The sequence below is a fragment of the Bradyrhizobium sp. 613_E4_N2_2 genome (assembly GCF_052075995.1).
Classification (GTDB): domain Bacteria; phylum Pseudomonadota; class Alphaproteobacteria; order Rhizobiales; family Xanthobacteraceae; genus Bradyrhizobium; species Bradyrhizobium barranii.
The window spans coordinates 8,040,746-8,097,779 of record NZ_CP197234.1 but is presented as its reverse complement, the minus strand read 5'-3'; the positions used below and the strand labels follow the sequence as shown (position 1 = coordinate 8,097,779).

General features: G+C 65.0%; 49 protein-coding genes (1 of these 49 only partly in view). 29 read left to right on the top strand and 20 right to left on the bottom strand.

The genetic code is table 11. The annotated features are described in order from the left end of the window. Both AB7290_RS38355 and AB7290_RS38350 read right to left on the bottom strand, forming a co-directional pair. Nucleotides 1-105: the 5' end (the start) of an MATE family efflux transporter gene (locus tag AB7290_RS38355; protein ID WP_085398982.1), read on the bottom strand. 1,281 nt of this gene lie to the left of the window's left edge; only the first 105 of its 1,386 coding nucleotides appear in the window; its start codon is at nt 103-105; the stop codon falls past the left edge of the window. Between the two features lie 82 nt (nt 106-187). Then, complete coding sequence (locus tag AB7290_RS38350) at nt 188-715, bottom strand: GNAT family N-acetyltransferase (RefSeq protein WP_063985731.1); 528 nt, start codon at nt 713-715, stop codon at nt 188-190. A 232-nt stretch (nt 716-947) separates the two neighbouring features. On the opposite strand from AB7290_RS38350, the gene AB7290_RS38345 reads away from it, so the two are divergent. The 14 genes from AB7290_RS38345 to AB7290_RS38280 all read left to right on the top strand — a co-directional run bounded on the left by AB7290_RS38345 (nt 948) and on the right by AB7290_RS38280 (nt 17,082). After that, nucleotides 948-1,544: a superoxide dismutase gene (locus AB7290_RS38345; protein WP_063985730.1), complete on the top strand. Its 597-nt coding sequence runs from the start codon at nt 948-950 to the stop codon at nt 1,542-1,544. A 215-nt stretch (nt 1,545-1,759) separates the two neighbouring features. After that, nucleotides 1,760-2,371: a permease gene (locus AB7290_RS38340; protein WP_085398983.1), complete on the top strand. Its 612-nt coding sequence runs from the start codon at nt 1,760-1,762 to the stop codon at nt 2,369-2,371. Beyond that, nucleotides 2,368-2,868 carry a hypothetical protein gene (locus AB7290_RS38335; RefSeq protein WP_008138982.1) on the top strand — a complete coding sequence of 167 codons (501 nt, stop codon included), beginning with the start codon at nt 2,368-2,370 and terminating at the stop codon, nt 2,866-2,868. The genes AB7290_RS38340 and AB7290_RS38335 overlap by 4 nt, the downstream gene beginning before the upstream one ends. Nucleotides 2,869-2,912: 44 nt before the next feature. Continuing rightward, nucleotides 2,913-3,149, top strand: a complete 237-nt coding sequence (locus AB7290_RS38330) for a hypothetical protein (RefSeq protein WP_085398984.1) — start codon at nt 2,913-2,915, stop codon at nt 3,147-3,149. A 2-nt stretch (nt 3,150-3,151) separates the two neighbouring features. Beyond that, on the top strand, nt 3,152-3,904 hold the full coding sequence (locus tag AB7290_RS38325) for a metal ABC transporter ATP-binding protein (RefSeq protein WP_071909401.1): 753 nt from the start codon (nt 3,152-3,154) through the stop codon (nt 3,902-3,904). Between the two features lie 6 nt (nt 3,905-3,910). Beyond that, nucleotides 3,911-4,780, top strand: a complete 870-nt coding sequence (locus AB7290_RS38320; protein WP_085398985.1) for a metal ABC transporter permease — start codon at nt 3,911-3,913, stop codon at nt 4,778-4,780. A gap of 2 nt (nt 4,781-4,782) precedes the next feature. After that, nucleotides 4,783-5,646, top strand: coding sequence for a metal ABC transporter solute-binding protein, Zn/Mn family (locus AB7290_RS38315; RefSeq protein WP_085398986.1), 864 nt, complete (start codon nt 4,783-4,785; stop codon nt 5,644-5,646). A gap of 54 nt (nt 5,647-5,700) precedes the next feature. Beyond that, complete coding sequence (locus AB7290_RS38310; protein WP_014491771.1) at nt 5,701-6,744, top strand: CobW family GTP-binding protein; 1,044 nt, start codon at nt 5,701-5,703, stop codon at nt 6,742-6,744. Then, entirely contained in the window at nt 6,744-7,763 is a 1,020-nt protein-coding gene (locus AB7290_RS38305) for a WD40 repeat domain-containing protein (protein ID WP_085398987.1), read from the top strand. The genes AB7290_RS38310 and AB7290_RS38305 overlap by 1 nt, the downstream gene beginning before the upstream one ends. A gap of 211 nt (nt 7,764-7,974) precedes the next feature. Next, nucleotides 7,975-11,517, top strand: a complete 3,543-nt coding sequence (locus AB7290_RS38300) for an FG-GAP-like repeat-containing protein (protein ID WP_135214790.1) — start codon at nt 7,975-7,977, stop codon at nt 11,515-11,517. Nucleotides 11,518-11,838: 321 nt separating this feature from the next. Then, nucleotides 11,839-14,988, top strand: coding sequence for an FG-GAP-like repeat-containing protein (locus tag AB7290_RS38295; protein WP_085398475.1), 3,150 nt, complete (start codon nt 11,839-11,841; stop codon nt 14,986-14,988). A 108-nt stretch (nt 14,989-15,096) separates the two neighbouring features. Then, complete coding sequence (locus AB7290_RS38290; RefSeq protein ID WP_085398474.1) at nt 15,097-15,813, top strand: MgtC/SapB family protein; 717 nt, start codon at nt 15,097-15,099, stop codon at nt 15,811-15,813. Nucleotides 15,814-15,914: 101 nt separating this feature from the next. Continuing rightward, nucleotides 15,915-16,247 (top strand): hypothetical protein, encoded by a 333-nt coding sequence (locus AB7290_RS38285; protein WP_085398476.1) that lies wholly within the window; start codon nt 15,915-15,917, stop codon nt 16,245-16,247. A gap of 94 nt (nt 16,248-16,341) precedes the next feature. Then, entirely contained in the window at nt 16,342-17,082 is a 741-nt protein-coding gene (locus AB7290_RS38280) for an acetoacetate decarboxylase (protein ID WP_071909407.1), read from the top strand. A 63-nt stretch (nt 17,083-17,145) separates the two neighbouring features. Here the strand turns inward: AB7290_RS38280 and AB7290_RS38275 are convergent, their stop codons facing one another. The 5 genes from AB7290_RS38275 to AB7290_RS38255 form a co-directional block, all read right to left on the bottom strand. Beyond that, nucleotides 17,146-18,588 carry a homospermidine synthase gene (locus AB7290_RS38275; protein WP_041954184.1) on the bottom strand — a complete coding sequence of 481 codons (1,443 nt, stop codon included), beginning with the start codon at nt 18,586-18,588 and terminating at the stop codon, nt 17,146-17,148. A gap of 48 nt (nt 18,589-18,636) precedes the next feature. Next, nucleotides 18,637-19,026 (bottom strand): RidA family protein, encoded by a 390-nt coding sequence (locus tag AB7290_RS38270; RefSeq protein WP_085398473.1) that lies wholly within the window; start codon nt 19,024-19,026, stop codon nt 18,637-18,639. Between the two features lie 135 nt (nt 19,027-19,161). Next, a complete protein-coding gene (locus AB7290_RS38265; RefSeq protein ID WP_085398472.1) occupies nt 19,162-19,749 on the bottom strand; it encodes a GNAT family N-acetyltransferase in 588 nt (195 codons plus the stop codon). Nucleotides 19,750-19,894: 145 nt separating this feature from the next. Beyond that, on the bottom strand, nt 19,895-21,037 hold the full coding sequence (locus AB7290_RS38260) for a type III PLP-dependent enzyme (RefSeq protein WP_085398471.1): 1,143 nt from the start codon (nt 21,035-21,037) through the stop codon (nt 19,895-19,897). A gap of 675 nt (nt 21,038-21,712) precedes the next feature. Next, on the bottom strand, nt 21,713-21,967 hold the full coding sequence (locus tag AB7290_RS38255; RefSeq protein WP_041954176.1) for a hypothetical protein: 255 nt from the start codon (nt 21,965-21,967) through the stop codon (nt 21,713-21,715). A gap of 137 nt (nt 21,968-22,104) precedes the next feature. Between AB7290_RS38255 and AB7290_RS38250 the strand changes: the two genes are divergently transcribed. From AB7290_RS38250 to AB7290_RS38240, 3 genes are read left to right on the top strand one after another with little or no spacing between them, the layout of a single operon-like run. Beyond that, the gene (locus tag AB7290_RS38250; protein WP_135214791.1) at nt 22,105-24,186 is read left to right on the top strand and encodes a M3 family metallopeptidase; all 2,082 of its coding nucleotides are present in this window, start codon (nt 22,105-22,107) and stop codon (nt 24,184-24,186) included. Beyond that, nucleotides 24,186-24,824, top strand: a complete 639-nt coding sequence (locus AB7290_RS38245) for a DUF1007 family protein (protein ID WP_085398469.1) — start codon at nt 24,186-24,188, stop codon at nt 24,822-24,824. The genes AB7290_RS38250 and AB7290_RS38245 overlap by 1 nt, the downstream gene beginning before the upstream one ends. Continuing rightward, nucleotides 24,815-25,954, top strand: a complete 1,140-nt coding sequence (locus AB7290_RS38240; protein ID WP_085398468.1) for a nickel/cobalt transporter — start codon at nt 24,815-24,817, stop codon at nt 25,952-25,954. Before AB7290_RS38245 ends, AB7290_RS38240 begins: the two co-directional genes overlap by 10 nt. A gap of 258 nt (nt 25,955-26,212) precedes the next feature. Here the strand turns inward: AB7290_RS38240 and AB7290_RS38235 are convergent, their stop codons facing one another. Together AB7290_RS38235 and AB7290_RS38230 are read right to left on the bottom strand one after the other, a co-directional pair. After that, nucleotides 26,213-27,172: an IS5 family transposase gene (locus tag AB7290_RS38235; RefSeq protein WP_085398127.1), complete on the bottom strand. Its 960-nt coding sequence runs from the start codon at nt 27,170-27,172 to the stop codon at nt 26,213-26,215. Between the two features lie 81 nt (nt 27,173-27,253). Beyond that, a complete protein-coding gene (locus AB7290_RS38230) occupies nt 27,254-27,652 on the bottom strand; it encodes an MAPEG family protein (protein WP_085398393.1) in 399 nt (132 codons plus the stop codon). Nucleotides 27,653-27,734: 82 nt separating this feature from the next. Here AB7290_RS38230 and hemH point away from each other — a divergent pair, with 82 nt between their 5' ends. The 5 genes from hemH to AB7290_RS38205 all read left to right on the top strand — a co-directional run bounded on the left by hemH (nt 27,735) and on the right by AB7290_RS38205 (nt 32,151). Beyond that, the gene (gene hemH, locus AB7290_RS38225; protein WP_085398394.1) at nt 27,735-28,772 is read left to right on the top strand and encodes a ferrochelatase; all 1,038 of its coding nucleotides are present in this window, start codon (nt 27,735-27,737) and stop codon (nt 28,770-28,772) included. 11 nt (nt 28,773-28,783) lie between these two features. Then, on the top strand, nt 28,784-29,761 hold the full coding sequence (locus tag AB7290_RS38220; protein ID WP_085398395.1) for an ABC transporter substrate-binding protein: 978 nt from the start codon (nt 28,784-28,786) through the stop codon (nt 29,759-29,761). A gap of 76 nt (nt 29,762-29,837) precedes the next feature. Next, complete coding sequence (locus AB7290_RS38215) at nt 29,838-30,395, top strand: hypothetical protein (protein WP_245343907.1); 558 nt, start codon at nt 29,838-29,840, stop codon at nt 30,393-30,395. Nucleotides 30,396-30,590: 195 nt separating this feature from the next. Further along, on the top strand, nt 30,591-31,595 hold the full coding sequence (locus tag AB7290_RS38210) for an SPFH domain-containing protein (protein ID WP_071909416.1): 1,005 nt from the start codon (nt 30,591-30,593) through the stop codon (nt 31,593-31,595). A gap of 112 nt (nt 31,596-31,707) precedes the next feature. Beyond that, a complete protein-coding gene (locus AB7290_RS38205; protein WP_028148102.1) occupies nt 31,708-32,151 on the top strand; it encodes an NfeD family protein in 444 nt (147 codons plus the stop codon). Nucleotides 32,152-32,277: 126 nt separating this feature from the next. Here the strand turns inward: AB7290_RS38205 and AB7290_RS38200 are convergent, their stop codons facing one another. Next, on the bottom strand, nt 32,278-32,604 hold the full coding sequence (locus tag AB7290_RS38200) for a winged helix-turn-helix transcriptional regulator (RefSeq protein WP_085398396.1): 327 nt from the start codon (nt 32,602-32,604) through the stop codon (nt 32,278-32,280). A 72-nt stretch (nt 32,605-32,676) separates the two neighbouring features. On the opposite strand from AB7290_RS38200, the gene AB7290_RS38195 reads away from it, so the two are divergent. Then, entirely contained in the window at nt 32,677-33,234 is a 558-nt protein-coding gene (locus AB7290_RS38195) for a carboxymuconolactone decarboxylase family protein (RefSeq protein WP_085398397.1), read from the top strand. A 109-nt stretch (nt 33,235-33,343) separates the two neighbouring features. On the opposite strand, the gene AB7290_RS38190 is transcribed toward AB7290_RS38195, so the two are convergent. Then, nucleotides 33,344-34,351, bottom strand: a complete 1,008-nt coding sequence (locus AB7290_RS38190; RefSeq protein WP_085398398.1) for a KpsF/GutQ family sugar-phosphate isomerase — start codon at nt 34,349-34,351, stop codon at nt 33,344-33,346. A 191-nt stretch (nt 34,352-34,542) separates the two neighbouring features. Here AB7290_RS38190 and AB7290_RS38185 point away from each other — a divergent pair, with 191 nt between their 5' ends. Then, a complete protein-coding gene (locus AB7290_RS38185) occupies nt 34,543-36,285 on the top strand; it encodes an outer membrane beta-barrel protein (protein ID WP_135214792.1) in 1,743 nt (580 codons plus the stop codon). A 180-nt stretch (nt 36,286-36,465) separates the two neighbouring features. On the opposite strand, the gene AB7290_RS38180 is transcribed toward AB7290_RS38185, so the two are convergent. Both AB7290_RS38180 and gltB read right to left on the bottom strand, forming a co-directional pair. Beyond that, a complete protein-coding gene (locus tag AB7290_RS38180) occupies nt 36,466-37,917 on the bottom strand; it encodes a glutamate synthase subunit beta (RefSeq protein ID WP_085398400.1) in 1,452 nt (483 codons plus the stop codon). 163 nt (nt 37,918-38,080) lie between these two features. Continuing rightward, on the bottom strand, nt 38,081-42,814 hold the full coding sequence (gltB, locus tag AB7290_RS38175; protein WP_441254280.1) for a glutamate synthase large subunit: 4,734 nt from the start codon (nt 42,812-42,814) through the stop codon (nt 38,081-38,083). 491 nt (nt 42,815-43,305) lie between these two features. On the opposite strand from gltB, the gene AB7290_RS38170 reads away from it, so the two are divergent. Beyond that, on the top strand, nt 43,306-44,076 hold the full coding sequence (locus AB7290_RS38170; protein WP_085398756.1) for a hypothetical protein: 771 nt from the start codon (nt 43,306-43,308) through the stop codon (nt 44,074-44,076). 105 nt (nt 44,077-44,181) lie between these two features. On the opposite strand, the gene AB7290_RS38165 is transcribed toward AB7290_RS38170, so the two are convergent. Both AB7290_RS38165 and AB7290_RS38160 read right to left on the bottom strand, forming a co-directional pair. Then, nucleotides 44,182-44,952, bottom strand: a complete 771-nt coding sequence (locus AB7290_RS38165) for an alpha/beta fold hydrolase (RefSeq protein ID WP_085398757.1) — start codon at nt 44,950-44,952, stop codon at nt 44,182-44,184. Nucleotides 44,953-45,106: 154 nt separating this feature from the next. Continuing rightward, a complete protein-coding gene (locus AB7290_RS38160; protein ID WP_063985698.1) occupies nt 45,107-45,568 on the bottom strand; it encodes an Hsp20 family protein in 462 nt (153 codons plus the stop codon). 207 nt (nt 45,569-45,775) lie between these two features. Between AB7290_RS38160 and AB7290_RS38155 the strand changes: the two genes are divergently transcribed. Further along, nucleotides 45,776-46,723, top strand: a complete 948-nt coding sequence (locus AB7290_RS38155) for an alpha/beta fold hydrolase (RefSeq protein WP_028148092.1) — start codon at nt 45,776-45,778, stop codon at nt 46,721-46,723. Between the two features lie 145 nt (nt 46,724-46,868). On the opposite strand, the gene AB7290_RS38150 is transcribed toward AB7290_RS38155, so the two are convergent. Both AB7290_RS38150 and AB7290_RS38145 read right to left on the bottom strand, forming a co-directional pair. Beyond that, on the bottom strand, nt 46,869-49,679 hold the full coding sequence (locus tag AB7290_RS38150; protein ID WP_085398758.1) for a di-heme-cytochrome C peroxidase: 2,811 nt from the start codon (nt 49,677-49,679) through the stop codon (nt 46,869-46,871). Nucleotides 49,680-49,870: 191 nt separating this feature from the next. Continuing rightward, nucleotides 49,871-51,667, bottom strand: coding sequence for an adenylate/guanylate cyclase domain-containing protein (locus AB7290_RS38145; RefSeq protein ID WP_063985696.1), 1,797 nt, complete (start codon nt 51,665-51,667; stop codon nt 49,871-49,873). A gap of 214 nt (nt 51,668-51,881) precedes the next feature. On the opposite strand from AB7290_RS38145, the gene AB7290_RS38140 reads away from it, so the two are divergent. Beyond that, nucleotides 51,882-52,514, top strand: coding sequence for a LysE family translocator (locus tag AB7290_RS38140; RefSeq protein WP_071909427.1), 633 nt, complete (start codon nt 51,882-51,884; stop codon nt 52,512-52,514). 66 nt (nt 52,515-52,580) lie between these two features. Next, entirely contained in the window at nt 52,581-52,991 is a 411-nt protein-coding gene (locus AB7290_RS38135; protein WP_014491803.1) for a GFA family protein, read from the top strand. Between the two features lie 3 nt (nt 52,992-52,994). Here AB7290_RS38135 and AB7290_RS38130 read toward each other — a convergent pair whose 3' ends face one another. Further along, nucleotides 52,995-53,747, bottom strand: coding sequence for a sulfite exporter TauE/SafE family protein (locus AB7290_RS38130; RefSeq protein ID WP_085398759.1), 753 nt, complete (start codon nt 53,745-53,747; stop codon nt 52,995-52,997). A 92-nt stretch (nt 53,748-53,839) separates the two neighbouring features. On the opposite strand from AB7290_RS38130, the gene AB7290_RS38125 reads away from it, so the two are divergent. Then, on the top strand, nt 53,840-54,730 hold the full coding sequence (locus AB7290_RS38125; protein WP_135214795.1) for a LysR substrate-binding domain-containing protein: 891 nt from the start codon (nt 53,840-53,842) through the stop codon (nt 54,728-54,730). A 223-nt stretch (nt 54,731-54,953) separates the two neighbouring features. Here AB7290_RS38125 and AB7290_RS38120 read toward each other — a convergent pair whose 3' ends face one another. Both AB7290_RS38120 and hisN read right to left on the bottom strand, forming a co-directional pair. Beyond that, entirely contained in the window at nt 54,954-55,919 is a 966-nt protein-coding gene (locus AB7290_RS38120; protein ID WP_085398761.1) for a Bug family tripartite tricarboxylate transporter substrate binding protein, read from the bottom strand. A 33-nt stretch (nt 55,920-55,952) separates the two neighbouring features. Further along, on the bottom strand, nt 55,953-56,735 hold the full coding sequence (hisN, locus tag AB7290_RS38115; RefSeq protein WP_014491808.1) for a histidinol-phosphatase: 783 nt from the start codon (nt 56,733-56,735) through the stop codon (nt 55,953-55,955). Nucleotides 56,736-57,034: the final 299 nt, after the last annotated feature.

Genomic DNA, 57,034 nt, shown 5'->3' with positions numbered 1-57,034 from the left:
GAGCCGCAGCAGTGTCGGCAGGATCGGCGCCGTCAGCAGGCTCGCAATGGGGGAAGCGACCGGTGCACGTGGCGGCGCGGCGTCTGCGGAGGCGTCGATCGTCATGTTCACCGGGCGGAATATTGGATGACGATCGACATCTTATCGGGCGCAGCATCTTCGCGCCAGTCCTCCCCTCACGCAGGGCTCACCAGGGCAGGCCGCATAGGTCGATGGTGCCCAGCGTCGGCGCGCGGACGATGTTGAAGACGTAGGGCGCCATGTAGTCGAAGCGGATCCGACCCTCCGGCTGCTCGCAATAGACCTCGCCCTTGAAGGGCAGCCAGCTGCGGGCCTCGTAGAACGCAAAATTGTTCGATTCGGAGAACAGCAGCCCGAAACGGACCGCCTCGTTGGCGCGCATGGTGTGGATGGCTGCGTCGATCGCCATGGTCGCGTAGCCGCGGCCGCGCCGGTCCTCGCGGGTGCAGACCCCGCCGATGCCGCCGATGTGAACCTTCTGTCCATTCCAGGTGACGGTACGGAAGTAGATGCCGACGTGGCAGACGAGGCCGTCCTCGGGCGTCTCGATCAGCACGCGAAGGTCGGCATTGGCCCATTTAACGTGGCTCCACGACGGCTTCTCGGCGGCGTCGCGTCCCCAGACCGCACTGAGCAGGGGCTGTGCGATCCGCCACGAAGCGTCGCCGTTCAGGATGTCGATCTCGATGCTCATTGCCTTCTCTTTCGCATCTCCGCGCCGTGGTGCGTTCGTTCTGCCATAAGCGCCTCAAAGGCAATGATATTTTACGGCCTGTCGAAGCGCGCCCCACGATGCGTCGATTTTATGCAATCCGGCCAATCGGCCGCATCACGCAATTTCGCAAATTGGCGGTATTTAACGGCGGTGGAACCTTCTATAAGAGTCCCCGTTAAGCCAGTTCCCCATCAGTCGCGGACAACAACCCATGACCTTTACGCTGCCCCCACTCCCTTACGCCTATGACGCCCTCGGCCAGTTCATGTCGAAGGAGACGCTGGAATTCCACCACGACAAGCATCATCAGGCCTACGTCACCAACGGCAACAACGCGCTTAAGGGCACCGAATGGGAAGGCAAGTCCCTTGAGGAGATCGTCAAGGGCTCGTTCGGCAAGAACCCGGCCGTGTTCAACAATGCCGGCCAGCACTACAACCACATCCACTTCTGGAGCTGGATGAAGCCCAATGGCGGCGGCACCAAGCTGCCGGGCAAGCTCGAGAAGAAGATCAACGAGGACCTCGGCGGCTTCGAGAAGTTCAAGACGGACTTCCAGGCGGCCGGCGTTGGCCAGTTCGGCTCCGGCTGGGCTTGGCTGCAGGTCAAGAACGGCAAGCTCGAGATCGCCAAGACCCCGAACGGCGAGAATCCGCTGGTGCACGGCGCTACCCCGATCCTCGGCGTGGACGTCTGGGAGCACTCCTACTACATCGACTATCGCAACCGCCGTCCGGACTATCTGAAGGCTTTCGTCGAGAACCTCGTGAACTGGGAATACGTCGAGTCCCTGTTCGACAAGGCCTGAGCCATCACACTTTCCGGGTGCGGCGTCGCCGCTCCGGGATGACGAACTCGAAGAGGCGGTCGCATGCGCGGCCGCCTTTTTGCTGTGCGGAATTCGACTGCTGCTTCGCATGGCCCTGCGCGAGATGCGCATCGCTTCCCATCATCGTACTGTTTGCATCGCATGGGCGGCGCCCTTAATCAGGATGGGCATCACCCTCGAGCCCACCGAGCCCGTTGTCAGAGCCTTCCCCGAACAATCCGGCGCCTGCCGAGGACGCGGAGTCCGAGCCGCGGCCGGGGCGTGTGCGCAAGCCGATCGGCTGGTCGACCATCATCATCGCGGTGCTGGTGGCGGTGAGCGCGGGCCTGGTCTGGCGGCGTGATGGCACAGACGGTGTCCTGGAGATTCTCACGCACGACCTCTCGCTGTTCGGCGGCATCCTGCCGCGCGTGCTGGCGGGCTGCCTGCTCGGGGCCTTCATCTCCGAAATCCTGCCGCACGAAAAAGTCTCGCGCTCGCTCGGGCCGAAATCGGGCCTGATGGGCCTTTTGATCGGCACCGCCTTCGGCGCGATCCTGCCGGGCGGACCCTTCACCGCCTATCCGGTGGCGAGCGCGCTGCTCGCTGTCGGCGCCGATTTCGGCGCCACCATCGCCATGGTCGTGAGCTGGACCCTGATCGGGTACGGCCGCGCGGTGGCCTGGGAAATCCCGATCATGGGCACCGACTTCACACTGTGGCGGATCCTGATCTCGCTGCCGCTGCCGGTGCTCGCCGGCGCGCTCGGCCGCTTCGTCTATGTCCGGATCTATCCGCAGCCGGCCGCGAAGGACGACGAGACTTGAGCGCGGCGCTTCTGATCGACATCCTGCTGTGGGGCTCGGTGTTCGGCGTCGGCCTGATCGCCTTCCGCCGCGGCCCACCGGTGTTCAAGGCCTCGCTCCGCGAAGGCTCCATGGACTTCATCAACATCGTGCCGCGCATTGCGCTCGGAGTGATCGGCTCCGGCTACATCGCCGCCATCATCCCGCAGGAGGTGATCACCGGCTGGCTCGGGCCGGACAGCGGCTGGCTCGGGGTTGCGACCGCCGTGGTCGCCGGCGCCGCCACCCCCGGCGGACCCGTGATCGGCTTTTCCATCGGCACGGTAGCGCTGAAGTCGGGCGGTGGGGTGCCGCAGGTGGTCGCCTATGTCGTGGCCTGGGCCCTGTTCGCCTTCCAGCGGGTGATTTTATGGGAAATCCCGTTCATGCCGGCCCGGTTCGTCTGGTTCCGCTGCGCCGTCTCGGTGCCGTTCCCGTTCGTCGCCGCCGCCATCGCGATGGTGATCGGCAAGCCCTGAGCCGGCCGTGGACAGGGGTAATGTTATAATATAACGTCGCTGGCATGGTTCCCGCCGCGTCCCACGCCCATCACCACGACCACGTTCATGACCATTCTCATGGCGACGGGCATTCGCATGGGCACGACCATACCCACGCCCATGTCCATGATGCGGCCTCGCCCCATCCGGCCCAGGACGCGCCTTGGTCGATCCTGCGCATGACCATGGCCGGCCGCCTCGCGGCCGCGCTTGCCGTCTGCGCCGTGCTCTGGGGCGTGGTCTTCCTGGCGATGAGGTGACCATGGCGGCCGTGCACTTCCATAATGTCACGCTCGGCTACGACCGGCATCCGGCCGTGCATCATCTCAACGGCGAGGTCGCCTCCGGTGCGCTGGTCGCCGTGATCGGCCCGAACGGCGCCGGCAAGTCGACGCTGTTGCGCGGCATCGTCGGCATCCTCCGGCCGCTCGACGGCAGCATCCATCTCGGCGGGCTCGATAGCCGCGATATCGCCTATCTGCCGCAGAGCGCGGAGATCGACCGCAGCTTCCCGATCTCGGTGTTCGACTTCGTCGGCACCGGGCTGTGGCGCGACGCGGGCCTGTTCGGGGGCATCGGCAAGGCTGCGCGGGAGAAGATCCTGCGCGCGATCGCCTCCGTCGGCCTCAACGGCTTTGAGAACCGCCCCATCGGCACGCTCTCGGGCGGGCAGATGCAGCGCATCTTGTTCGCGCGCGTGCTGCTCCAGGACGCGCGCCTGATCGTGCTCGACGAGCCCTTCAACGCCATCGACAGCAAGACCACGGCCGATCTGCTCGCGCTGGTGAAGCACTGGCACGGCGAAGGCCGCACCGTGCTCGCCGCGCTGCACGACATGGAAATGGTGCGCAACCATTTCACCGAAACACTGGTGCTGGCGCGCGGCCCCGTGGCCTGGGGACCGACGGCGGAGGTGCTGACGCCGGAAAACCTGCTGGTCGCGATGCGGATGTGCGAGGCTTTTGACGATAGTGCCACGGCTTGCGCCGAGGACGGACACTCGCGGGCGGCGTGATCGCAGATGATCTATGACGCGCTGATCGGCCCGTTCACCGAATTCGAGTTCATGCGGCGCGCGCTCGCCGCCGTGATCGCGCTGTCGCTGGCGGGCGCGCCGATCGGCGTGTTCCTGATGCTGCGGCGGATGAGCCTCGTCGGCGATGCCATGGCGCATGCGATCCTGCCTGGCGCGGCCGTCGGCTTCCTGCTCTCCGGCCTCAATCTGTTCGCGATGACGGCCGGCGGCCTGGTTGCAGGCTTTGCGGTTGCGATCCTCGCCGGCGTGGTCGCGCGTTCGACCGGGCTGAAGGAGGACGCCTCGCTTGCGACCTTCTATCTGGCCTCGCTGGCGCTGGGCGTCACCATCGTCTCGATCAAGGGCACCAACATCGACCTGTTGCACGTGCTGTTCGGCAACATTCTCGCGATGGACGACCAGACCCTGCTGGTGGTGGCCTTCAACGCCACGGTGACGCTGCTGGTGCTCGCGGTGATCTATCGCCCGCTGGTGATCGAGAGCGTCGATCCCCTGTTCCTGCGCACCGTCAGCCGCGCCGGCGGTCCCGCGCATCTCGCCTTCCTCGCGCTCGTCGTGATCAACCTCGTCAATGGCTTTCAGGCGCTGGGCACGCTGCTCGCGGTGGGCCTGATGATCCTGCCGGCGGGCATTGCCCGGTTCTGGTCGCGCGATCTCACTGTGATGATCTGCATCGCCGTCGTCGCTGCCGCCGTCTCGGGCTATGCGGGCCTTGTGCTGTCGTTCCAGACCCGCGTGCCGTCGGGCCCTGCGATCATTCTGCTGGCGACGGTGCTTTACATCGTCTCGGTGCTGTTCGGCCGCGTCGGTGGTATCGTCCGGCAGATGTTTCCCGGCCGGCATCTGGAAGCGTGACGATGCGGCGTCTCCTGCTTTGTGTGCTCCTGCTGATCGCCTCGCCGCTGCATGCGGCCGAGCGGCTCAACGTCGTCGCGAGCTTCTCGATCCTCGGCGATTTCGTCCGGACCGTTGGCGGCGATCGGGTCGACGTCACGACGCTGGTCGGCCCCGACAGCGACGTCCACGTCTACACGCCCGCGCCAAGCGATGCGAAGCGGATTGCGGATGCAAACCTCGTCATCGTCAACGGGCTCGGCCTCGAAGGCTGGCTGCCCCGTCTGGTGCAGTCCGCAGGAAGCAAGGCGCAGGTGGTCACCGTGAGTGCCGGCATCGTACCGCTGAAGCTCGGCTCGGCCGCGGATCCGCATGCCTGGCAGTCCGTCCCCAACGCCAGGATCTATGTGAGCGACATCGCCAATGCGCTGGCCGCGGCCGACCCTGACGACGCCGAGTTCTTCCGCGCCCGGGCAAAGGCCTATCTGGACAAGCTCGAAGCGCTCGACCGCGAGGTGCGGGAGGCCGTGGCGAAAATCCCGCCGGAGCGGCGCAAGGTGATCTCCACCCACGACGCCTTCGGCTATTTCGCCGCCGAATACGGTGTCCAGTTCGTGGCCCCCTTGGGGGTCTCCACGGAGACCGAGCCCAGCGCGCGGGACATCGCCGCCATCATCGGCCAGATCAAGGCCCAAAAGATCCCGGCTGTGTTCCTGGAAAACATCAGTGATGACCGTCTGATCCGGCGGATCGCGGCCGAGACCGGGGCCAAGGTCGGCGGGACCCTGATTTCGGACGGTTTGACCGGCGAAAAGGGGCTTGCACCCACTTACATTGATATGGTCAGGCACAATATAAAGGCCCTGACCAGCGCGCTTGACCACTAGGGCAGGGGGCCACCCCGCCTCGCGTCGCGCGGAAAAGCCCGACCCGGAGTTGTCATGTCTGAAGCGTCCCAAAAAATTCCCGTGACCGTGCTGACCGGCTATCTCGGCGCCGGCAAGACCACGCTGTTGAACCGCATCCTGTCGGAAAACCACGGCAAGAAATACGCCGTCATCGTCAACGAATTCGGCGAGATCGGCATCGACAACGATCTCATCATCGGCGCCGATGAGGAAGTGTTCGAGATGAACAACGGCTGCATCTGCTGCACCGTGCGCGGCGACCTCGTGCGCATCATGGACGGCCTGATGAAGCGCAAGGGCAAGTTCGACGCCATCATCGTCGAGACCACCGGCCTTGCCGATCCCGCGCCTGTCGCCCAGACCTTCTTCGTCGACGAGGACGTGCAGAAGAACGCGCGGCTCGACGCGGTCGTCACGGTCGCCGACGCCAAATGGCTGTCCGACCGGCTCAAGGATGCGCCCGAGGCCAAGAACCAGATCGCGTTCGCCGACGTCATCGTGCTGAACAAGACCGATCTCGTCACCAAGCCGGAGCTTGCCGAGGTCGAGGCCCGCATCCGCGCCATCAACCCCTATGCCAAGCTGCATCGCACCGAGCGCTGCTCGGTCGCCCTGGCGGACGTGCTCGACCGCGGCGCCTTCGACCTCGACCGCATCCTCGACATCGAGCCGGATTTCCTGGAGGCCGATGATCATGACCACGACCATGATCATCACCACCATGGCCACGACCATCACCACCATGATCACGGCCACGGCCTGAAGCACTATCACGACGAGGACATGCAGTCGCTGTCGCTCAAGACCGACAAGCCGCTCGATCCGAACGTGTTCATGCCCTGGCTCCAGAACCTGGTGCAGGTCGAGGGCGGCAAGATCCTGCGCTCGAAGGGGATCCTCGCCTTCCACGACGATGATGACCGCTATGTCTTCCAGGGCGTCCACATGATGCTGGAGGGCAACCACCAGCGGAAGTGGAAGGACGGCGAGCCGCGCGAGAGCCGCCTCGTCTTCATCGGTCGCGAATTGCCGGAAAAGGCCATTCGCGAGGGTTTTGAGAGCTGCATCGTCTCGTGATGAAAGAATTTACGCCGGCCCCCGATTCCGCCTCGATCGTCTCCGTCACCGATCGCGTCAAGCCTGTTACGCTCGGCATGGGCGTGACCTCGGTGTATTTCCTCGGGCCCCGCGCCGCCTTCGTCAGCGGCGAGGAGAATGTCGCGTTCGTCGACGCCAAGGGCGAGATCACGACGGTCGCCGTGCATGGCGGCGGCATTCTGTCGACCGCCTCCGATGGCAAGCGCCTCATCATGGGCGGCGACGACGGCAAGGTCGTGTCGCTCGACGCCAAGGGTGAGGTGACGCTGCTCGCCACCGACCCCAAGCGGCGCTGGATCGACGCGGTGGCGCTGCATCCCGACGGGGCCTATGCCTGGTCGGCCGGCAAGACGGCCACCGTCAAGAGCGGCAAGACCGAGGAGAAGTCGCTCGAGGTGCCCTCGACCGTCGGCGGCCTCGCCTTCGCGCCGAAGGGCCTGCGGCTCGCGATCGCGCATTACAACGGCGCGACGCTGTGGTTTCCGAACATGGAAGGATCCGCCGAATTCCTGCCCTGGGCCGGCTCGCATCTCGGCGTCACCTTCAGCCCCGACAACAAGTTCCTGGTCACCACGATGCACGAGGCGGCGCTGCACGGCTGGCGGCTTGCCGACAACAGGCACATGCGCATGACCGGCTATCCCGGCCGCGTCCGTTCGATGTCCTGGAGCGCGGGCGGCAAAGGGTTGGCGACTTCGGGTGCCGACACCATCATCATCTGGCCGTTCGGCAGCAAGGACGGCCCGATGGGCAAGGAGCCCGCGATGCTCGCGCCGCTGCAGGCGCGCGTGTCGGTGGTCGCCTGCCATCCGAAGAACGACATCCTCGCCGCCGGTTACAGCGACGGCACCGTGCTGATGGTGCGGCTCGAGGACGGCGCCGAGATCCTGGTCCGCCGCAATGGCACCCCTCCGGTCGCAGCGATTGCCTGGAACGCCAAGGGCACGCTGCTGGCCTTCGCCGACGAAAATGGGGACGGCGGTCTGCTGGAGCTATGAGGCCGACTATCCACAGCCTCTCCCTGTTATGTTATTTTTGTTATCATGTAACATAACCGACAAGCAGCCTCTGTAGGGTCGCAGATGTAGAGAGCACGGCGTGCAATTTCGAATTGCTGCCGTGCGATCGAATGTGCCTGGCGCCGGTTTTTCCGGGGCCAGTGTGCATTTCGAATCCTCGCATCAACACGCGCCACCGCAGGGAATTCAGATGCCCGTCATCCCCGATCTTCCGACCATCACCAGCATCACAGCGACCGATCCGACCCAGACCGACGCCGGAACGGTGCACTACACCGTCACGTTCTCGAAGCCTGTTCTTGGCGTCACGATTGATCAGTTCAGCCTTGCAACGAGTGGCAGCATCGGCGGCGCGGGCATCACCGACGTGACACCGGTCGCCGGCAGCAATCTTTCGAGCTATACGGTCACGGTGAATACCGGATTCGGCTCCGGCTCGGTGGCGCTCCAGTTCACGGGAAGCAACGTCCACGATACCAATGGTTACTATGTCGGACCGTACCAATCCGAATCGAAGCTGACCGTAAACAGCCCGACGTCCTTCGCGATCGGCGACGTCAACGGAGACGGGAAGCTGGACGTCGTGATGGGGACAAACTTTTTCGTCAACCCGAGCTACGTCAGCGTGGCGCTGAACGACGGCACCGGTCACTTCTCCTCAGCCTCGAACACCTCGAGCCCAGGCCTATTGCCCTTGCTGGCGCTTGCCGATCTGAATGGCGACGGCAAGCTGGACATCGCACAGGTCACCCTCGACGGTACCGTGACTGTTCGTCTCGGCAACGGTAACGGCACGTTCGGGGCCAACACGAGCTATTCCGCCGGCAGCGGCGTCTATCAAACACCTAAAGTGATCGACGTGACCGGCGATGGCGTGCTCGACATCGTCGTCGGCAGTACGGTCCTGCCAGGAAATGGCAACGGTACGTTTGGGACTGCCATCACCACGAATCTCGGGGTCAGCTCCATCGCCTATGGTGACTTCAATGGAGACGGCAAGCTCGACCTCGTGACGAGGAATTCGACCAATCTGGCAATAGCGCTGAGCTTCGGCAATGGTGACGGCACGTTCCAGGCTCCGTCGTCCCCGGTCGGGACGGCGACATCTGTCCTCACCGGCGATTTCAACGGTGACGGCAAGCTCGACATGGCGGCCGTCAGCAGCGCCACAATCTCGATCCTGCTCGGCAACGGCGACGGCACTTTCACCTCGTCCGGGACGACTCTTCAGGCGGCGGGTACGATCGGATCCGGCGCGGTCGCCGACATCAACGGCGATGGCGTGGCTGATCTCGTGGTCGTCGGAACCAACAACACGCTCTCGACCTTCTTCGGTCACGGCGACGGCACGTTCGGGCAAGTGAGGATCTCGCCGCTCGACAAGACCGCCGGGCAGATCGGCGCCGGTGACCTGAACGGCGACGGCAAGGCCGACGTTCTGGTCGGATATCAATTCGGCACCAATCCTTTCACTCAAAGTTCGGGCACCGATATCCTGCTGACCGGTTCATCCAGCGAGACGGGACCGGCGTACACGATCGTACGGACGTCGCCGGCTCTGACCATCACCGACGGGGACGTCACCCTCGGCGCCGACGGCAACAATTACATCAACGCGGCGCATTTCCATGGTGGGGCGACGACGTTGGCCGGCACCGGCAATGCCGGCGACACCATCTCGGTCACCGACGCCATGACTCACGCAGTCGTCGGCACGGCCACGGTCGGCCAGAACGGCACGTGGAGCCTCGGCGTGTCCGGCCTGCAGGACGGCACCACTTACAGCTATGTCGCGGCTGCGACCGACTCCCACGGCAACAGCAGCGTCGGCCCGGCGTTCACCTTCACGGTCGATGCGACCGCATCGCTCGGGATCACGGGCATCAATTTGTCGGCCGACTCGTCGGTGTCAAACCCGAAGGTCACCCTGCAGGGGACGACCGACGTGCCGGCGCAGGTGACCGTCTCGATCGGAGGGACCGACGTGATCGTCTCCAGCGCGACCGGATCGTGGCAGTTCAATAGCCAGGTCGTGCCATACGGATTGACGACGATCGTGGCTAGATTCTCGGATGCCGCAGGCAATGTCGGCGCCTCGCCGACCTATACGCTCATCAGGGGCAACTATACGCTTGTCTCCAGCACGCAGCTCGCCAACGCGGTGGTTGTCGACAGTTTCTTCACCGTGGATTCCAACGCCGCGGAGACCGGCGCGATCGTTCTCTCTGGCGCGGGCGAAATCGTCCGCGGGACCTCGACCGGGGCAACGATATACAATGGTGGGAGCCAAGGGCTCGAATACGGCACGGCGACCGGGACCCTGGTGCAGGCTGGCGCCACTCAGCTCGTGAGCTTCCAGGGGACCGCCAAGGACACGGTGCTTTATGGCACGCAAACGGTCGGCAACACGGCGATCCACACCACGATCAAGTCGGGCGGACTCCAGAACATCTACGTCAACGGCAGCACCTACGGCACCGTCATCGAGGCTCTTGGCACCCAAAGCACGGCCGGCGCCGACCACGATGCGACTGTCTTCGGTACGCAATATGTGACGGGCAGCAGCGCGAATGCCACGATCGGCTCGGGTGGCAATCAATACGATTACGGCACAGCGACCGGCGCAATGGTCCAGAGCGGCGGCTCCCAACACGTCTATCAGGGCGGCAGTGCCAGCGGCACCACCGTTGCTGCGGGCGGCTATCAGGACGTCTACCAGGGGACGGCCACCAACACCGTGCTCGCCGGCAATCAGCAGGTGCTTGCCGGTGGCCAGGCTGCCGGCACCGTCATCAATGCCGGTGGCCGGCAATATGTCGGCTCCGGTGGCGCGACCACCAATACGACCATCGCGATCGGCGGCTTCCAGTATGTCGACGCCGGCGCCACCGACAGCGGTGCGACCATCGCTGGTGGCCGGCAGTACATCGTCGGGTCAACGACGAGCGCGACCGTTGGCGCAGGCGGCGTTCAGTACGACTACGGGACGTCTATCGCGGTTCTTGTCGAGAGCGGCGGCATCCAGCATGTCTATCAGGGCGGCAGTGCGGATGGCACGACCGTTGCGGCGGGCGGCTATCAGGACGTTTCCCAGGGGACAGTCACCAACACCGTGCTCGACGGTGAGCAGCAGGTGCTCACGGACGGCCATGCCACCGGCACCACCATCAATGCCGGCGGGCGGCAATATGTCGGTTCGGGCGGCGCAACCACCGCCACGACCATCGAGACCGGCGGCTTCCAGTATGTGGACTCCGGCGCCACCGACGGCAGTGCCACGATCAGCGGCGGCTACCAGTTCGTGGCGGGCACGGCGACCGGCGCCACCGTCAGCGGCGGCGGCGAGCAGGATGTCGGCGCAACCGGCATCGCTGCGAATTCGCATCTCGACGGCGGTAGCGAGCATGTCTACGCTGGCGGCCTGCTCCAGAACGTCGATTTCGGCGGCTCGAACGGCGCAACGCTGGTGCTCGACGCGCCGACGGGCCTGTCTGGCGCGATCGCCAATTTCGGCGCTGACGACACCATCGACTTCCGCAACACGGTGGTCAGTAGTGTCGATGTCGACAGCGCGAACAATCTGACGGTCACGACCGACGGCGGCCAGAGCTACTCCTGGGCGCTGCTGGCGCAGTACGCAGCTTCGTCCTTCGTGCTCGCGGCCGACGGCAACGGCGGAACGATGCTGAGCTATGTGCCGCCACAGCAGACCTTGCTCGCGGCCGCTCACTAAGGCAGGCAAAACCAAGACGGACGGGCATTGGCTTCCATAGCGCCGATGCCCGTTCAAATTGACCGCGGCGCAACTCTCGCATGGATCGTCTGTCGATCTTGCGAGGGACCGGTTTCTGCGAGGCACAGGCTCCCTGCGTTATGTTGTTTATCGTTAATGTGTAACATAACCGACAAGCAGTCCCTGTAGGGTCGCAGATGTAGAGAGCACGGCGTGCAATTTCGAATTGCTGCCGCGCGATCAGTTGCGCTTGGCGTCGGCCTGTCCGGAGCCGGCGTGCAATTCGAATCCTCGCATCAAGCGCCACGCCAGGGAATCCCCATGCCACTCATCCCCGTTCTTCCGACGCTCGTCAGCATCACAGGCACCGATCCGTCGTCGACCGACGCGTCCGTCGTGCACTACACCGTCACCTTTTCGAAGCCGGTGTCCGGCGTCACGGTCGATCAGTTCACCCTCGCCACGACGGGGAGCATCAATGGTGCCGGCATCACGGACATCACGCCGGTGGCTGGCAGCAACGGCGCGAGCTACACGGTCACGGTCAACACCGGCTCGGGCAGCGGTTCGCTGGGGCTGCAACTGACCGGCACCAATGTGCACGATTCCAGCGGCTATTATGTCGGGCCGTTCCAGTCCGAAACGCAGATGAGCGGTCCGCGCTTCAGCATCATCAACACGGCGGCGGTCGGCGACGTCAACGGCGATGGCAAGCAGGATATGGTGTACATCCGAACCGTCAGCGCTTCCGCATACTTTCTTGATGTCAGGAACAATGACGGCACGGGCCAGTTCACGCAAACCTCGCTGACCGGCGCCTCGGAGCTGGAATCGTCGATTCGACTCGGCGACGTCAACGGCGACGGCAAGCTGGACGTCCTGATGGGCAACATCTTCACCGGGACCCTGGACGTCAGGCTGGGCAATGGCGACGGCACGTTCGCGGCGGCGACGAAGTATGCGACGGGTGGCAGCACTGGCGGCAATATCAGGGCGTTTGCCGACTTCAACGGCGACGGCAGGGCCGACGTGATCATGTCGAACAACATCGGCACGTCGCTGCTGCTCGGTAACGGCGATGGTTCTTTCGGATCGCCCATTGCCACGAATGCCTCCAACGCCTTCGCGAGCGGAGATTTCAACGGCGATGGAAAGATCGATCTGCTTGTGCAGGACTCGTCAAGTTCGCCGGTTGCCGTGCGGCTTGGCAACGGGGATGGCACGTTCCAATCCCCGATCACGGCCGGCACCTCATCCAGAACGATCAGCGGCGACTTCAACGGCGACGGCAAGCTTGATCTTGCACTCGGAACCAACAACTCGATTGCGATCCTGCTCGGCAACGGCGACGGCACCTTCGCGTCGCCACAGACCTTCCTGACACCGGCGCCCATCTGGAACTTGGCGGCCGCGGACTTCAATGGCGACGGTAAAACGGACCTCGCCGTGGTCGCTAGCAGCAACAATACGCTTTCGACCTTCTACAGTCGCGGTGACGGCACGTTCGGCCCGGCGGTGACGTTGCCGCTCGCTTCGGGCGCCAACGGAATCACCGTCGGTGACCTCAATGGAGACGGAAAAGCCGACGTGGTGGTGGAGTGGACAACGAGCAACTCCTCGACCGGCGAGGATGTTTTCCTCACCGCGCCGAATTCGACCACCACGCAATATACGATCAGCCGCACGCCTCCGGCCCTGACGATCGTCGATGCGGACGTGACGCCGGGTGCGGACGGCAACAATTACATCAACGCGGCGCACTTCCATGGCGGGATGACGACCCTGTCCGGCTCCGGCAATGCCGGAGACACCGTCACGGTCACGAATGCCGGCGACAATTCCGTCGTTGGCGTCACCACGGTTGGCAGCGACGGCAGCTGGAGCCTCGGCGTGTCCGGCCTCCAGGACGGCTCGACCTACAGCTACGCCGCGACCGCCACGGATAGCCTGGGCAACCATAGCAACCCCGGGCCCGCATTCACCTTTACGGTCGATGCGACCGCCCCCGTCCTCGCGATCACGAGCATCGAAAATTCCGATGCAACGCCCTTTTCGATCACCGTCCGGGGCACGCTCGACCTGGCTGACGCGACCTCCGCGCTCACCTTGTCGTTTGGTCCAACGGATCACGCAGTCACCAGCGCCGCCGACGGCACCTGGCGGCTGGACAATCTGTCTCCGGCAACCGGACTTTCCTATGTGACGGCCCGTCTGCGCGACGCCGCCGGCAATACCGGCGTGTCGCAATCGATCCCTCTCGCCTTTGGCTACACGCTAGCGAGCGGCGCCTCACTTGAGAACGCGATCGTCGCGGCGGCCTCCTCGTCCTTCAACCCGAGCCTTGTTGTCCGCGGCACCTCGGTCGGGGCGACCGTCTTGCGCAACGGAATCGAAGAAGACTACGGCATCTCGACCGGATCGGTGGTCAAGAACGGCGGCCAGCAGCATGTTTTTGGCACCGGCACGACCGGCGCGATGATCGAAGCCGGCGGCTATCAGGACATCCGCGCCGGTGGGCGTGCGACAGATACCCTGTTGTACGGTTTCGGGCAGGTCTACGCTAACGGCACCTCGGCCCACACCACGATCAAGGCTGGCGGACAGCAGTCCGTTGCCGCCGGCGGCCGCGACGTCAACTCGACGATCGACGGCGGAACGCAATATCTGAGCGGAACGGCGACGGGCACGACGGTGGGCGCCGGCGGCAATCAATACGATTACGGCACGGCGAATGGCGTCCTCGTCGCGAGTGGCGGCTCCCAACACGTCTATCAGGGCGGTAGCGCCGCCGGAACGACGGTCGCGGCGGGTGGCTACCAGGATGTTTACCAAGGTACCGTCACCGACACCGTGCTCGACGGCAATCAGCAGGTGCTCGGCAATGGCCACGCTGCCGGCACCGTCATCAATGCCGGTGGGCGGCAATATGTCGGCTCCGGTGGCGCGACAACGGGCACGACGATCGCAGCCGGCGGCTTCCAGTACGTGGACGCCGGCGCTACCGACGGCAGCGCGACGATCAATGGCGGCTATCAGTTCGTCGCAGGCGCTGCGACCGCAACGACGGTCAGCGGCGGTGGCGAGCAGGATGTGGGGGCGGGCGGCAACGTCTCAAACGCGCATCTGGATGGCGGCAGCGAGCATGTCTACGCTGGCGGCCTGCTCCAGAACGTCGATTTCGGTGGCTCCGGCGGCGCAACGCTGGTGCTGGACATGCCGGCGGGCCTGGCCGGCTCGATCGCCAATTTCGGCGGCGATGACACCATCGACTTCCGCAACACGGTGGTCAGTAGTGTCGATGTCGACAGCGCGAACAATCTGACGGTCACGACCGACGGCGGCCAGAGCTACTCCTGGGCTCTGCTGGCGCAATACTCGGCCTCGTCCTTCGTGCTCGCCTCCGACGGCAACGGCGGCACCGTGCTGAACTACACGCCGCCCCAGCAGACGTTGCTCGCGGCCGCTCACTAAGGCGGAGAAAACAAGACGACCGGGCATCGGCTTCCACAGCCGGTGCCCGTTCAAATTGACCTCGTCGGCACTCTCGCATAGATCGTTTGCCAACCCGTGCGAGGGACCATGCGGTTTTTGACGACATTCCAGATTGCTGACTTCGCGGACACGCTGGTCAGCCTCTTCACGGCCTTCGTGCTGGGCACGCTGATCGGCGCCGAGCGGCAGTACCGCCAGCGCACCGCGGGCCTGCGCACCAACGTGCTGGTCGCGGTCGGTGCCGCCGCCTTCGTCGATCTCGCCATGCACCTGACCGGCGCCGACGGCGCGGTCCGCGTGATCTCCTATGTCGTCTCAGGCATCGGCTTCCTCGGCGCCGGCGTCATCATGAAGCAGGGCATGGACGTCCGCGGGCTCAACACCGCGGCGACGCTGTGGGCTTCGGCCGCGGTCGGCTCCTGCGCCGGCGCCGACATGGTCGCACAGGCGGCCGCGCTGACCGTGTTCGTCATCGCCGGCAACACCATGCTGCGCCCACTGGTCAACGCCATCAACCGCATTCCGCTGAACGAGAAGGCCTCGGAGGCGACCTACTATTTCAAGCTCGCCGTCGCGGCCGACGCCCTGCCCGACATGCGCGACCGCCTCGTTGAAAAGCTGGAGGCCGCGAAATATCCGGTGGCCGATATCGACGTGGTTGAGATCGGGGATGATATTCTCGAGGTCGTCGCAAAGCTGGTTGCGACCGCAGTCGATCCGAACGAGCTCAACGCGGTGGCGACCAATCTTCAGCACCTGCCGGGCGTGCGCCACGCCACCTGGGAAGTTAACACCTCAGACTGAGCGCGGCGTTTTGGCGCGCGAAGGCACGGTTCCCGCCTCGTCCGCCACGGAACCGCAGTCGGGCAAGTTCGTTGATCCCGCGGATAAAGGCGGTGATCGACATGCCCGGCCCAAATGACAAGCGCAGACTGAAACGTGACCTGATGGTCGCATGCTCGCTGCTCGCAGCAGGCGCCGTGGTGTCAGGCCTCTCGCTGGCGCAGATCCGGGCCGAGAGCCGGATGCAGACGGCGCAGGCGACCCAACCGCTCCAGGGCACGCCATCCGGCGATCAGGATAAGACGCCCGCGGAAGCCAAGCCCGGCGGCGACCGGCCGACCACGCCGGCCCCCGAGCCCGCGCGCCCCGACCCGCAGACGCGGGGTGCGGCGACCAAGCCGGCACTGCCGGCGGCGCCCGCGGAGAAGATCGCGCCGCCGATCAAGGAGAAGTAGCCCGGCGGCCGGCGTATTGTGACGCGCATTTGATCTCGCCTCGGCAACCGGCCCGTTCCATAATCTGTCGCGCCAACGACAGATGGGGCCTCCCATGAAGATCGAAGACGTCCGCCGCACCGCCTATTCGATGCCGCTCACCAACCCGGCATTCCCGCCGGGGCCATATCGCTTCTTCGACCGCGAATATTTCATCATCACCTACAGGACCGATCCCGAAGCCCTCGCCGCCATCGTGCCCGAGCCGCTTGAGGTGGCGGAGCCGGTGGTGAAATACGAGTTCATCCGGATGCCCGACTCGACCGGATTCGGCGACTACACCGAAACCGGGCAGGTGATCCCGGTCCGCTTCAAGGGCGAGGAGGGCGGCTACACCCACGCGATGTATCTGGACGACGAGGCCCCGATCGCCGGCGGCCGCGAGCTGTGGGGCTTTCCGAAGAAGCTCGCAAGGCCCAAGATCGAGATCGAGAGCGACGTCCTGGTCGGCTCGCTGCATTACGGCTCGGTCCTCTGCGCTTCGGCCACGATGGGTTACAAGCACCGCAAGGTCGACCACGACACGGTGCTGAAATCGATGGCGGCGCCGAACTTCATCCTGAAGATCATCCCGCATGTCGACGGCAGCCCGCGGATCTGCGAGCTGGTGCGGTTTCATCTCGATGATGTCGTGCTGAAGGAAGCTTGGACCGGCCCTGCCGCGCTCGGGCTGTTTCCCCACGCACTCTGCGACGTCGCCCGCCTGCCGGTGCGCGAGGTGGTCTCCGCGCTGCATTTCAAAGCGGACCTGACGCTCGGGCTCGGCAGCGTGGCGTTCGATTACTTGGCGAAATAGGTCGGCAAAAAGAAATGCCCGGCACAAGGCCGGGCATCGCTATCGACCGGAAGCGCTGAGAGGTCAACGCACCAGGACATTCCGGAACTGCCAGGGATCGCTCGTGTCGATGTCTTCCGGGAACAGTCCCGGACGATCCGTCAGCGGCGTCCAGTCGGTGTAGAAACCCTTCACCGGGCCGAGATACGGCAGCTGGATCTCCAGCAGACGATCGAAATCCATCTCGTCGGCTTCGACGATGCCTTCGTTCGGGTTTTCCAGCGCCCACACCATGCCGCCGAGCACGGCGGAGGTCACCTGCAGGCCGGTGGCGTTCTGGTAGGGCGCGAGTCTGCGGGTCTCCTCGATGGAGAGCTGCGAGCCGTACCAATAGGCGTTGTTGTCATGGCCGAACAGCAGCACGCCGAGCTCGTCGATGCCGTCGACGATTTCGTTCTCATCGAGGATGTGGTGCTTTTCCTGCATCTTCGCGGCACGGCCGAACATTTCGTGCAGCGACAGCACGGCATCGTCGGCCGGATGGTAGGCGTAGTGGCAGGTCGGCCGGTAGACCGCCGTACCCGATGCGTCGCGCACCGTGAAGTAATCGGAGATCGAGATCGACTCGTTGTGGGTGACGAGGAAGCCATACTGCGCGCCGCGGGTCGGGCACCAGGTGCGCACGCGCGTGTTGGCGCCGGGCTGCATCAGATAGATGGCCGCGCCGCAGCCGGCTTCGTGGGTGCGCGCATTCTCGGGCATCCATTTTTCATGGGTGCCCCAGCCGAGTTCGGACGGCTGCACGCCTTCCGACAGGAAACCTTCCACCGACCAGGTGTTGACGAAGACGTCAGGCTCTTTCGGCGACTTGGAGCGCTGGGTGTCGCGTTCGGCGATGTGGATGCCCTTGATACCGGCCTGCCGCATCAGGTCCGCCCACTCGGCCTTGGTCTTCGGCTTGGGGGCATTGAGCTTCAGATCGGCGGCGACATTGAGCAGCGCCTGCTTGACGAAAAAGGAGACCATGCCGGGATTGGCGCCGCAGCAGGAGACGGCCGTCGTCGAGCCCGCGGGGCGCGCCTTCTTGGCGGCCAGCGTCACTTCGCGCAGCGCGTAGTTGGAACGCGCTTCCGGGCCCTTCGAGGAATCGAAATAGAAGCCGAGCCAGGGCTCGTTGACGGTGTCGATATAGAGCGCGCCGAGCTCGTTGCAGAGCTCCATGATGTCGGTGGAGCCGGTATCGACCGAGAGATTGACGCAAAAACCCTGGCCGCCGCCTTCGGTGAGCAGCGGGGTCAGCAACTCCCGGTAATTGTCCCGGGTCACGGCCTTCTGGATGAAGCGGACGTTCTGCTTCTCGCAATGCGCCTTGCGGCCCTCGTCCTTGGGATCGATCACGGTGACGCGCGACTTGTCGTAGTCGAGATGCCGCTCGATCATCGGCAGCGTGCCTTTGCCGATGGAGCCGAAGCCGACCATGACGATGGGACCAGTGATCTTCGCGTAGATCTGCGAGGGGTGGCTCATGGGATGGTTTCTCCGGAACGTGCTGGCAGACAAAGGGTGGGGGGTGGATCAGGCGCTGCGGCGCTTGGCGGTGACTTCGATCTCGACCTTCATCTCGGGCTTGGCGAGGGCGGAGACGACAAGCAGTGTCGCAGCCGGCCTGATGTCGCCGAGAACCTCGCCGCAGACAGCGAAGTGGGCATCGATGTAGCTGGCGTCGGTGACGTAGTAGGTCGCACGGACGATATCGGCCATCTCGAATCCGCCCTCCTTCAGGGCGGCTTCGATGGTCTTGAAGCAGTTGCGTGACTGGCTCGTGACATCGGCCGGCATCGTCATCGTCGTGTAGTCATAGCCGGTGGTTCCGGCGACGAAGGCGAACTCGCCGTCGATCACGGCGCGGCTGTAGCCGACGGTCTTCTCGAGGGGAGAGCCGGTGGAGATCAGGCGACGGGACATGGTCGTGGGCCTCGACTGAAGGGGGTGTTTGGCGGGTTAAAGGGCGTTTCTCAGGCCCGCGCAACCCTAAAGGAACGGGCCTGCGCGAGCATCGCCGCGGAACGCGGCTTAAGTCGTCGCCATCATGGCAATCCCTTAGGCCGCGTGCGCCTGGAGGGCGCGAACTACCCTCCGTTTGGGCATGGCCGCGCCGGTCGGGACGATCATCCCCTCAACGCCATCCAGCGCACCGGCCTGGAATTCGATCGCCAGCAGACGATCGCGCTCGAACGGGCCGGGCAGCATCAATGCGCCGGTCTTCTCGGGCGAGAAGCCGAAGCGGGCGTAGTAGGGGGCATCGCCGAGCAGGATCACGGCGGCATGCCCGCGTGCCCGGGCGGCGGCCAGCGCTTGTTGCATCAGCGCGGCGCCGATCCCGAGCTCGCGGAAGGCAGGGTCCACCGCCAGCGGTCCGAGGACCAAAGCGGGCCTGCCTCCGGCGCTGACGTGCCACAGCCGCACGGTTCCCACGAGTGTCCCCTCGCGCACAGCCGACAGGGCAAGGCCTGCGGCAGGTGCACGTCCGTCGCGCAGGCGCTGGCAGGTGCGGTCATGGCGGTTCTCGCCAAAGCAGGCATCCAGCAGCGCTTCACGGGCGGCGACGTCGGCAGCACGTTCCGCACGGATCGCGAACGGAGCGGCTTTCGAAGTGAGGGCGACTTGTGGCTTCCGAAAAGCAGTCATGGCGCGTCAGTCCCCGCTTGAACCCGCGTGCGAGAAGCACGCCGGCTCAAGACGTCGTCAGAATGGCAATGTCAGGAAGGGAGCCGGCGGACCGGCTCCCGGGTTCGTCAGGCCTCAGAACGAGAGGCGGATCAGATGCGGCAAATCAGATGTGGTACGTCTTCAGCGGCGGGATGCCGTTGAACGCCACCGACGAGTAGGTCGACGTATAGGCCCCGGTGCCTTCGATCAGCAGCTTGTCGCCGATCTCGAGCGTGACGGGAAGCGGATACGGGGTCTTCTCGTACAGCACGTCGGCGCTGTCGCAGGTCGGGCCCGCGAGCACGCACGGCGTCATGTCCGCGCCGTCATGCGGGGTGCGGATGGCGTAGCGGATCGACTCGTCCATCGTCTCGGCGAGACCGCCGAACTTGCCGATGTCGAGATAGACCCAGCGCACCTCGTCATCGTCGCTCTTCTTCGAGATGAGCACGACCTCGGATTCGATGATGCCGGCGTTGCCCACCATGCCGCGGCCCGGCTCGATGATGGTCTCCGGAATCTGGTTGCCGAAGTGCTTGCGCAGCGCGCGGAAGATCGAGCGGCCGTAGGTCACGACCGGCGGCACGTCCTTCAGGTACTTGGTCGGGAAGCCGCCGCCCATGTTGACCATGGTCAGGTTGATGCCGCGCTCGGCGCAGTCGCGGAATACCTGCGAGGCCATCGCCAGCGCACGGTCCCACGCCTTCACCTTGCGCTGCTGCGAGCCGACATGGAAGGAGATGCCGCACGGCTCCAGGCCCAGGCGCTTGGCAACGTCGAGCACATCGACGGCCATCTCCGGGTCGCAGCCGAACTTGCGCGACAGCGGCCATTCGGCGCCGGCGCAGTCGTAGAGGATGCGGCAGAACACCTTCGCGCCGGGAGCGGCACGGGCGACCTTCTCGACCTCGGGAACGCAGTCGACCGCGAACAGCCGGATGCCGAGCGCGAAGGCGCGCGCGATGTCGCGCTCCTTCTTGATCGTGTTGCCGAAGGAGATGCGGTCGGGCGTCGCACCCGCGGCCAGCGCCATCTCGATCTCGGCGACCGTCGCGGTGTCGAAGCAGGAGCCCATGGAGGCGAGCAGGGACAGCACTTCCGGCGACGGGTTCGCCTTGACGGCATAGAACACGCGGCTGTCGGGCAGCGCCTTGGCAAAGGTCTGGTAATTGTCGCGCACGACCTCGAGGTCGACGACGAGGCAAGGCTCGGTGTCCCGGCCCTCGCTGCGGCGGGTGCGCAGGAATTCCTGAATACGTTCGGTCATAGCACTCTCCCAAACGGCCCAGCGACGGGGATCCGTTCAAAAAATGACGTCGGATAAGAGCGCTCCGGCCAGATCGCGCGATGGAGGCGCGACGAGCCAAAGACTCAAACCAGACTGTGCTGCCGTGGATTGGTTGGGATTGTTCCCGCCCGCACACCTGGCAATGAAGGACAAGCCTTTTCAGTAGCCCGCGCCGGCGTTGGACTGCCGGTAGAGACCAAAAAAGCCCGATCCGTCGTTGCTTTAAGTCGCGTCCCCCGTTGAGAGCGGGGTGCGCCGGTTCGCCTCCGGCTGCCAGTCACGGTTGCAAAAAGTGAAGTCACCTTCGACATGGCATCTCTTTGAGAGAGATGCTGGACGCTCCGGGTTTGCTTCCTCGTCCGACCTTTCGGTCTCGCGACTTCCGCACTTCCGAAGAGCCCCTCGGCTTCTTCACCCCTTGGCGGCTGTCCGGCCTCTTGTCCGGATACCTACCGACTGACACACGACCACAGGCACGTGCGAAATTGGGCAAGAGCGCACATAAGCGTTTTGACTCAGCTTCGCAAGAATTTTTTTAGGCTGAGGACAGAATTGCCTAACATCTGCTTGCGCAGTGTTGCGCGAGCGACGCGGAAGATGAACGCGCGTTAAGTTTTCTCAGCCGTGCGCGCGTCTTGCGCGCGCGAGGAAGCGTCAGCGGCGCTTCGTGAACGGCTCGACGCGCTGAGCCGCGCGGATGAACGCGGTCATCACGAGCACGCCGAGCGCGAACAGCACAGCCTGCAGGATGTGCGTGCCCTGATCACCGAGCCCGAACAGGATCGCGAGCGCCCAGCCGCCGGCGAACGCGGCGCCGAACACCTCGGCGCCGATCAGGATGGCCGCGCTGACGACAGTGATGACGCTTGGCCAGACGATCTGACGGGAAGATGAGGCAGGCGCGTTCATGAGCTTTGGGGTCCGTAGCTTCGAGGGCCGCAATCTCCCCGAAAAGGCGGCCGGGAGCAAGGGCAAATGGCCCAAAAAAGCCCCATCGCGTGCTATAGCTGACCCCAACAATCGAGCCACAAAAACCGGGACTTGCGATGTCAGACCCCCGCCAAACCACGGACCCCGAGACCAACCCGCTGCTGAAGGCCTGGGTGACGCCGTTTGCGACCCCGCCCTTCGACGAGGTCAAGCCCGAGCACTTTCTGCCGGCCTTCGAGCAGGCCTTCGCCGATCACTCCGCCGAGATCGCGGCGATCACCAACGATCCGGCGGCCGCCGACTTCGCCAACACCATCACGGCGCTGGAGCGCTCCGGCAAGCTCCTCACCAAGGTCGCGGCGGTCTTCTACGACCTCGTCTCGGCGCATTCCAACCCGGCCATCCTGGAGATCGACAAGGAGGTCTCCTTGCGGATGGCGCGGCACTGGAATCCGATCATGATGAACGCCGTGCTGTTTGGTCGCATCGCCCATCTGCACGAGAACCGCGCCGGTCTTGGTCTTTCGCCCGAGCAGCTCCGCCTGCTGGAGCGCACCTACACCCGCTTCCACCGTTCCGGCGCCGGCCTCTCCGAAGAGGCCAAGGCGCGGATGGCGGAGATCAACGAGAAGCTCGCCCAACTCGGCACCGGCTTTAGCCACCACCTGCTTGGCGACGAGCAGGAGTGGTTCATGGAGTTGGGGGAGGCCGACCGCGAGGGCCTGCCGGAGAGCTTCGTCGCAGCCGCCAAGGCTGCGGCGGAAGAGCGCGGCATGGACGGCAAGGCCATCGTCACGCTGTCGCGCTCCTCGACCGAGCCGTTCCTGAAGAGCTCGGCCCGCCGCGACCTGCGCGAGAAGGTCTACAAGGCCTTCACGGCGCGCGGCGACAACGGCAATGCCAACGACAACAACGGCACCATCGTCGAGATCCTGCAACTGCGCGAGGAGAGCGCCAAGCTTCTGGGCTATCCGACCTTCGCCGCCTACCGGCTCGAGGATTCCATGGCCAAGACGCCGGATGCGGTGCGCGGCCTGCTGGAGCGGGTCTGGAAGCCGGCGCGTGCGCGTGCGCTCTCCGACCGCGACGAGATGCAGGCGCTGATCACGGAAGAGGGCGGCAATTTCAAGCTCGCGCCCTGGGACTGGCGCTTCTATGCCGAAAAACTCCGCCTCCAGCGCGCCAATTTCGACGACGCCGCGATCAAGCCGTATCTTACGCTCGATCACATGATCGCCGCCGCCTTCGACTGCGCCACCCGCCTGTTCGGCATCACCTTCGAGGAGCGCAAGGACGTGCCGGCCTGGCACCCGGATGTAAGGGTCTGGGAGGTAAAGGGGCCGGACGGCAAGCACAAGGCGCTGTTCTACGGCGACTACTATGCCCGGCCGTCGAAGCGCTCCGGCGCCTGGATGACCTCGCTGCGCGACCAGCAGAAGCTCGACGGCGAGATCGCGCCGCTCGTCATCAATGTCTGCAACTTCGCCAAGGGCGCGAACGGCGAGCCCTCGCTGCTGTCGCCCGACGATGCCCGGACCCTGTTCCATGAGTTCGGCCACGGCCTGCACGGCATGCTCTCCAATGTGACCTATCCGTCACTCTCGGGCACCGCGGTGTTCACCGACTTCGTCGAGCTGCCGTCCCAGCTCTACGAGCACTGGCAGGAGCGGCCCGAGGTGCTGCAGCAGTTCGCCCGCCACTACCAGACCGGCGAGCCGCTGCCGGACGATCTGCTCCAGCGCTTCCTCGCCGCACGAAAGTTCAACCAGGGCTTTGCCACGGTCGAGTTCGTCTCCTCGGCGCTGGTCGATCTCGAATTCCACACCCAGCCGGCTTCCGCCGCGCAGGATGTCCGCGCCTTCGAGAAGAAGGAGCTGGAAAAGATCGGCATGCCCGAGGAGATCTCGCTGCGCCACCGCCCCACCCAGTTCGGCCACATCTTCTCCGGCGACCATTATGCCTCCGGTTACTACAGCTACATGTGGTCGGAGGTGATGGACGCCGACGCCTTCGGCGCCTTCGAGGAGGCCGGCGACATCTTCGATCCTGCAGTGGCAAAGCGCCTGCACGACGACATCTACTCCTCGGGTGGATCGGTCGATCCCGAGGCCGCCTATGAAGCCTTCCGCGGCCGCCCGCCGGAGCCCGACGCGCTGCTCCGCCGGCGCGGCCTGCTCGATGACGCAAAGGCAGCCTGATGGGCATGCGTGCCCTGTTCGGCCTGTTGCTCGCCGCTGCGATGACGTTCGCAGCCGGCGCGGCGCGGGCGCATCCGCATGTCTGGATCACCGCGACTAGCGAGCTGCTCTACGCCGCCGACGGCAGCATCACCGGCGTGCGCCACGCCTGGACTTTTGATGACATGTTTTCGGCCTATGCCCTGCAGGGGCTCGAGAGCAAGACCAAGGGCGCCTATACGCGCGAGGAGCTCGGGCCGCTGGCGCAGACCAATGTCGAGTCGCTGAAGGAATACGCCTACTTCACCTTTGCGCGAGCCGACGGCAAGAAGGAGCGTTTTAACGATCCGGTCGACTACTTCCTCGACTACAAGGATACCGTGCTGACCCTGCACTTCACGCTGCCGCTGAAGAACCCGGTCAAGCCCAAGCAGCTGGTGCTCGAAGTGTTCGACCGCTCCTACTTCATCGACTTCCAGATGGCCAAGGACAATCCGGTCAAGCTGGTCGGCGCGCCCGCCGGCTGCCAGATGAAGCTCGATCGGCCCAGCGACGGCTCCGCCACCGCGCAGAAGCTCAACGAGCAGACCTTCCTGAACGGTGAGAACTCGAATTTCGGCATGATGTTCGCCAACAAGATCACGGTGGATTGCCCTTGATTGGTCGTCTTCGTTCCCCGCTTGTGCGCGGGCTTCTGGCCTGTGCGGCCGTGTTCCTTGTTGTGAGCGTGGCGGACGCCGCGCTTCACGATCTCCTCGCGCAAAATCCGTTCGGTGCACCACGCCCGGCGCAGGCCGCGGAGCCCGAGGCCAGCGGCGTCATTGGCTGGCTGTTGGCAAAGCAGTCGGAATTCTATCGCCAGATGTCGGCGACCATTCGCGCCGCCAAGTCCGACGGCTCGGCGGTGTGGACGCTGCTCTTCATCTCCTTTGCCTATGGCATCTTCCACGCCGCCGGCCCCGGCCACGGCAAGGCGGTAATCGCCTCCTATCTCGTCGCCAACCGCGAGACCGCGCGGCGCGGCATCGCGCTGTCGTTTGCCTCGGCGCTGATGCAGTCGCTGGTGGCGATCCTGATCGTCGGCATCTCGGCCTGGGTGCTGAACGCCACCGCCAAGACCATGTGCAAGGCGGAAGGCGCGATCGAGATCGCGAGCTACGGCCTGATCGCGCTGTTCGGCCTGCGGCTGGTCTGGGTCAAGGGCCGCACCTTCATCCGTGCGCTGCAGGCGGTCCAGCCGGTGCCGGCGATCGCCGGCGTGCCGCATGACCATCACGATCACGGCCATCACCATGATGCCCATGACCATCATGACCACGATCACGGTCATGATCACCATCATCACGACCATGGTCACGCCCACGCCCATCACCACCATGCGCATGACCACGTCCATGACGAGCATTGCGGCCATTCCCACGGTCCGACGCCGAGCGAGCTCGCCGGCCCCGGCGGCTGGCGGCGCGGGTTCGCTGCGATCCTGACAGTCGGCATTCGGCCCTGCTCGGGTGCGATCCTGGTACTGGTGTTCGCGCTGGCGCAGGGCCTGTTCTGGGCCGGCATCGCCGCGACCTTGCTGATGGGGCTCGGCACCGCCATTACGGTCGCGGCCATCGCCGTCGTCGCCGTCTCCGCCAAGGACATCGCCGCCCGCCTCAGCGCCGGGCGCGACGGCGGCGGTGCCCTGTTCATGCGCGGCATCGAATTCGGCGCCGCCGGCCTTGTGCTGCTGTTCGGCGCGGGCCTGCTGTTCGGCTACATCGCCGCCGAACGGACGACGTGTTTCTAAGGTTGCTCTTTCCCTCCCCCCTTGTGGGAGAAGGTGGCGCGCGTAGCGCGACGGATGAGGGGTATCTCTCCGCGAGCAAACCTCTCACGATTGAATCGTGCGGAGAGATACCCCTCATCCGTCGCGCTACGCGCGCCACCTTCTCCCACAAGGGGCCTGTTGCGTTATCGGCTCTTGAGGCTGAAGACGTCAGGAGCGAGTGCCCTGGTCCCGGCAATTGCCTGGCAAGATCTGTAGTTGTCGCCCTGAGCGGGCAGCTCACGCGGCGATCGTGGCCCACCGCCTCATGTTGAAGGCGATCGAGGCGAGCAGGACTTGCCCGGTCGCCTTGATCAGACCGACGTAGCGGATGCAGGTCAGCCGCATGCGGCGTTTGAGAGTAGCGAAGGTGGTCTCGACCTGGGCTCGTCGACGCGCGATGAGGAGGTTGTAGCGTTTGAGCCTGGGCGGCAGTTCCGGGTGATGTCTGTTGGGCCGACGAGCGATGCGGGGCTTCTTGCCTTCCGCCTTCAGCCGGGCCCGTCGGGCATGGGTGTCGTAAGCCGCATCGGCCCAGACCACGGCTTCATCGCCGCGGATCAAAGCGTCCGCCGGTGTCGTATCGTTGACGTTAGCGGGTGTGGTCAACACCGCGCGGATCAAGCCGGATCCTTCGTCGACACCGACATGGGCCTTGTAGCCGAAGGTCGAGCCGCTTTTGCCCTGCCGTTTGGCAAACCGGGCATCAGGATCGTTTGAGGGGCGATCCTCCTTGGGCGGAGCCGAGACTGCCTGGATCAAGGTCGCATCCAGCATCGTGCCGCGCTTGAGGATCACGCCGGCATTCTCAAGCTGACGATCCAGTTCGCCAAACAGCTTCTCCAGCAGGCCTTGTTCAACGAGCTGGTTCCGGAAGCGGTTCAGGACCGTGTGGTCGGGCGTCGCATCCTCAAGGCTCAAACCGACGAAGCGCTTGAACGACAACCGGTCGCCCAGCGCTTCCTCGAGTTCGCGCTCCGAAAGACCATACAGCGACTGCAACAGCACAGCACGAAACAGCACCAGCACCGGATAGCCTGGTCGACCGGGCCCCCCTTCATCCCGCAAATGGCCGATCAGCTTCTCGAACCGGTACCACTTGACCAGGCCAGCCAGCCGATCCAGCGCCGCATTGGCGCCGGCTCCCTTCGGCATCAGCGCTTCCACAAAGCTCGGCTGTCCCGTCCGCTTGACCGCCATCGCTACCCTCCAAGGCTTTGCCCTAGGGAATCACAATTGACGAATTACGCAACAGGCCCACAAGGGGAGAAGGAAGAAAGATCACACCGGCAAAAACCGCTTCAGCGCCGGCATGAAGAAGATCCCGAGATTGATCGCAAAACCGATGCTCCAGAGGATCGAGCGCAGCGTCGGGCGGTTGCCGAGATAGGTCAGCACGTAGGCGATCCGCACGATCAGGAACAGCACGGCGAGCTCGTCGATCAGCCGCTGCGGCGAATCCCGGAATTCGGCAAGCAGCACCGCGAAGGCGAAGAACGGAAAGGTCTCGATGCCGTTCTGGTGGGCACCAAGCGCGCGCTGCGCCAGCGCATCCTCGAAGAAGGCGGGGTCGCGCGGCCGGGAATTGTCGAAGATGCGAAACCGCGTCCATTTGATCGAGACGATCGTCGTCAGATAAAGCAGCAGCGCTCCCAATACGCAGAATTCCGCGAGTGTCATCAGCCCCTCCCCGCTTGGGCGCGACCCTAGCGAAATCGACCTCATCTTGACAAGTTCGGAGCAACGCGCGACGCAACTGATCATGACGACAATTGCCCCCATCGCAGCGCAAAAGCCCGCCGTCCGGTCCAGCCTGCGGCGCGTCGGCGTGCTCCTGGTCAATCTCGGCACGCCCGATACGGCCGATGCGCCCGGCGTGCGGGTCTATCTCAAGGAATTCCTCTCGGACGCCCGCGTCATCGAGGACCAGGGGCTCGTCTGGCAGTTCGTGCTCAACGGCATCATCCTGCGCAGCCGTCCCCGCACCAAGGCGCTGGACTATCAGAAGATCTGGAACAATGAGCGGAACGAGTCGCCGCTGAAGACCATCACGCGCTCGCAGAGTGACAAGCTTGCGGCCGCACTGTCTGACAGCGACCACGTTGTCGTGGACTGGGCGATGCGCTACGGCAATCCCTCGATCAAGTCCGGCATCGACGCGCTGATCGCGAAGGGGTGCGACCGCATCCTCGCCGTGCCGCTCTATCCGCAATATTCCGCCTCGACCTCGGCGACGGTCTGCGACGAAGTGTTCCGCGTGCTCGCCCGCTTGCGTAACCAGCCGACGCTGCGGGTGACGCCGCCTTATTACGAGGACGAGGCCTATATCGAGGCGCTCGCGATCTCGATCGAGACGCATCTGGCGACGCTGCCGTTCACGCCGGAGCTGATCGTGGCGTCCTTCCACGGCATGCCGAAATCCTATGTCGACAAGGGCGATCCCTACCAAAGCCACTGCGTCGCCACGACCGAGGCGCTGCGCCGCCGGCTCGGCATGGACGAGACGAAACTGCTGCTGACCTTCCAGTCGCGCTTCGGCAATGACGAGTGGCTCCAGCCCTACACCGACAAGACCATGGAGCGCCTGGCCAAGGAGGGCGTGCGCCGCATCGCGGTGGTGACGCCGGGCTTTTCCGCCGACTGCCTGGAGACGCTGGAGGAGATCGCGCAGGAGAATGCCGAGATCTTCAAGCATAATGGCGGCGAGCAGTTTTCCGCGATCCCCTGTCTCAACGACAGCGATCCGGGCATGGACGTGATCCGCACCCTGGTGCTGCGCGAGCTTCAGGGCTGGATTTGATGGCGTGTCCCATGAACCGCCGCGAGACTTTGGCGCTTCTTGGGACGATCGCCGCGCTGCCGGCCTCGGTGCTGGCGCAGCAGCCGAACGCGACCCGGCGGCTCGGCGTGCTCTCGGTCACGGCCGCGGATGACGCGATCGGGCAGGCCCGCAGCACGATCCTGGTCGAGACGCTCGCCGCTCATGGCTGGAAGGAGCACGACAACCTCAGGATCGATTGGCGCAGCGGCGCCGGCGACCGGGCGCGCATCGCGCGCCTCGCCGACGAACTCGTGGCGCTCAAGCCGGACATCCTGCTCGCGGTCGGCACGCCCTCGGTCGAGGAGTTGCGCCAGCGCACCACGACGATCCCGATCGTGTTCGCCGTCGTGACCGATCCCGTCAGCCAGGGCTTTGTCAAAAACCTCGCCCATCCCGGCGGCAACATCACCGGCTTCACCGATTACGACGGCCCGCTCGCCGGCAAATGGCTGGAGATGCTGACGCAGGTCACGCCAAAAGTGTCCCGCGTCTTCGTCGTCTACAATCCCGCCACCGCGCCGTTCGCGCCCCTGATGCTGCGCACGATCGAGGACGCCGCACGGACGCTTCACGTGACGGTCGAGGCAGCGCCGGTTCAGGACGCCGGCTCGATCGCCGCGCTGGCTTCGCGAAAGGACAGCGGCCACCTGGTGCTGCCTGACTTCTTCACCATGGCCAATCGTTCCCAGCTCCTGGCTGCAATCGGTGAAGCCCGCGTGCCGGCGGTGTTCTGGAGCCGCACCTTCGTCGACGAGGGCGGGCTGATGTCCTACAGCACCGACAGCGCCGAGCAGCTCCGCCGCGCTGCCAACTACATCGATCGCATCCTGAAAGGCGCGCAGGCAGCCGACCTGCCGGTCCAGAACCCCACCAAGTTCGAGCTGGCGATCAACCTGAAGACGGCGAGGGCGCTGGGGTTGACGATGTCGCCCTCGCTGCTTGCGCTCGCCAACACCGTGGTTGAATAGGGGCGCCGAAGCTACCTTCGACTGGTGATTCCGGAATTCCTGGGGCAGAATGACGGTGGGGATGTTGCCGCGAGCGATGCGGCTCGAACGGGGCGGGCGCGATTACATGCGGGGATTGTTGCTTGTAGCCGTCGTGGCCTGCGGACTCGCTGGCTGCAACACGACCGGGGACGTTGCGTCGACCATGTATCCGGAAGCGGTGCGGGCCGGCGGTGCCGTCAAGAGTGATACGGCCATTGTCCTGGTCGCAAACGGCGGCAGCGAGACGATCAACTATCTTCAGTTCGTTCACAACGGTTTTCCCGCGATCAACGCGCGAGGGATCAGCCTTGCTCCGGACGGCTTTGTTGCGATTCCGGTCGCTGTCGGAACGACGGGGCTTGAGCTGCAAAACTATACGACGACGGGTCGCCCGGGCACCTATCTCCCGAATGGCGCGTCGATGGGATTCGTGCCGGTGCATACGCCCAAGATCGATCTTCCCGCCCCCGGACTGTATTACGTTGCGACCGTCTTTCCAGGGCAGCAACGCAGTTTCGAGACAAGGCCGACGGCCGTCCAACTGGCGAAGCTGCGCAAGGAGCGGCCCGAGCTCGCCGCGCTGAAGCCGGTGAATTTTACATGGTCCAACTAGGACACCGGTCGTTGCTAGGTTGCCTCCGTGCCCTTTCAAGGGCTTTCTCACAATACTTATCGGCGATCGTTCCGCCTCCGTACTTCTTGTGGAAATGTCGCCCCGCGCCGACGTAAATGGTGACCGCTGAACCGGTAGGGTTGCGTTCCCGACCAATGACAGCGCGGGAAAGGGCTTTCCCGCCTTGGAGGAAGTATGAGCGGTTTCGATGTTTTCGCGATTGTTCTGGTGTTGCTCGTCATCGTCACGCTGGTCGCCGGCGTGAAGACGGTGCCGCAGGGCTATGACTGGACCATCGAGCGGTTCGGCAAATACACCCAGACGCTGAGCCCCGGGCTCAACCTGATCGTGCCCTATTTCGATCGCGTCGGACGCAAGATCAACATGATGGAGCAGGTGATCGACATTCCCGAGCAGGAGGTCATCACCAAGGACAACGCCACCGTGACGGTGGACGGCGTCGCCTTCTACCAGGTGTTCGATGCCGCCAAGGCGAGCTACGAGGTCTCCAACCTGACCCAGGCCATCACGGTCCTGACCATGACCAACATCCGCTCGGTGATGGGAGCGATGGATCTCGACCAGGTGCTGTCGCATCGCGACGAGATCAACGAGCGCCTGCTTCGCGTCGTCGACGCTGCGGTCTCGCCCTGGGGCCTCAAGGTCAACCGCATCGAGATCAAGGACATCGTGCCGCCCGCCGACCTCGTCGAAGCCATGGGCCGGCAGATGAAGGCCGAGCGCGTCAAGCGCGCCGACATTCTGGCCGCCGAAGGCCAGCGCCAGTCCGAGATCCTGCGCGCCGAGGGCGCCAAGCAGGGGCAGATCCTCCAGGCCGAAGGCCGCAAGGAAGCTGCGTTCCGCGACGCCGAGGCTCGCGAACGTTCCGCGGAGGCCGAGGCCAAGGCGACGCAGATGGTCAGTGAGGCTATCTCCAAGGGAGACGTCGCCGCGCTGAACTATTTCATCGCCGACAAGTATATCAAGGCGTTCGGGCAACTGGCGGACTCGCCGAACCAGAAGGTCATCATGCTTCCGGTCGAAGCGATGAGCATGCTGGGCTCGCTCGCCGGCATCGGCGAGATCGCCAAGGCAACGTTCGGCGAAAGCGCGGCGTCCGCGGCCGCTGCCGCCCGCCGCGGCGGCTCGGTGCCGACGACCGGCCCCACGCCGCCGGCGGTACCGCCGCGACAGGGGTAATCAAAGCGCATGCACTTTCGAAAAGTGCATGCGGCAATTTAAAGCGCATGCCCCGGAAAAGTGGGGACCGGTTTTCCGATCAGGGCATACGCCAGCATAAAGAGGTCGTGTCATGACCGACATGTTCGTATCGCTCGGCACCTGGAATTGGCTGATCTTCGGCTTCATCCTGATGGCGCTGGAGGTGCTGGCGCCGGGCGTGTTCCTGTTCTGGCTCGGCCTCGCCGCGTTGCTGGTTGGCCTGATCTCCTTTGCTGTCGCCGTGTCGTGGCAGATCCAGCTCGTGATGTTCGCAATCTTCGCTGCCGCCGCCGTGCCGGTGTGGCGCCGGCTCGCGCGGCCGAAGCTGGACGCAAGCACCAGCCCCTTCCTGAACAAGCGCAGCGAGGCATTGCTCGGCCGCGAGTTCACGCTGGAGAAACCGATCATCGACGGCAACGGCACCGTGCGCCTCGGCGACACGGTGTGGCGCGTGGCCGGGCCCGATACGCCGGCCGGGACGCGGGTGAAGGTGGTGCAGGTGGACGGTGCGAATTTGACGGTGGCCGCGGCGTGATCCTTTCTTCCCCTCTCCCCTTGCGGGAGAGGGTGGCTCGCCGCGTAGCGGCGAGACGGGTGAGGGGTATCTCTCACCGAACGCGATACTGAGTTTGTGGAGAGAAAGGCAGCGTGCTTGGCTGCTCTACCTCTTCCACCTCTCCGCAAACCGGTGCAGGGGCATGAACGTCTCGCACAGCTCCCGCCCCAGTGCCGTCAGCCCGTAACCTCCACCGTCGCCCAGCTCCACGAACCCTGCGTCGCGCAGCTCCGTCAGCCGCGCCTGCAGCACTGTCGGCGAGGCCTCGTCGCAGGCGGTGCGCAACGCGCGGGAGGTGAGGGCTTGGTCGCGCAATTCCCACAAGATCCGCAGGCTCCAGCGTCGGCCGAGGAGGTCGAGCAGCGCCATGATCGGCCGCCCGGTGCGCGAGCCGCGGACATTGCGGCTCCCTGATGCTGCCTGTTTCGCCATCCCGGCCCTCTTGCGTCGTGCTACAAATAATGTAGCGTATTGCTACGATAATTGTAGCAACGGAGACAGCTGATGTCCCAGGCCACGCCGCGCATCGCGCCGCTCGTCCCGCCTTATCCCCCGGAGATCCAGGCGCAGTTCGACCGCATCATGCGCGGTGCGCCGCCGCTGGTGCTGTTTCGGGTGATGGCGGGCCACGCCCGCGCCTGGGACAAGTTCCGCGCCGGCGGGCTGCTCGATCCCGGCCCGCTGTCATTGCGCCAGCGCGAGATCGTGATCGACCGCACCTGCGCGCTGACCGGATGCGAATATGAATGGGGCGTGCATGTCGCGATCTTCGCCGGGCCGGCGCGGCTCAGCGAGGAGGAGGTGCACGCGACCGTGCGGGGCGATGCGACGTCACCGTGCTGGTCGCCGGCCGAGCAGGCGTTGATCGCCGCCGTCGATGCGCTGTATCACCGCGCGACGTTGGACGACGCTGAATTCGCCGCGCTGTCGGCGCATTACGACGAGGCCCAGATCCTGGAGATCATGCTGCTGTGCGGCTTCTACCGCACGGTGTCGTACCTGGCGAACGGGCTGAAGCTGCCGCTGGAGGAGAGGGCGGTGAGGTTTCCGGCACCGCTCTAACCGCTCGTCATTGCGAGGAGCTCTTGCGACGAAGCAATCCAGACCGTCTCCGCGGAGGCGGTCTGGATTGCTTCGCTGCGCTCGCAATGACGATGTGGAAAGAGCGGCCCTACGCCACGCCCGCCCGCAGCAGATCGTGCAGGTGCACGATGCCCACCACCTTGTCGGCTTCGGTCACCACCAGCGTGGTGATCTTGCGGGTGTTCAGCACCTCGATCATCTCGCTGGCGAGCATCGAGGGCGGCACGGTCTTCGGCTGCCTGGTCATGATGTCGTCGACCGACACCGTCAGCAGGTCCGGCCGCATGTGACGGCGCAAATCGCCGTCGGTGATGATGCCGATGGCCTCGTTCGCGGCGTTGACGATGCAGACGCAGCCAAGCCCCTTGGCCGACATCTCCATCACCGCGTCCGACATCTTGGTGCCTTCAGGTTTCACCGGGATCTCCGCGCCGGTGCGCATGTAGTCGCGGACGAATTTCAGCATCGCGCCCAGCTTGCCGCCCGGGTGGAAATGCGCGAACTCCAGCGCGGTAAAACCGCGGCCTTCGAGCAGCGCGATGGCAATGGCATCGCCGATTGCAGCCTGCATCAGCGTCGAGGTGGTCGGCGCCAGATTGTGCGGGCAGGCCTCGCGCGCCTTCGGCAGCTCGATCACGATGTCGGCGGCCTGGCCCAGCGAGGACGCCGCGTTCGACGTCACCGCGATCATCGGGATCGCGAAGCGCGCCGAATAGTTCACCAGCGTCTTCATCTCCGGCTGCTCGCCGGACCAGGACAGCGCCATGATGACGTCGTCGGCGGTGATCATTCCGAGGTCGCCATGGGCGGCCTCCGCGGTGTGGACGAAGAAGGCCGGCGTGCCGGTCGAGGCCAGCGTCGCAGCGATCTTGCGCGCCATGTGGCCGGACTTGCCAAGCCCGGTGACGATGACGCGGCCCTTGGCGTTGCGGATCAGGTCGACCGCCTTGGCGAAGGTCGCGCCCAGCGGACCGCGCAGGGCAGCGGCGAGCGCGTTGATGCCGCCGCTCTCCGTCTCCAAGGTGCGGAGCGCGGATTCGACGCTGTCGGGGTTGGGGCCGGATGATGGGGTCATCAGGGGTTTCGAGCTCGACATGTTCAGGTCCAGGGAGGAGGGGCGCTCGCCCGTTGGCGCCTGCTTAGCATGGCCAGACCGGCGAGGCGACGAGAGCGCCAGGCCCCGAAACGGGTCATTAACCATAATTGTTTTAACTCCATTAACGATGGTTCCCGCCCGCTGGCGGAGGTCGTCGTGGAAGTCTTTGATTTCGTTGGAGTTCTTACATCGTGGGGGCGCCTCCAGGCACGAGCCGGAGCAAACGCGGGCATTTCCTGCGTGCGGCTTTGCCGTGCCTGGCGCTGACTGCCCTCGGAAGCGCGCCGGCGGCCGCCCAGAGCCTCACGCCCGACCTGTTCAATCCCAATCGCGGCGGCTTTGCCGCGCCCGACACGCTGCCGACGCGCCGCACGGCGGGCGTGCCGCAGGCGCCGTTGGATGCGCTCCCGGCGCTGCCCGATCCCAATGCCGATCCGCGCAAGCGCCAGCAGGCGCCGGCGACCTCGCGCGTCGGCCAGGTGCCGACCTACGGCCTGCCGGCCGCCAACGGCGCCAGCGGCTCCGGCTACGACTCGCTCAACCGCAAGCGGCAGCAGCCAAAGCTCTATCCCGGGCAGCCGAAGCCGAAGCGCCCGGTCGGACCCGGCTCGCCGGTGCCGCCAGCAACGCCGGACCGGACGCTAGGGCCGCCGCGCATCGCGCCGCCACCGTCGGAAACCGCAAACAAGGCGCCGGTGCCGCGGGCGATGGCGGGCACCGTGCCCGGCCAGCCGCTGCGCCGCCGCCTCAAGGCCGACGACGATGCGTTCGGAGCGGTCGGCGACTATGCCGGCAGCTTCCTGATCAAGGGCGGGCTCGAGCTCTCCGCCGGCTACGACACCAATCCGGCGCGCCTGAACAAGCCGGTCGGCTCGCCGGCCTATGTCGTCGCGCCCGATCTTCTCGTGATGTCCGACTGGGAGCGCCACGCGCTGGTCGCCGATCTGCGCGGCTCGTTCTCCGGCTACACCAACAACATGCCGGCGACGATCGACGGCTTTGCCTCGCCGTCGCCGGTCGAGATCGACCGCCCCGATTTCACCGGCCATGTCGACGGTCGTTTTGACGTCAGTCGCGACCTCAAGCTCACCTCGCAGTTCCGGCTGCGGGTCGCGACCGACAATCCCGGCAGCCCGAACGTGCAGGCGGGCCTGCAGAAATATCCGATCTACGCCAGCTATGGCGGCACCTTCGGCTTCGACCAGACCTTCAATCGCTTCCAGGTGGCCGCCGGCGCCACCGTCGATCGCACCGCCTACACCGATTCCAAGCTGACCGACGGCTCGACCTTCAGCAACAACGACCGCGACTTCAACCAGTATGGCGGCATCGGTCGTTTCTCCTACGACCTCAAGCCGGGGCTGAAGCCGTTCGTCGAGATCGAAGGCGACAGTCGCGTGCACGACCAGCCCGCCGACCGCAACGGCTATTTCCGCGATTCATCGGGTGGCTACGCCAAGGTCGGCTCGAGCTTCGAGTTCTCGCGCATCCTGATCGGTGAGATCTCGGTCGGCTATACCGCGCGCAACTATGTCGACCCGCGCCTCAGCCAGCTCGCGGGCTTCCTCACCGCGGGCTCGCTGATCTGGAATGCGAGCGGCCTGACCACGGTGAAATTCGCCACCGACACGCAGATCGCGGAGTCCACGGTCCCCGGCTCCTCCGGCGTGCTGGTGCACACCTACGGGATCGAGGTCGATCACGACTTCCGCCGCTGGCTCACCGCCGTCGGCAAGTTCACCTACGGCACCTACGACTACCAGAACCAGAATCGCAACGACAAAACCTACTCGCTCGAAGGCAATCTGATCTACAAGCTCAACCGCAACATCTGGATCAAGGGCACGCTGCGCCACGACATCCTGAACTCGAACCAGCCGGGGTCGAGCTCGCAGGGGACGGTGATGTTGGTGGGGGTGAGGTTGCAGAACTAGAGGCGGTGAGCACGTGGATTGACGCGCCATCTTGCCGCTTGCTCAACAGTCATGCCCCGGCTTGACCGGGGCATCCAGTACGCCGCGGCCTCTCAGTAGGCGACAGCTGTCTCGGAATACTGGATCGCCCGCTTTCGCGGGCGATGACACCTTTCGTAAATCTGGCAGCGGAGCGAGAACCTACCGCGGCAGATCCGTCTTCCCCATCAGGAACGTATCAATCGACCGCGCGCACAGCCGGCCCTCGCGGATCGCCCACACCACCAGCGACTGGCCGCGGCGCATGTCGCCGGCGGTGAACACGTTCGGGCGCGAGGTCTGGTAGTCGAGCGTGTTGGCCTTGACGTTGCCGCGCGGGTCGAGATCGACCGAGAGCAGCTTGAGCAGGCCCTCGTGCACGGGATGCACGAAACCCATCGCGAGCAGGATGAGCTCGGCATCGAGCTCGAACTCGGTGCCGGCAATCGGCTTGAACTTGTCGTCGACGCGCACGCAGTGCAGCTTCTTGACTTGGCCGTTCTCGCCGGAAAACTTCTGCGTCAGCACGGCGTATTCGCGGATCGCGCCTTCGGCCTGGCTCGACGAGGTGCGCATCTTCAAGGGCCAGTTCGGCCAGGTCAGGCCCTTGTTCTCGCGCTCGGGCGGGGCGGGCATGATCTCGAGCTGGGTGACCGAGAGCGCACCCTGGCGCAGCGAGGTGCCGATGCAGTCAGAGCCGGTGTCGCCACCGCCGATGACGACGACATGCTTGCCGCCGGCCAGGATCTCCTGGACGCCGCCGAGCGGCTCCTCGGAGACGCGGCGGTTCTGCTGCGGCAGGAAGTCCATGGCGTAGTGGATGCCTTGGAGGTCGCGGCCGGGGATCGGCAGGTCGCGCGGGGCTTCTGCGCCGCCGGTCAGCGCGACGGCATCGTAATCGTTGAGCATCTCGCGCGGGTCGACATTGCCGTCAGCGCCGACATGGCTGTTGTAGTGGAAGGTGACGCCTTCGCCTTCCATCTGCTTGACGCGGCGGTCGATGACGCCCTTCTCCATCTTGAAGTCGGGGATGCCGTAGCGCAGCAGGCCGCCGGCCTTGGCGAACTTCTCGAACAGATGCACGTCGTGGCCGGCGCGCGCGAGCTGCTGCGCGCAGGCCATCCCGGCCGGACCCGAGCCGATCACCGCGACCTTCTTGCCGGTCTTGACGGTCGCCACTTCCGGCTTCAGCCAGCCATTGTCCCAGGCGCGGTCGACGATCGCGCATTCGATGGTCTTGATGGTGACGGGGTTGTCGTCGATGTTGAGCGTGCAGGACGCTTCGCACGGCGCCGGGCAGATGCGGCCAGTGAACTCCGGGAAATTGTTGGTCGAGTGCAGGTTGCGCGAGGCCTCTTCCCAATTGCCCTGATAGACGAGGTCGTTGAAGTCGGGGATCTGGTTGTTGACCGGGCAGCCGGGCGTGCCGGGCGCGACCGAGCCGGTGCCGTGGCAATAGGGAATGCCGCAATTCATGCAGCGCGCGGCCTGGTCGCGCGTTTCCTTCTCGGTCAAGGGAACGACGAACTCGTTGTAGTGCTTCACGCGCTCGGCGACCGGGGTGTACTTGCGGTCATGCCGTTCGATTTCGAGAAAACCCGTGATCTTGCCCATTAAACCCGAAGTCCCTGCCGCTTAAATTCGTCTTCTCTCTAGCCAGACCCTCATCCTGAGGAGCGGCGCACTGGCGCCGCGTCGCGAAGGATGAAAGGCCCCGCTGGTGACCTCATGGTTCGAGACGCAGCTATCGCGCTCCTCACCATGAGGGCTTATCGCTCTACGCGCCGATCGCGATTTTCGGCTCGGCGTCCGCGTTGGCGGCCATTTCGCGCAGCGCGCGCCGGTATTCGACCGGCATCACCTTGCGGAATTTGGGCAGCCAGTCCTTCCAGTTGGCAAGGATGTCGGCGGCGCGCTTGGAGCCGGTCGCTTTCGCATGGCGCGAGATCAGGACGTGCAGGCGCTCGACATCGGAGTCGAGCAGGTTCTTGAACACGTCGACCCGGCCGTGCGCCTCGAGGTCACCCGAGTGGTTATAGGTGCCGGCGTTGATCAGCTCTTCCGACAGCACCGGCTCGAGCTCGACCATCGACATGTTGCAAAGCTTGTCGAAGTCGCCGGTCTCGTCGAGCACATAGGCGATGCCGCCGGACATGCCGGCCGCGAAGTTGCGCCCGGTCTTGCCGAGCACGACCACGATGCCGCCGGTCATGTATTCACAGCAATGATCGCCGGCGCCTTCGACGACCGCCACCGCACCCGAGTTGCGCACGGCGAAACGCTCGCCGGCGACGCCGCGGAAGTAGCACTCGCCCTGGATGGCGCCATACATCACCGTGTTGCCGACGATGATGCTCTCTTCCGGCACGATGCCGCTGTTGGCGGGGGGCTTGACGATGATCTTGCCGCCCGAGAGGCCCTTGCCGACATAGTCGTTGGCTTCGCCTTCGAGCTCGAAGGTGACGCCTTGCGCCAGCCACGCGCCGAACGCCTGGCCGGCGGTGCCCTTGAGGCCGACATGGATCGTGTCGTGCGGCAGGCCGGCATGACCGTAGATCTTGGCGACCGCGCCCGACAGCATCGCACCCGCGGAGCGGTTGGTGCTGTTGATCCTGGCCTCGATCTTCACCGGCGCGCCGCGGTCGAGCGCAGGCGTCGCCTTCTCGATCAGCGTGCGGTCGAGCACCGCTTCCAGATGATGGTTCTGGCGCTCGGAGTGATAGATCTTCTGGCCCTTCTCTTCCTTCTGCTTGACGAAGAGCTTCGAGAAATCGAGGCCCTTGGCCTTCCAGTGCGCGACCAGCCTGGTCTGGTCGAGCAGCTGAACCTGGCCGATCATCTCGTTGAAGGTGCGGAAGCCGAGCGATGCCATGATCTCGCGGACTTCCTCGGCGACGAAGAAGAAGTAGTTGATCACGTGCTCGGGCTGGCCGGTGAAGCGCTTGCGCAGGACCGGGTCCTGGGTCGCGACGCCGACCGGGCAGGTGTTGAGATGGCACTTGCGCATCATGATGCAGCCGGCCGCGATCAGCGGCGCGGTGGCGAAGCCGAACTCGTCGGCCCCTAAAAGCGCGCCGATCACGACGTCACGGCCGGTGCGGAAGCCGCCGTCGACCTGGACCACGATGCGGCTGCGCAGCCGCTCGCGCACCAAGGTCTGGTGGGTTTCGGCAAGGCCGATCTCCCAGGGCGAGCCGGCGTGCTTGATCGAGGTCAGCGGCGAAGCGCCGGTGCCGCCCTCGAAGCCCGCGATGGTGACATGGTCGGCGCGCGCCTTGGCAACGCCGGCGGCGACCGTGCCGACGCCGATCTCGGAGACCAGTTTGACCGAGACGTCGCCCGTCGGGTTGACGTTCTTGAGGTCGTAGATGAGCTGCGCCAGATCCTCGATCGAGTAGATGTCGTGATGCGGCGGCGGCGAAATCAGGCCGACGCCCGGCGTCGAGTGACGAACCTTGGCGATGGTCGCGTCGACCTTGTGGCCGGGCAGCTGGCCGCCTTCGCCGGGCTTGGCACCCTGCGCCATCTTGATCTGCATCATGTCGGAGTTGACGAGATACTCCGTGGTGACGCCGAAGCGGCCCGAGGCGACCTGCTTGATCGCCGAACGCATGGAATCGCCGTTCGGCATCGGCTTGAAGCGGTCGGCTTCCTCGCCGCCTTCGCCGGTGTTCGACTTGCCGCCGATCCGGTTCATGGCGATCGCGAGCGTGGTGTGCGCCTCGCGCGAGATCGAGCCGAAGCTCATCGCACCGGTGGCGAAGCGCTTGACGATGTCCTTGGCCGCCTCAACCTGGTCGATCGGGATCGGCTTGCGCTTCTCCTCGTCCGCGTTCTTGATCCGGAACAGGCCGCGCAGCGTCAACAGCCGCTCCGACTGCTCGTTCAGGATCTTGGCGAAGGCGCGGTAGCGTTCCAGCGAATTGCCGCGGGCGGCGTGCTGGAGCAGCCCGACCGACTCCGCGGTCCATGCATGGTCCTCGCCGCGGCTGCGATAGGCATATTCGCCGCCGACATCGAGCGCGGTCTTGTAGACCTGCGCGTCGCCGAACGCGTCGGCATGACGGCGCACCGCTTCTTCCGCGATCTCGGCAAGGCCGACGCCCTCGACGCGGGTATGGGTGCCGGCGAAGAACTTGCCGACGAAGTCCGCCTTGAGGCCGACGGCGTCGAAGATCTGCGCGCCGCAATAGGATTGGTAGGTCGAGATGCCCATCTTGGACATCACCTTGAGCAGGCCCTTGCCGATCGACTTGATGTAGCGCTTGACGATCTCGTAGTCGTCGAGCGAGCCGGGCAGGCGGTCCTTCATCGCGATGATGGTTTCGAACGCCAGATAGGGATTGATCGCTTCGGCGCCGTAGCCGGCCAGGCAGGCGAAGTGATGCACTTCGCGCGGCTCGCCGGATTCGACGACGAGGCCGACCGAGGTGCGCAGTCCGACGCGGATCAGATGATGATGCACGGCGGCGCAGGCCAGCAGTGCCGGGATCGGCACCCGGTCGCTGCCGACCATGCGGTCGGACAGGATGATGATGTTGACGCCCTCGCGGACGGCGGCTTCCGCACGCGCGCAAAGCTCGTCGAGCACCTGGTCCATGCCGGCAGCACCGAGACCGGCGTGGAAGGTGGTGTCGAGCGTGCGCGACTTGAAGTGCGACTCGGCCACATCGGAGATCGAGCGGATCTTCTCGAGATCCGCATCGGTCAGGATCGGCTGGCGCGCTTCGAGACGCTTGGTGGTGGCGAGGCCCTGCAGGTCGAACAGGTTCGGCCGCGGTCCGATGATGGAGACGAGGCTCATCACCAGCTCCTCGCGGATCGGGTCGATCGGCGGGTTGGTGACCTGCGCGAAGTTCTGCTTGAAATAGGTGAACAGCGGCTTGGCCTTGTCCGACAGCGCCGAGATCGGCGTGTCGTTGCCCATCGAGCCCGCGGCTTCCTCGCCGGTGGAGGCCATCGGCGTCATCAGGATGGAGATGTCTTCCTGGCTGTAGCCGAACGCCTGCTGGCGATCGAGCAGCGACAGGTTGGAGCGCACGCCGGTGGTCGGTACCTTCGGCAGCTCTTCCAGCACGATCTGGGTCCGCTCCAGCCACTCCTTGTAGGGATGGCTCCGGGCGAGCTCGGCCTTGATCTCGTCGTCCGGGATCAGGCGGCCCTGCTCGAGGTCGACCAGCAGCATCTTGCCGGGCTGCAAGCGCCACTTGGTGATGATCTGGTCCTCGGGGATCGTCAGCACGCCCATCTCGGACGCCATCACGATGCGGTCGTCCTTGGTGACGAGATAGCGCGCCGGACGCAGCCCGTTGCGGTCCAGCGTAGCGCCGATCTGGCGACCGTCGGTAAAGGCGATCGCGGCGGGGCCGTCCCACGGCTCCATCAGGGCGGCGTGATATTCGTAGAAGGCGCGGCGCTTCTCATCCATCAGAGGATTGCCGGCCCACGCCTCCGGAATCATCATCATGACGGCGTGAGGCAGCGAGTAGCCGCCCTGCACCAGGAATTCGAGCGCGTTGTCGAAGCAGGCGGTGTCCGACTGGCCTTCGTAGGAGATCGGCCAGAGCCGGTTGATGTCCTTGCCGTAGAGCTCGGAGCTCACGGAAGCCTGGCGCGCCGCCATCCAGTTGGTGTTGCCGCGCAGCGTGTTGATCTCGCCGTTATGCGCGATCATGCGATAGGGATGCGCCAGCGACCAGGCCGGGAAGGTGTTGGTCGAGAAGCGCTGATGCACCAGCGCCAGCGCGCTCTCGAAGTCCGCCTCGTGCAGATCGGGATAGTACTTGCCGAGCTGGTCGGCGAGGAACATGCCCTTGTAGATCACGGTGCGGCACGACATCGAGCAGGGGTAATAGCCCGCAAGGCCGCGGTCGCGACGCTGGTAGATCGCCTGCGAGATCGACTTGCGCAGGATGTAGAGCCGGCGCTCGAAATCGTCCTCGGTCTTGGCGGTGCCGTTGCGGCCGATGAACACCTGCATGCAGGCGGGCTCGGTCGGCTTCACGGTGACGCCGAGCGAGGAATTGTCGGTCGGCACGTCGCGCCAGCCAAGCAGGGTCAGGCCCTCTTCCTTGATCTGGTCGGCGATGATGCTCTTGATGACATTGCGCCAGGCGGTGTCGCGCGGCATGAACAGCGCGCCGATGGCATATTCGCCAGGAGCCGGCAACGTGAAGCCGAGCTCCCCGGCCTTGCGGCTGAAGAAGGGGTGCGGGATCTGCACCAGGATGCCGGCGCCGTCACCGGCGCGCGGGTCGGCGCCGACGGCGCCGCGATGCTCGAGGTTGCAGAGGATGCTGAGCGCGTCCGCGACGATCTCGTGGGACTTCTTGCCCTTGATGTTGGCGATGAAGCCGACGCCGCAGGAATCCTTTTCCAGGCTCGGATCGTACAGACCTACGGCCGGCGGACGCGAATTGTGTTCCTGAATCGGATCAGTCGTTTTCGAGGCGACCGTCGCCGACAGTTCTTCTGCCACGATGTTTGCGCGCTCGAATTGCGACCCGTTCATTGTTCCAATCCTCTCCATGCGGCAAGCTGCCTCACCGCTATCTTCGGCGCACCTTGGGCGTTCCGCGGCACCCGCCTCTGGGTCACCGCTCGTCCGCTGCGAGCCGCATTTTCTTAAATTCAGGCCAAGGCGTTCTTCGTCCCCGAGAACGGCTTTGCCTGTTGCCTTCCTGGCGCTCGAAAGCACCGACTTTCGTTGCAATCCGTATGCCGGAACTGCAAGCAAAATTGAGACAGTCTTCCTGTCCTAACCATCACCTTGCCAAATTTTTGTCTATCACACAAGCGCGCGGAAGTCCCGATTCCCAGAGTGTCAATCAGCGCTTTCCGCATGGCACGCGGCCCCGGTTTTGAAGCAAACGCGCCCTGATCCGGCCCTGCCGACGCCGAAATCCCGAATGAAGCTTCGGATCAGCCCTTCGAAAGGCGCGCCACGCCGCAAGAAGCGAAAGAGCGCGAGGCATTCGGGGGCCTGACAGGAGCGTGTCGACCATGAAGTTTTTCACAGGATGTGTGGCCGCTGCCACGCTGGCGCTGGTGGCAACGGCCGTCGAGGCACAAGTTCCGGCCAACGGCGCTGCGCGGGGCGCCTATATCGCGGTCTCGGATTTCGACGGACCCTATGGGCCGCCGGAAGCCGCGCCGCCGCCGCGCTACGGTTACGGCTTTGGCTACGAGGAGCGCGGTCCGGCACCGGCGCTGCTGCCGCCGACCGAGGTCTACGCCGTGCTGCGCGACAACGGCTTCTCTCCGCTTGGCATCCCGCGCCTGCGCGGCGGCGTCTACACCATCGCGGTGATCGACCGCCGCGGCGACGACGGCCGGCTGGTGATCGATGCCCGCGACGGGCGAATTTTGCGCTTCATGCCGGCCGCTGACGCCTTCGGCATGGCCCCCAGTGATGAGGTGCCGACGGTTGCACCTTACCGTCCGCAAAGCGCGCTGCCGCCGCCGACCATGGTCCGCAGCGGCCCGCCGCGTCCGCCGGCCTCGATCCCGCATGTCGCCAGCCGCACCGTGCCGCTGCCGAAGGCCGCCCCGCGCCGCGGCGAGGCGCCTGTCGCCGCCACCAAGCCGGCCGCGCCAGCTCCGCAGCAGGTACAAGCGCCGCAGGCGCAGCCCGCCCAACAGACCGCTGCCGTGCAGGCAAAGCCCGCCGAAGCCGCACCACCGCAAACCGCCGCGCCAACCGTCGGTCAGGCCAAGCCGGCTCCGACTATCATGCCGACGCAGGAGATGCCGGCGGCGCAGGGGCTGGACTAGCGCGCGCTCGCTTGACGCGACTGCGCGCCACGCTCCGGACGGAGACCTGAGCAAAAAAAAGCGCCCGAAAATCGCGGGCGCTTTTTCATTGCGGCAATCGCGCGCTCAGCTGCGCGGATACCCCGCGGCTTCCAGGATCAGATTCGCCACGTCCTTCGGATGCGACACCAGCGAGAGGTGGCCGGCATCGAGCTCGATCGTGGTTGCGTTCATGCGCTTGGCGAGGAAGCGTTCGAAATCGGGATTGATGGTGCCGTCGTTCTTCGATACCGCGTACCAGCTCGGCTTCGTGTGCCATGCAGCTTCCGTGGTGCGGCCGGCGAAGATCGAGGCGGCGGTCGGCCATTGCACGGCGTAGAGCTCCCTGGCCTGCTCCGGCTTCACGCCATTGGCAAAATACTTCAGGAAGGCGTCTTCAGAGAGCTTTGTGTAGCCGTCGCGCTCGACGATGCCGGCGCGGGCCGGGCCTGCCGGAAACTGCTTCGACAGCGCGACGAAGTCTTCGTTCGCATCGGGCGCGCGTGCGGCGACGTAGACGAGGCCGGTGACCTTCGGGTCGTTACCGACCTGGCTGATCACGGTGCCGCCCCAGGAATGCGCGACCAGCACCGTCGGGCCGTCCTGTTCGGCCAGCGCGCGCTTGGTCGCCTCGACGGAGTCCGCAAGCGACGACAGCGGATTTTGCACGGCGGTGACGTGCAGGCCCGCGGCCTGGAGGATCGGGATCACCTCCGACCAGCTCGATCCGTCGGCCCAGGCGCCGTGCACCAGCACGACGTTCTTGGCTTTCACCGTCTGCGGCGTCTGCGCGTGAGCCAGGCTGATGGGGGCCGCCAGCAGGCTCGCGGCGATGAGAAGGCTGCGCCAAAGTGACATGATCGTGCTCCGTATTGTTTTTGCTGCGATGCCCAAAGGACGGAGCGCGTGGTCGCGGCGTTACATGTCCTCACCGTTCTGTGATGCGATGCAAAACGAAAAAAACGCCCCGGGGCACCGGGGCGTTTTCGCAACTTGGTGGCTGTCGACGTGCTTAGGCGGCGACCGAACTCTCGATCACCTGCGCCTTCGGCGCGCCCGCGTTGATGGCGATCTGGCGCGGCTTCTTGGCTTCGGGAATCTCGCGCACAAGGTCGACGTGAAGCAGCCCGTTCTCGAGCGAGGCGTCCTTCACCTGCACGAAGTCGGCAAGCTGGAAGGCGCGCTCGAAGGCACGCGCGGCGATGCCGCGGTAGAGCACTTCGGACTTCGAGTTCTCGTTGGCGACTTTCTCGCCCTTGATCGTCAGCGTGTTTTCCTTCGCGACGAGGGAGAGCTCGTCCTTGGCGAAGCCGGACACCGCAACCGTGATGCGGTAGGTGTTCTCGCCGGTACGCTCGATGTTGTAGGGGGGATAACCGGGGCTGCCGTCCGAACCGGCCTGGTCGAGTAGGCTGAAGAGGCGGTCGAAGCCGACAGTGGAACGGTAAAACGGAGTCAGGTCGTAGGTACGCATGGTCTAGTCCTCCATTGAGCGACTGTTGGTAACCCGCCCGCCAATCGGGCCGGGCTTTAGTCTGTGTGCAGCCTAATGTTCCGGTTCCGAAACACTGGTAGCGGCCTGCACCATGGTGATATGGGTTCAGGGGAACGGCGTTCAAGAGGGCGGCAAGTTGCGCCTTTTCGGCGCTCCAGCCCCTTGATTTGCAGCATTTCTCGCCCAATGACGCTGATCTCGATTCCGTCCAATCCCGTTCCCGAAGACGTCGTCAGCGGCACCATCAAGACGCCCGATGGCGCCGAGCTGCGCTTTGCGCGCTGGGCGCCGCCGGCGAACCGCAAGGGCACGGTCTGCGTCTTCACCGGACGCAGCGAGCAGATCGAGAAATATTTCGAGACCGTGCGCGACCTGCGCGACCGCGGCTTTGCGGTGGCGATGATCGACTGGCGCGGGCAGGGCCACTCCTCGCGCCGCCTGCGCGATCCGCGCAAGGGCTATGTGCGCGACTTCTCCGATTTCGAGATCGACGTCGAGACCTTCGTGCAGCAGGTGGTGCTGCCGGATTGCCCGCCGCCCTTCTTCGCGCTCGCCCATTCCATGGGCGGCACCGTGATGCTGCGGGTGGCGCATGCCGGCAAGCGCTGGTTCGACCGCATGGTGCTGTCGGCGCCGATGATCGACCTGCCCGGCCGCGCCACCTCGTTTCCGGCGCGGGCGCTGCTGAAGACGATGCGCCTGATGGGGATGGGCGGTCGCTATGTCCCCGGCGGCAGCGACCACATCACCGGGCTCAATCCCTTCATCAACAATCCGCTGACCAGCGATCCCGTGCGCTATGCGCGTAATGCCGCGATCCTGGAGGAGGATCCGACGCTCGGGCTCGCGTCACCGACGGTCGCCTGGGCCGATACCGCCTTCCACGCCATGAACACCTTCAAGGGCAAGAACTACCCTTCCCAGATCCGCCAGCCGATCCTGATGCTGGCGGCCTCCAGCGACACCGTGGTCTCGACCGCGGCGATCGAGGAGTTCGCCTATCATTTGCGCGCCGGCTCCCATCTCGTGATCGCCGGCGCCAAGCACGAGATCCTCCAGGAGCAGGACCGCTACCGCTCCCAGTTCTGGGCCGCCTTCGACGCCTTCGTGCCGGGCACGCCGCTGTTCAAGTGACGGGGTGGAAGCTTCCTGAGGACGGCTGATCGTTCCACAATCTCCGTCATGCCCGGGCCTGTCCCGGGCATCCACGCCTTGTTGCGCGATCAAAGAACGTGGATGGCCGGGACAAGCCCGGCCATGACGATGAACCTTCTCTGCCTCACAGCGTCTTCAGATATTCGATCAGATCGTAGCGCTCTTGCTCCTTGAGCACGCGGCCGATGGTGCCGTCCTTGCCGGGGCCCGGCGTGCCATCGAACGAGTGGCCGGCATTGCTGTTGCCGAAGGTCTCGGTGCCATCAGACGCTCGCGTCGAGAAGCGCGACTGCCCGGTCTTGCAGCTCTCGCCGTCGACGACCGCGAAGCCGACCTGCTTCGGATCGTAGTCGCGACCACCACCCATGCAGAACGATTTGGGGCGCTCGGCCGCGGGGCTCAGCATCCAGTAGAGCGAGGGCACCGATCCGTTGTGCAGGTAAGGCGCGGTGGCCCAGACGCCGTTGAGCGGGCGCGCGCGATACCAGGGCGGCGGCTCCTTCGCCTCGGCCGGCTGCGGACCGGGATTCGGGCAGTTTTTGCGCTCGCCCCACCAGGCCTGCTGAACCTTCGGGTCGATCTTCGCATCGTCCATCGCTTTGCGGCTGACGATGTCGACGAGCACCATCAGCCCGACCGAGTACGGCATGTCGGTCGAGGAGATAGCCGGCAGATTGCAGCTCCACCAGGCATTGAGCTTCTGCGTGGGATCGAGCTCGAGAAAGCCCGGGACCTGAACCGTCCGCGTCGCCAGCACACTGGCCTGAGCGGGATCGGTGCCCATGCCTTTGACGCTTTTCTGGACCTCGTTCAGGAATTTGTCTTTGCCGATGGTCTCCCAGCGCGACGAGGACCAGATGCTCTGGTCCGGAAACTCGGTGTCGAACACGGGATCGTTGACCGGCCCGAGATGGCATTCGACGCAGATCTGCGCGTAGAGCTTGCGGCCGTTCTTGACGCGCTCGCCATCGATCTTCCAGGCATTGTCGCCGAAGATGTCGGACGGCCATTTCGGTGATGTCAGTCCGGAGAGCTGCTTTTTCGGATAGGGCGCCGACCCCTTCAGCAGATCCTCGATCCAGTTCAGGTTCTTGATATCCATCGACGAGCGGAACAGCGTGTCCTTGGGGGTATTGTCGGACAGATTGAGCAGCGCCGTCACGCCCAGCGCTTCGCCGGCGTTGCGGATCAGCGGTTGTTCGATGGACGCGTCATATTGCGCGAATTTGAGCCAGGGCACGGTCCAGATCGGCGGGAAGCTGACCGGCGCGTCCTTGGCATGCAGATTCTTTTCGAAGCCGCTGAGGCCGCTGAGCGTCATGTCCTGGGCGAAGACCTGATTGCCGATGCGGTTGAGCGCGTCGAGACGGCCGTATCCTTCCTCGGTGTCCTGCTGCTTCTCTTCCCGCTTCGTCTTCTCGTTGAACCTCGTCTTGCCGTCGATGGTTTTCGCGTAGGTCTTCTCCCAGTCGATCAGGAACGTGCTGATCGTGCGCAGCTTCTGCTTCAGCGCGTCGCGATCCGCATCGCTGGCGGAGGGGCCGAGCACACGGTCGGCGAAGCGCGTAAAGCGACCCGGCACGAGGAGCGTGTAGGCGATCGACAGACCCGTCGTGACCTCGAGCTTCCTCAGGTCGGTCATCGCCGGGCCGCCGTCGAAACGGATGTCGATGCCTTTGTAGTGAATCTGGCCGGTGTGGCAGGCGGCGCAGGTCAGGCCGATCCGGTCGTCGCCGACCTGGCCGGTCGCAGGATCGGGTACGCCGGTCATGCGAGCAAAGCCGACGGGCAGGCCGTCGACGTTTTCAGCCTGGGCGCCCCAGTTAACCGGCGGATCCCAAAGCCGCGCCGGCACCGGCTTGGTCTTGTCGTAGACATTGGCGTAGCCGAACCGGCGCAGCGTGGCGTCGTCGGTGTTGATCGTCTGCGGGCTCGGGATGAAGCCGAAGCGCTGCAGATGGTCGCTGTCATGCAGCATCCCGGGCTTTGCGAAGAAATGAAGCCGCGGCTGCTCGAGCGCCATGAACCAGCTGTAGGGCACCGGGAAGGTCGCGGTGCCCTGGCTGGCGTGATGAAACCAGTGCCGGTCCTCCAGCGCCCAGTTTTGCTCGAGCCAGTACGCGGCCCGCGGTTCGACAAGCTTCGGCAATGGCGGCGCCACGAGGTCACCGAGGATGCCGGGCAGCATCGGCTGGAATTGATCGGGAAAGCGCAGCGCCACGACGCCAAAGACGAGCAGCGCGGCGACTAACCCGCCGGCAACGCGCCATATGAGCGAGGGCGGGGTGACCGGCTGGCTGACGACTCGCTGCGTGATCCTGTCAGGGAATTTGCGCTCGTTGAACAGCGTACGCACGTCGGCGATGGCGAGATAGCGGTTCTCGCCTTCGCCCTTGCCCATGATCTTCAGCAGGATGGGCCATTCGAACTGCATCAAGATCCGATAGTACCAGCGCGCAGTGCTCCCGGCGCGCTTGAGGTTGTCGCGCATGTAAGTTTGTATTTCCGACGCGTTGATGCCGGGCTCGGTGCCGCCGCCGTTCGGATCGGTATAGTCCCTGCCGAAGCTGGCCAGGCGGGCGATCTGATCCTCATTGACCTTGCCGTCGACGCCGAGGATGCGCGAACCGGCGCCGCGCTTGTCCAGGGGGCCGCCGCGCAGGGCATCGAGCTGTGCGCCCGAAAAGATGCTCTTCAGGATGTGACCGAAGCCGTTGGCGATCAGCGCGATGCCGCGGGTCTCGACGCGGGCCACCGTCTTCATCAGCCCCTTGTCGCCGCTCGCATTCGCGATCGTCTGCGATAGCTTGCCGATCGGGACGGTCCCGCCTTCGACGAAGCCTTCGCCGACCAGGCCGCGCAGGAAGGGGCAGGGATTGTCTGGCGAGACCTGGATCGAGGGATCGAAGGGAGGCTTCGAGGCGGGGTCGTTCATGGCCCAAAATCCTGAAAACAGCGAATCGTGAAATGAAGACGCGCCGATAGAGCGCGGAAAGTCCTAACAAACCGACAGCAGCTTATACTACTTCAGCGTGTAAAGAAGTGTGGCTGAATTCACGGTCCTGTCAATAAAAGCCGGCCCGCGTTTTGCGAAGGGGCTGGGTCGAGACCGAGAAGGCCCGCCTGTCAGGACTCGGCCGCGCGTTTGACGTCGCTTTGCACCAGGGTCAGCTTGCTGAGCGGCACGCCCGCGTTCAGAAGCCCCTCGCGGTAATGGGCAAGGTCCTCGGGCCGCTTCCAGTGGAAATTGCGCAAGTGACGATCGACATTCAGCGTCGGGTAGTTGCGCATCAGCACGCCGACGGCCTCGCCAGCCTCATCGTCCCGACCCAACTGTGCCAGCGCCGCGGCACGGATCGCCAGCGCCTGCATGTGGTTCGGGTTGATGTAGAGCTGCTCGCGCGCCCAGGACAGGGTCGCGTCGTATTGCCCCAGCAGATAATGGCTGAAGGCGTTCAGCGCGGCCCATTGGTAGCGCGGGTCGCTGTTGTCGCGCTGCGCGGCCATCGAAAACAGCTCGATCGCCTCGCGGTGCTCGCCGATGACGAAATGGCAGATGCCGAGCACGCCGCGTGCGCCGTTGTCGTAGGGGTTGAGCGCGACCGCGCGCTTGGCGGCGTCCATCGCGGCCTCGTAATGCGCCTCCATGGCATGCGCCCAGGACAGGATCGAGAAGGCGAAGGAGGAGCGCGGGTCGAGCCGGACGCTGGTCTCGGCGAGGGCCATCGCCTCGGCCCACATCTCGCGCGTGCCCTTGACCCACCCGAACTGGATGCTCTGGATCTGGATCGTGGCGAGATAGGCGTGCGCGATCGACAGTTTGGGGTCGAGGCTGATGGCTTCGCGGAACAGGTCGACGGCGGTGGCCAGGTCCTCCTTGGTCTGCCGGTAGTAGTGCGACAGCCCCTTGAGGAAGCGGTCCCAGGCGGTCACGTCGGTGGAGAGCCGCGCCGGCGCCGAGGCCTCGGCACGGACGATCTCGGTGGCGATGGCGGCGGACAGATTGGTGGTGATCTCGTCCTGCATCGCGAACAGTTCGCCGATGTCGCGGTCGTAGCGGCCGGTCCAGAGCTGCTCGCCGGTCTCCGGCGCGACCAGCTCGGCGGTGACGCGGATCTTGGCTCCGGCGCGCCGCACCGAGCCCTGGATCAGATAGGTGGCATCGATCTCGCGCGCGATCAGGCGGGTGCTGGTGTTCTTGCCCTTGAACGCGAAGGTCGAGTTGCGGCTCAGCACGCGATAGAAGGATTGCAGCGACAGCGCGTGGATCAGATCCTCGGTGAGGCCGTCGGAGAAATATTCGTCCTGGGCGTCGCTGAGATTGGCGAAGGGCAGCACGCCGACGATCGCTGTGCGGTACTGCTGCGACAGCACCGACGCCTCCCGGAGCTCGGGCGCGAGCGCCGGCGCACCCTCGGGCATCCAGGTCCAGACCCCGATCGGGTCCTTGATGTTCTTGAAGCGATGGTTGCCGGCATCGACCAGCAGCGCGGTCAGGTGCTTGCTCGCCTCCCGGTAGGCCTTGGCCGAGATGGCGAAGCCGCCGGGGCTCGCCACCGCTTCGAGGCGGACGGCAATGTTGACGTCGTCACCGAATACCTCGTCCTCGTCGGCGATGACGTCGCCCATGTGGATGCCGAGGCGAAACTGCATGGCGCGCTCGGCCGGCAGGTGATGGTTGCGCTCCGCCATCAGCGTCTGCATCGCGATCGCGGCCTCGACAGCGCCGACGATGCTCGGGAACTCCAACAGGAAGCCGTCGCCGGTGTTTTTGACGACGCGGCCGCCATGGTTGAGGATGATGGGATGGATCGCGCTGCGATGGGCCTTGAAGGCGGCATGGGTGCCGGCCTCGTCGCTGCCCATCATGCGCGAATAGCCGGCGACATCGGCGCAGACGATGGCGGCCAGACGTCTTTCCATAATCCGGAGCTCCAAGGGATCGATGACCGGCCCCCGCGTGGCAGTCGCCTCGAATCCCGCATTTCCAAGAACCCTGCCTTTATAGAGCAGATAAGGCCGGGCGAAAGCATGATCCGCATTGCAAATTTGAGGTAAATTCTCCGCAATCCTGGCGGTGGACGGCGGCGGCCGAACCGAATAAGCCCGCCTTTCAAGGCTGACGGGGGCACCTCACATGCTGGGCATTCACGAGATCTGGCTCTTCATCCTGTCGGGCATATTGCTCAACATCACGCCTGGCCCGGACTCGGTCTACGTGATCGGCCGCAGCATGCAGATGGGCTGGCGGGGCGGCGCCGCGGCCGCGCTCGGCATCAGTTTTGGCTGCTTTTTCCACGTCGCGGGCGCGGCAATCGGCCTTTCGGCGCTGCTGATGGCCTCATCGACCGCCTTCTCGATCCTGAAGCTGGTCGGTGCGGCCTATCTCGTCGTGACGGGACTTCAGATGCTGTGGTCGCGCCCGGCGCTGGCCGCAGCCATCGACGAGCCGGAGCGGAGCCCGCTGCGGCGGGTCTTCCTCCAGGGCGTCTTCACCAACGCGCTCAATCCCAAGGTCGCGCTGTTCTTCCTGGCCTTCCTGCCGCAATTCGTCGCAGCCGATTCCCCGCACAAGCCGCTCGCCTTCCTGACGCTCGGCCTGATCTTCATCTTTACGGGAACGTTGTGGTGCCTGGTGCTGGCGGCGTTCGCGGCAAGGGCGGCCCACCGGCTGCGCAAGTCTGAGGGCGCGATCGCCTGGGTGAACCGCGCGCTCGGCGGCCTCTTCATCTATCTCGGCATCCGCGTCGCCATGCTGGAGACGCGATAACTCATTCGAACGGATGACTGGTCCGGCATGCAGTCGGCCCGATAGAGGCCGCGCGGGGAGGTTTCGATGGTTCGTGGAAGCTGCCTATGCGGCGCCGTGCGTTTCGAGATCGATCAGGTGCGTGCGCTCACGCATTGTCATTGCGCCAATTGCCGCAAGCTGACCGGTGCCGCCTTCGCCACCTACGCCCATGTCGATGCCGACAAGTTTCGCTTTGTTGCCGGCGAGGACATGACGGTGGCTTACGAATCCGCGCCGGGGAGCTTCCGCCATCGCTGCAAGACCTGCGGCTGCCTGACGCCGGGCAAGGCGAGTTATCTGCCGACCGTCAGCATTCCCGCCGGCCTGCTCGATGACGATCCCGATGTCAGGCCCCGCCTCCACGTCTTCACCTCGTCGCGCGCACCGTGGTGGACGATCCAGGACGATCTGCCCCAGCACGAAAAATGGGTGCCGGGCTACGAGCCCAAATCGTAGGCCTCAGGCGAACTCCTTCAGCAGCGCGCTGCCGGCGAGATAAATGCCGAGCAGGATCATCGCGATCAGGAACCAGCGGCGAAACGCTTCCGCCGGCATCCGCGCCCGCACCGACTGGCCGACGAACATGCCGGCAAAGGCCATGGCCATGCCCACGGCGCCCGGCACGGCGTTCGCCGGCGTCAGCAAGCCGCCGGCGGTGAGATTGAAGGCGAGCGCCAGCGTCGCGGTCGTGAAGAACACGCCGAGCGCCTGCACCAGTTCGTCCTTCTCCATGCCGATCGCCTGCATGAACGGCATCGAGGGGATCACCTGCACGCCTGTCGAGGCCGAGATCACGCCGGTGATCACGCCGACCACGCCGCCGACCCATTTCTCGTTCTGCGGCGCGACGTGGAACTTGAATTTGCTGAGCCCGATGATCGCGTAGATCACGAGCAGGATTCCGAGCACGATCGTGCCGTAACGGGCATGCGGGCCGGTCAGCGCGCCGGCATTGAGCCAGCATCCGATCACGGTGCCGATCATCAGCGGCCACAGCCGCCTCAGGATGTCGCGCAGATAGGGGCCGGCGAAGGTCTGCCAGATATTGGTGACGATGGCGGGCACGATCACGATGGCGATCGCGCGGCTCGGCGCCATGTTCACCGCGAGCAGGCCCATGGACACGGTCGGCAGGCCGAGCCCGACCACGCCCTTGACGAATCCGGCGATCAGGAAGACGGCGGCGATGAGGATGAGGAGCGGGTCAATCATATCTTGCACATTGACCGAAGCCGCGCGCGGGCACAATCTGAAGGTTACGGAGACAGCCTTCGTTCCTGGCGGAGGCTGAGGAGAATCCGACCATGCGCTTCGACCTCGTCGACCTCCAGCTCTTCATCGCGGTTGCCGACCAGCGCAGCATCACGCGCGGCGCCGAGCGATCGAATCTCGCCTTGGCCTCTGCCAGCGCGCGCATCAAAGGGCTCGAGGACGCGCTCGGCGTCGCGCTGCTCAAGCGTGGGCGGCGCGGTGTCGAGCTGACTGCGGCGGGCGAGAGCCTGCTCGATCATGCACGGGTCGTGATGCACCAGGTCGACGCCCTGCGCGGCGATCTCGCCGGCTTTGCCAGCGGCGTGCGCGCGAGTGTGCATTTTCTCGTCAACACCTCGGGGCTGTCGGAGCATCTGCCGAAGGCGCTGGCGGGTTTCCTGCGCGAGCATCGCGACGTCGCCATCGACATCGAGGAGCGCGAGAGCACCGATATCGCGGCAGCAATCACCGCCGGTGCCGCCGATCTCGGCTTTGCCGCCGAGCACGCGCTGCCTGATCATATCGAGCGTTTCGTCTTCAGCGAGGACCACCTGACATTGGTGACGTCGCGGCGCGGCCCGTTCGCGGGCCGTCGCCAGATCGATTTTCAGGAGACGCGGGATTGCGAATTCGTCGGGCTCACCAGCGCCACTGCACTCCAGATGCACATTTCGAAGCACGCCGCCCGGCTCGGCATGCGTCCGCATTACCGTGCGCGTCTGCGCGATTTCGACGCGATCTGTCAGATGGTCGCCGCTGACGTCGGCATCGCCCTGGTGCCGATATCCGCCGCCCGCCGCTGCGCCAAGCTGATGCCGCTGGCCATGGTCCGCCTGCGTGATGCCTTCGCCAACCGCAAGCTCGTGATCTGCGCCCGCAGCTTCAAGGCGCTGCCAAGGCCGGCCAAGATGCTGGTGGAGCATTTAAGGGCAGAGGCGGCGTGAGGGCGGCTTTTTGATGTGAGCCTACGTTGCGGCGGTGCGCACAACTGCGCTCCCTCCCCCCTTGCGGGGGAGGGAGGGGGAGAGGGGTACCCAGAAAAAGGTGTCTCTGTCGCGAAGAAGAGAGATCGATGGAGTCCCCGTGTGGACCCCTCTCCCTGGCCCTCCCCCGCAAGGGGGGAGGGAACGCACCTGTCGCGTTGTGAGGCCGTTCGCCTACCGCGCGCTACTTCGCCGTCTCGACTCCGGCATCCTTGATCACCTTCGCCCACTTCGCGGTCTCGTCCGCGATGAAGCTGCGAAAATGCTCCGGCTCGTCGCCAATCAGGGTCGCGCCTTGGGCGGCGAGCTTTTCCTTTACGGCCGGATCCGCCATGGCCTTCGTCGCCAGGCCATGCAGCGCGGTGACGATCTCCTTCGGCGTGCCCTTCGGCGCCACCATGCCGTACCAGTTCTCGATACGAAGATCGGCAAAGCCCGCTTCCGCGGTGGTCGGCACGTCGGGCGCGGTCGCGGAGCGCTCGGCCGAGCCGACCGCGATCGGCTTCAACGCGCCCGCCTTGACCTGCGGCAGCAGCACCGGAAGATCCAGGAAGGTCATCTGCACCTGCTGGCCCAGGAGATCGTTCACCGCGGGAGCAGCGCCACGATAGGGCACGTGGACGATGTCGATCTTGGCCGTCAGCTTGAACAATTCGCCGGCGAGGTGCGGCAGGCTGCCGGGGCCGGAGGAGGCGAAATTGAGCTTTCCGGGCTGCGCCTTGGCGAGCGCGATCAGCTCGCCGATGTCCTTTGCGGGCACGTTGGTGGCAACCACCAGCATTTCCGGCACGGTCGCAACCAGCGTCACCGGCGTGAGGTCGCTCGCGGTGTCGTAGGCGACCCGCTCCATGCTCGGGCTGATCGCGAGCGCGCCGGCTGAGGAGATGGCGATGGTGTAGCCGTCGGGCGCGGCCTTGGAGACCGCGTCGGTGCCGAGCACGCCGCCCTGGCCGCCGCGGTTGTCGATCAGCACCGGCTGCCCTGACAGCTCCGACATGCGCTGGCCGATCACGCGGGCAATGATGTCGTTGGGCCCGCCGGCCGGGAACGGCACGATCAGCTTGATCGGTTTTGCGGGGAAATTCTGCGCGGAGGCGAGGGCGGGAAACAGGAGCAGGAATGCAAGGAGGAGCTTAGGCCAGTTGTTCATGCAGGCTCTTTTCATGCACGCTCCTTGGGGCGCTTATCCGTTGAGCAGTTTCAGTGCTTCTTCGTGAACTCTTGCATCGCCGGCCGCGATGATGCGGCCGCCGCCCTGGGCCGGCTTGCCTTCCCAGGTGGTGACGACGCCGCCGGCGCCGGTCACGATCGGGATCAGGGCGGCGATGTCGTAAGGCTTCAGCTCGGTCTCGACCACGAGATCGACGTGACCGGCCGCCAGCATGCAATAGGAGTAGCAGTCGCCGCCATAGCGCGACAGCCGCGCGCCCTGTTCGATGCGGCTGAAGATGGCGCGGTCGCGTTCGTTCATCAGCAGCGGGCTGGTGGTGTAGCTCGTTGCTTCCGACAGCGAGGCGCAGCGACGGACCTGGAGCCGGCGCTCGCCGGACGGGCCTTTATAGGTGGCCGAGCCGTTGTCGCCGGAGAAGCGCTCGCCGATGAAGGGCTGGTGCATCATGCCGTACACCGGCGCGCCCTTGTGCAGCAGCGCGATCAGCGTGCCCCAGATCGGAAAGCCGCCGATGAAGGATTTCGTGCCGTCGATGGGGTCGAGCACCCAGACATAATCGGCGTCCTCGCGCTCGTTGCCGAATTCCTCGCCGACGATGCCGTGCTGGGGGAAGCTCGCCTTGATCAGCCGGCGCATCACCGCCTCCGCGGCGCGGTCGGCCTCCGTAACGGGGTCGAAATCCTTGGTCTTGCTCTTGTCGTCGATCGACAGCGAGGTGCGGAAGAACGGCAGGATGGTTTCGCCGGAGGCGGTGGCGAGCCGTCCGATGAAGGCTGAGAAGTCGATCACCGTCACGGCGCATCCTCAAAACGAAAGTCGGGTGAAGCTCGCTCCTGCCTAGCTCAATTCGCTTCTCGCGTGCAGCGCTGAGTTGGTTTGCTCCCTGGTATTTTGGATGCCGCAACCGGCTGCCCCATCCCAGTCATATGCTGGCCAAATATCGATCATAGAGTTGAAAACTTAGTTCCGAGTATGCCTTGTTCGTATGCAAACGGTTATCAACCCATTGAATTTCCTTATCAAAGAAACTGAATCTGGGTTTCGCTATAAGCAATTGAGCCATGTGCATATTGCATGGGAAACGGCTCAAAAGC

Excerpts from the sequence above, each read along its gene's own strand:
- AB7290_RS38350 (WP_063985731.1), bottom strand. The coding sequence starts at position 715 with ATGAGCATCGAGATCGACATCCTGAACGGCGACGCTTCGTGGCGGATC.
- AB7290_RS38345 (WP_063985730.1), top strand. The coding sequence starts at position 948 with ATGACCTTTACGCTGCCCCCACTCCCTTACGCCTATGACGCCCTCGGC.
- AB7290_RS38330 (WP_085398984.1), top strand. The coding sequence starts at position 2,913 with ATGGTTCCCGCCGCGTCCCACGCCCATCACCACGACCACGTTCATGAC.
- AB7290_RS38325 (WP_071909401.1), top strand. The coding sequence starts at position 3,152 with ATGGCGGCCGTGCACTTCCATAATGTCACGCTCGGCTACGACCGGCAT.
- AB7290_RS38320 (WP_085398985.1), top strand. The coding sequence starts at position 3,911 with ATGATCTATGACGCGCTGATCGGCCCGTTCACCGAATTCGAGTTCATG.
- AB7290_RS38315 (WP_085398986.1), top strand. The coding sequence starts at position 4,783 with ATGCGGCGTCTCCTGCTTTGTGTGCTCCTGCTGATCGCCTCGCCGCTG.
- AB7290_RS38310 (WP_014491771.1), top strand. The coding sequence starts at position 5,701 with ATGTCTGAAGCGTCCCAAAAAATTCCCGTGACCGTGCTGACCGGCTAT.
- AB7290_RS38305 (WP_085398987.1), top strand. The coding sequence starts at position 6,744 with ATGAAAGAATTTACGCCGGCCCCCGATTCCGCCTCGATCGTCTCCGTC.
- AB7290_RS38300 (WP_135214790.1), top strand. The coding sequence starts at position 7,975 with ATGCCCGTCATCCCCGATCTTCCGACCATCACCAGCATCACAGCGACC.
- AB7290_RS38295 (WP_085398475.1), top strand. The coding sequence starts at position 11,839 with ATGCCACTCATCCCCGTTCTTCCGACGCTCGTCAGCATCACAGGCACC.
- AB7290_RS38290 (WP_085398474.1), top strand. The coding sequence starts at position 15,097 with ATGCGGTTTTTGACGACATTCCAGATTGCTGACTTCGCGGACACGCTG.
- AB7290_RS38285 (WP_085398476.1), top strand. The coding sequence starts at position 15,915 with ATGCCCGGCCCAAATGACAAGCGCAGACTGAAACGTGACCTGATGGTC.
- AB7290_RS38280 (WP_071909407.1), top strand. The coding sequence starts at position 16,342 with ATGAAGATCGAAGACGTCCGCCGCACCGCCTATTCGATGCCGCTCACC.
- AB7290_RS38275 (WP_041954184.1), bottom strand. The coding sequence starts at position 18,588 with ATGAGCCACCCCTCGCAGATCTACGCGAAGATCACTGGTCCCATCGTC.
- AB7290_RS38270 (WP_085398473.1), bottom strand. The coding sequence starts at position 19,026 with ATGTCCCGTCGCCTGATCTCCACCGGCTCTCCCCTCGAGAAGACCGTC.
- AB7290_RS38265 (WP_085398472.1), bottom strand. The coding sequence starts at position 19,749 with ATGACTGCTTTTCGGAAGCCACAAGTCGCCCTCACTTCGAAAGCCGCT.
- AB7290_RS38260 (WP_085398471.1), bottom strand. The coding sequence starts at position 21,037 with ATGACCGAACGTATTCAGGAATTCCTGCGCACCCGCCGCAGCGAGGGC.
- AB7290_RS38255 (WP_041954176.1), bottom strand. The coding sequence starts at position 21,967 with ATGAACGCGCCTGCCTCATCTTCCCGTCAGATCGTCTGGCCAAGCGTC.
- AB7290_RS38250 (WP_135214791.1), top strand. The coding sequence starts at position 22,105 with ATGTCAGACCCCCGCCAAACCACGGACCCCGAGACCAACCCGCTGCTG.
- AB7290_RS38245 (WP_085398469.1), top strand. The coding sequence starts at position 24,186 with ATGGGCATGCGTGCCCTGTTCGGCCTGTTGCTCGCCGCTGCGATGACG.
- AB7290_RS38235 (WP_085398127.1), bottom strand. The coding sequence starts at position 27,172 with ATGGCGGTCAAGCGGACGGGACAGCCGAGCTTTGTGGAAGCGCTGATG.
- AB7290_RS38230 (WP_085398393.1), bottom strand. The coding sequence starts at position 27,652 with ATGACACTCGCGGAATTCTGCGTATTGGGAGCGCTGCTGCTTTATCTG.
- hemH (WP_085398394.1), top strand. The coding sequence starts at position 27,735 with ATGACGACAATTGCCCCCATCGCAGCGCAAAAGCCCGCCGTCCGGTCC.
- AB7290_RS38220 (WP_085398395.1), top strand. The coding sequence starts at position 28,784 with ATGAACCGCCGCGAGACTTTGGCGCTTCTTGGGACGATCGCCGCGCTG.
- AB7290_RS38215 (WP_245343907.1), top strand. The coding sequence starts at position 29,838 with ATGCGGCTCGAACGGGGCGGGCGCGATTACATGCGGGGATTGTTGCTT.
- AB7290_RS38210 (WP_071909416.1), top strand. The coding sequence starts at position 30,591 with ATGAGCGGTTTCGATGTTTTCGCGATTGTTCTGGTGTTGCTCGTCATC.
- AB7290_RS38205 (WP_028148102.1), top strand. The coding sequence starts at position 31,708 with ATGACCGACATGTTCGTATCGCTCGGCACCTGGAATTGGCTGATCTTC.
- AB7290_RS38200 (WP_085398396.1), bottom strand. The coding sequence starts at position 32,604 with ATGGCGAAACAGGCAGCATCAGGGAGCCGCAATGTCCGCGGCTCGCGC.
- AB7290_RS38195 (WP_085398397.1), top strand. The coding sequence starts at position 32,677 with ATGTCCCAGGCCACGCCGCGCATCGCGCCGCTCGTCCCGCCTTATCCC.
- AB7290_RS38190 (WP_085398398.1), bottom strand. The coding sequence starts at position 34,351 with ATGTCGAGCTCGAAACCCCTGATGACCCCATCATCCGGCCCCAACCCC.
- AB7290_RS38180 (WP_085398400.1), bottom strand. The coding sequence starts at position 37,917 with ATGGGCAAGATCACGGGTTTTCTCGAAATCGAACGGCATGACCGCAAG.
- gltB (WP_441254280.1), bottom strand. The coding sequence starts at position 42,814 with ATGAACGGGTCGCAATTCGAGCGCGCAAACATCGTGGCAGAAGAACTG.
- AB7290_RS38170 (WP_085398756.1), top strand. The coding sequence starts at position 43,306 with ATGAAGTTTTTCACAGGATGTGTGGCCGCTGCCACGCTGGCGCTGGTG.
- AB7290_RS38165 (WP_085398757.1), bottom strand. The coding sequence starts at position 44,952 with ATGTCACTTTGGCGCAGCCTTCTCATCGCCGCGAGCCTGCTGGCGGCC.
- AB7290_RS38160 (WP_063985698.1), bottom strand. The coding sequence starts at position 45,568 with ATGCGTACCTACGACCTGACTCCGTTTTACCGTTCCACTGTCGGCTTC.
- AB7290_RS38155 (WP_028148092.1), top strand. The coding sequence starts at position 45,776 with ATGACGCTGATCTCGATTCCGTCCAATCCCGTTCCCGAAGACGTCGTC.
- AB7290_RS38150 (WP_085398758.1), bottom strand. The coding sequence starts at position 49,679 with ATGAACGACCCCGCCTCGAAGCCTCCCTTCGATCCCTCGATCCAGGTC.
- AB7290_RS38145 (WP_063985696.1), bottom strand. The coding sequence starts at position 51,667 with ATGGAAAGACGTCTGGCCGCCATCGTCTGCGCCGATGTCGCCGGCTAT.
- AB7290_RS38140 (WP_071909427.1), top strand. The coding sequence starts at position 51,882 with ATGCTGGGCATTCACGAGATCTGGCTCTTCATCCTGTCGGGCATATTG.
- AB7290_RS38135 (WP_014491803.1), top strand. The coding sequence starts at position 52,581 with ATGGTTCGTGGAAGCTGCCTATGCGGCGCCGTGCGTTTCGAGATCGAT.
- AB7290_RS38130 (WP_085398759.1), bottom strand. The coding sequence starts at position 53,747 with ATGATTGACCCGCTCCTCATCCTCATCGCCGCCGTCTTCCTGATCGCC.
- AB7290_RS38125 (WP_135214795.1), top strand. The coding sequence starts at position 53,840 with ATGCGCTTCGACCTCGTCGACCTCCAGCTCTTCATCGCGGTTGCCGAC.
- AB7290_RS38120 (WP_085398761.1), bottom strand. The coding sequence starts at position 55,919 with ATGAACAACTGGCCTAAGCTCCTCCTTGCATTCCTGCTCCTGTTTCCC.